Here is a 56,868-nt window from a genome sequence, read left to right as displayed (position 1 = left end):
TCGCGATCCGCAGCGACGCGTCGGCTGTGCTCGCGGTCGATCCGGTGCCCGCGCGTCGGGCTGCGGCCGCCCGCCTCGGCGTCCACTGCGCACGACCGGAAGCGGCCGTGGAGGTGCTCTCGGCGCTCGGGTCCGACGAGGGCGCCGCGGCGGTCGTCGAGGCGGCCGGCGGCCACCAGGCGCAGGCGCTGGCCTCGGAACTGGTCCGTCCGGGCGGGACGCTGTCGGTGATCGCCGTGCAGACCGGCTCGGCGTTCGGCTTCTCGCCGGTCGATGCCTATGGCCGCAACCTGACGGTCCGGTTCGGCCGGGCGCCGGTGCGGAGCGCCCTCGACCGCATGCTTCCCGACGCCGTGGAACTGGCGCGCACGCTGGCGGACGTGGTGATCACCCATCCCCACGTGGACCTGGCCGACGGTCCAGCCACGTACGAGCGGTTCGCGAGGCACGCCGGCGGCACGATCAAGGCCGTCTTCGCGCCGTGACGGGCGGGGCCCGAGAGCGGTTGTGGGGCCCCAGGGCTCCCGTCACCGGCCCTGGGACCCCAGGCCTCGCGTCCGTTTCGCGCGCGCTGACCGCGAACACGTACGCCACCGTCGAGTGTGCTCCGGGTGGTGGCGTCGACCCGTGTCGCGGTGCGGCCACCTGAGCCTGCTCACCGAATCCCTCTACAAACACGCACGCGGACGGGTTCCGGTTCACCCCGTCACCGTGGCGCCCCCGTCCCGGCCCACCGCGTCTTGCGGGACGCGCAACGGTCTGCGCATCGTAGGTGGGGTGGATGACCACACGCGGCCGCCCGGGTGCGGCCGACGCCTGCGCAGCCGACGTCCCCCGGACCGACGGTGCCGCCGCGCCGCATAGGTGTCGCTGCGGCCGTCGTTGACGGCACGCGCGTGGCCGGCGACGTCGAGGTGGACGATGGCCGGATCGCGGCGGTCGGCCGCGCCCCGGCGGGGCGCGAGGGCCTGGCCGTGCCCGGTCTGATCGATCTCCACGTGCACGGCTGCGGTGGCGTCGACTTCCTGACCGCCGACGGTGACGCGTGGGACCGCGGCCGCCGGTACCTGCTGGCCGCGGGCGTGACAGCGTTCCGGCCGGCGCTCATGACCGCCCCGCCCGGCATGATGATCGCCGCGCTGGGCCGGCTCGCCTCACTGCGCGGCGAGAGCCCGCGCATGCTCGGCGCCCACCTGGAGGGCCCGTTCCTCGCCCCGAACCGCCTGGGCGCGCACGATCCTCGGCACCGCCGGGACCCCGACATCGCGTTGCTCGAACGCCTCTTGGCGGCGGGGCCGGTCGGCGAGGTGACGTTGGCGCCCGAACTGCCGGGCGCGCTCGACCTCGTCGAGCTGCTGACCGGTCGCGGTGTGACGGTTTCGGTCGGGCACACCGACGCGACCGCCGCGCAGGCGCGCGCGGCGTTCGATGCCGGCGCGCGCAGCGTCACCCACCTGTGCAACGCGATGCGGCCGTTGCACCATCGCGACCCGGGGGTCGTCGCTGCGGCGCTGACCGCCGGCGCGGTGACGGTCGAGTTGGTCGTCGACGGGCACCACCTCGATGACGACATGGTGCGGGTGATCTGGCGGTGCGCGGGGGACCGGGTCGCGCTGGTGACCGATGGCACCGCCGCAGCCGGCATGACCGACGGCACCTACCGCACGGGTGGCATCGTGCTGACGGTCGAGGACGGAGTGGTGCGCAATCCACGCGGCGCGTTGGCCGGCAGCGCGCTGACGATGATCGACGCGGTCCGCAACCTCCACGCCCTCGGCGTCGACCGGGCGGCTGCCGTCATGGCGGCCACGCGGGTGCCGGCGGACCTGGCGGGACGCCCCGACCTGGGACGGCTGCACCCAGGAGCCGCGGCCGATGTGGTCGTGCTCGACGACCGGTTCGCCGTGCGGGAGACGTTCGTCGCGGGCGCCAGGGTGCACGCCCGATGACGTGCGGCGTCGACGGCCGGTGGCTGGTCGCCGACGGACGCGTGACGTGGGACACGGGTCGGTGCCCGCGATTCCTCAATTTCGGCGAGGTGGGCAGCTGTCTGGAACAACACGATTGAGATCATGGGTCGAGAGGAACAAGAGACGCGCGCATGACGCGACGCCGGTCGGTCGGGGCGGGAGAAGGCAGCGGTGTGGAGACGCGGACAGACCGACCGTCCCCGGGCGAGTCCCGCCCTCGCGCAAGGCCGACCGTCGACAAGCGCAACGAGGTCTGGGATCCTCTTCGCCTCGTTGGCGGCACGTCGACGGTCCGCTCGTGTTGAGCGTAGTACCTGGGCGCCGCCTGGTCGAGGGGCACGCACCGATCGCGGGTGCCCGGGAGGTCGGGGTCACGCGCCGCGTCGGACGTGCAGCTCGGGGGACCAGCTGTTGCGGGCCTGACCCGCGACACGCCGCGTGCCGTGCCACACAATCAATGGGGGAGTGGCACGGCGCGCGGCCGAGCCGCTGACGGACAGGAAGACCGTGGAGATCCGACCGCTGCGACCAGAGGACGCCGAGCAGGCGTTCCAGCTACGGGTACACGCCTTCAGCTCGTCGACGCGCGGCGACTACGACGCCGCCGAGGTGTATGCGCCCGACGAGCATCGCCTCGTCGCTGTCGACGGCGGCCGTGTGGTCGGCCACCTGGCGGTGTGGCCGGTCCACCAGTCGTTCGGAGGCCGGGCGGTTCCGATGGCAGCGGTCTCGGCCTTCACGATCGCCCATGACCAGCGTGGCCGCGGCATCGGCTCACAGATGCTCACGGTCGCGCTCGAGCGCATGGCGGACGCGGGCCTGGCGATCTCGACGCTGTATCCGTCCACGCCGGTGCCCTACCACCGTTGGGGCTGGGAGTTCGCCGGCGAGCACGTACGGCGCCGCGTCGCCACACGGGCGCTGCTGGATGTTCCGGCGCCGGCCGTTCCCGTCGAGCTGCGCCCGTATGCTCCGGCTGATCTGGACGCGCTCGTCGAGCTGAACGACCGACGGGCACAGCGTGAGCCGGGAGCGCTGATCGGCGGAGACCGCTGGCTGCGGCGCGCGCTGCAGGCCGACCCCGACGAGCCCGAACTGGCGGTCGTCGCCGTGCGCGACGGTCAGGTCGCCGGCCTGCTGCTCGCGGTCAAGGAGTCGGCCGACGACGGCATCTACGGGCTGCACGTGCTGCGGTTGTTCGGCGCCGACCGTGACGTCGAGCGGGCGTTGCTGCGCTGCGCCGGACACCATCACGCGGTCGCGGCCACGTCGGTGCTGAGGTCGCGGACCGCCGATCCGCTGCTGTTCGAACTGTCGTCGCTGACGCATCTCGATCCCGCCTGCGAGCACTTCATGACCCGCGTGATCGACGCACCGGCGGCGATGACGGCGCGTGGCTGGGCGCCGGTCTCGGCGACGATCGAGCTCGACATCTCCGACGAGCGGCGGAGCGCCAACCACGGTCGGTTCGTGCTGGAGGTGGCCGATCGGTTCGCCGTGCTCACCCCGGGGGGATCGGGCCGGGTCGCGCTCGACGTCCGGGCGTTGGCGAGCCTCTACACCGGCTTCACGACGGCATCGGCGCTGGCCGCCGCCGGGCGCGTCAGCGGCGATCCGCCAACCGTCGCCGCGATGGACGACGCGTTCGCCGCGCCTGCGCCGTGCATGCGTGACACCTACTGATCGGCGGGGGCGGCCGCGCCCTGGCGGCCGACCCACTCGTCGACCAGGTCTCCGAGCACCCCGAGCGTGACCATGCCCGAGCCGAGCACGGTGTCATGGAACCCCCGGATGGCGAAGTCCTCGCCGAGCGCATGCTCGGCGTCGTCGCGCAGCCGCCGGATCTCGATCTGCCCGAGCTTGTACGACAGCGCCTGACCGGGTATCGCGATGTAGCGGTCGACCTCCGCGTCGATCGTGTCGAATGGCAGGGGCGTGTGCTCACGCATGTACGTGACCGCGTCCTCACGGGACCATCCCTTGGCGTGCAGGCCCGTGTCGACGACCAGCCGGGCGGCGCGGAAGGCGTCCAGCGCCACCATGCCCAGCAGATCGCTTCGTCGGGCGTACAGTCCCATCTCGTCGGCCAGGCGCTCGGCGTACAGCCCCCAGCCCTCGACGTAGGCGGTCTGCAGCGAGTGCTGCTGGAACGCGGGCACGCCGGTCAGCTCCCCGGCGATCGCCAGCTGCAGGTGGTGGCCGGGGATCGCTTCGTGGAAGGCGGTGGCCTGGCCCTCGAACCGGAACATCGACGACGCGTTCCGTGTGTTCAGGAAGTATGTGCCGCCGCGTGACCCGTCTCCGGCGGGCTGGATGTAGTAGGCCGGCGGCGCGCTCGCGACCAGGAACTCCGGGACCGGCCGGACCTCGCAGTCGGCCTCGGGCAGCCGTCCGAACCACCGGCCCAACTCGGCACGGGCGCGTTCGAGCGCGGCCCGCGCGTCGTCGACCATCTGCTCGCCGGAGTGGTAGCGCAGGTCGTCGTCGGTGCGCATCCGTTCGAAGACGGCGCCGACGTCGGACGTGCCGAACAGCTCGTCGCCCAGCGTCGCGAACTGCTCGGCCAGCGGTCCGTCGTTGTAGTCGCGCCCGATCGTGTGGATCTTGTCCGCATCGATGTCGAGCGACGTCGAGATCCGTGCTTTGTCGTGGTACAGGCGTGCACCTTCGTCGAGCCAGCACAGCCCGGCGTGGCGGTCATCGCGCCCATGCGGCACCAGGTGCTCGGCGATGCCGTCGCGGTACCGACGCATCGCCGGTCGCACGACATCGTTCGCGACCGCACGCAACTGGTCACGCCACGCCGACTCGCCGTCCCAGTCCGCCGGACCTGCCATGGTCACCAGCGGATCGTCGTCGACGGGTGTCGCAAGGTAGCCGTCGAGCTGCGCGAGCACGTGCGCCAGGTTGCGGGACACGGGGGTCAGCCCCCGCTCGACGCCCTCGACGAACCGCGCCAACGCCTGGTCAAGGTACCGGTCGGTCTGACGGAAGCGGTCGACGGCCGCGGACGCCCACGGCGGCGCCGGGAACGTCATCGACGCCGTGGCCTGCAGCAGCAGCAGGTGCGGTCCACCCATCTGCTGGCACGACAGCAGCACGTGTGACGGGCCGTCGCCGTGCGTGCCGCCGAGTGCACGAAGGCGGGCGTCGATCTCGGCGCGCAGCATGCTGGTCGTCACCCGGTCGGTGTGGGTGTCGGGCGTCAGCTGTTCGGCGTCGCGCAGCAGCTCGGCCAGGCGTGCCCGCTGGCGTTCCTCGGCCTCGCTGGACAGATCCTCCATCTCGCCGTCGTGGTCGTGGACGCCCAGCAGCGTCGCCCATGACGGCGCTATCGACAGCAGGTAGGTCCAGTACTGGTCGGCGAGCTCGGCGGTCGGCACGGACGCTGCTCCTTGGTCGCGACGGCCCGCCGATGCTATCCGGACCACCGCGACGGGCGTGTGACCGGCAGGAGCAATGGGCGATGGCACCGGCGGGTGAGGCCGGTGCCATCGGGTGTGCTGTAGGGCTCAGGCGGCGCGGACGACGGGCTCGTCGCTGGTCCGGCGGCTGTCGAGCGAGGCGACGGTCGCGGAGCGCTCGGCCTGGCGGGCCTGGTACTGTTCGATCAGCTGGGCGAGGTACGCGGGGGAGATCATGTCTGATCCTTCGTGTGGCATGGACGGCTGTCGATCTGACAGTGGTCACGGTACGGCGAGCCGGCCGGCCGCAGATCGGTGACCGGTGCCTAGATCCAGAAATCGGACGGCCTACATCGGGAGCGGTGTCGGCCGCTGCCCGCGCGTGCGAGGATGGACGTGATGCCGCTACGGCAGCGGCAACGGACCGGTCGATCCCGCCCATGACGGAAGAACTGCGCCAGGACATCCAGCGGCGGGTGCACGCAGTGCAGCGCCGCTACCACCAGGGCGGCCGGATGGTGCGCGCCGTGTGGGTCATCGCAGCGGTCGCGGTGGTCGTCGCCGGCCTGGCGATGCTCGTGCTGCCCGGCCCTGCCCTGCTCGTCATCCCGATCGGCCTCGCGATGCTGGCCGTGCGCTACCGGTGGGCGCAGTGGGCGCTGGGCGAGCTGATCGACCGTGGCGTCCGCATCCAGCGCGCGTTCGCCAGGAGAAGCCGGGGGGTCCGGCTCATTTGGAGCGTCGCCGTCTGCCTTGTCATCGTGGTCGCCGGATACACCATCGTGCGGTGATGCCGCGCGGTCGCGGGTTGCGACGGCCCGTGGGCTGCGCGGGCCCGCCGGTCAGCCGCTGGTGAGGTCGGCGAACTGCTCCCAGCGCCCGTCGGCGAGCAGTCCGGCCTGCGTGGGCCACCCCGACGGGTCGTGCATCCGGTAGCGGGGACCGGCCTCGGCCAGCACTTCCTGCAGTCGCTCGACGTCGGCGGCGCCCAGCGCGCGCCACGTATCGATGCCGGCGTCGGCGAGCAGGCCGGCGATCTTCGGGCCGATGCCCTCGACCACGGTGAGATCGTCGACCTTGATCTTCGTCCCCAGGACCTCCGTCGCCGCGGACACGTCGGGTGGCGGCTGCGTGGCGGACCCAGCCTCTCCGGACGATGCCGCCTCCCCGGACGACCCAGCCTCCCCGGACGACGCGAGCTCGGCTTCGAGCTCCGCCACGCGGGCTCGCAGTTGCTCAGCCTCGCGCCTGGTCCGCTCGAGCTCCCTGCGGTACGCCGCGAGCTGATCGGCTTCGGCGCGCACGCCGGCGAGCTCTGCGTCGAGCGCCCGCAGCTGTGCGGTCAGCTCCGCGCTGCGCGTCCGTTGCTCGTCCAGCAGCTCACGCGCCTCGACGAGTCGCCGGTCCCGAGCGGGGTCGTCGCCCGTCCACCACCGCCACCACCACAGCACTGGCCCCATCGTCCATCCGTTCGCTCGTGGGCCGGTAGATCCCAGACCACGGTAGTGGTTGTCGCGGTCGACTGTCGGCGATGTGCCACCGAGATCGCGGGTCAGTCGACCACGCCGCCACCGCCTGTCGCACGATGGCGCCGCGCTGAGGCATGATCGCCGCTGCGCTGGAGGTCGGGCCACCAGCGCAACTGGCGGCTGACCGGGCCGGACCGCGGTCGACCATCGCCGTGGCGGCCGAGCCGGCGCGCGTGCGTACGATCCAGGCATGACGCCACACCACAGCGCGCCCGTGCGGGTGCGCGTGCTCGGCACGCTGGAGATCGTCGGCGACGACGGCGCGTCGATCGCGCTGGCGTCACCGAACCTGCGGCGACTGCTCGCCGGCCTGGTGCTCAACGCCGGCACCGTTGTCTCGGTCGACCGGCTCGCCGACATCGTGTGGGGTGACGACCCACCGACGAACACCACCGGTGCCGTCCAGACGCTCGTATCCCGGCTGCGCAGCAGACTGCCACAGAACGACACCCACGTCCCGCAGATCGTGACGCGTGCGCCCGGCTATGTGCTGGACCTCGCCGACCAGACACTGGACGCCACGGTCTTCGCCGGACTGGTGGAACGCGCCCAGGCGGCCGGGGCCGATGCGGCGACGGTGGCCGGGCTGCTCGACGAGGCGCTGGCACTGTGGCGCGGCGACGCGTACGCAGAGTTCCGTGACGAGCCGTTCGCCCGCGCCGAGGCCGCGCGGCTGACCGAGCTGCGCGCAGCCGCGCTCGAGGATCGCGCCGAGGCGGCGCTGGCGCAGGGCGACACCGACGGCGCGATCGCGCGCCTCGAACTGCTGACCCGTGAGCATCCGCTACGCGAGCGGCCGCATGCGCAGTTGATGATCGCTCTGTACCGCGCGGGCCGCCACGCGGACGCGCTCGCCGTGTACCGCCGCTACCGCAGCGTGCTGGACGAGGAGCTCGGGCTGGAGCCGTCGGCCGAGCTGCAGCACGTCGAGCGGCAGATCCTCCGCGCGGATCCGGACCTGGGTGGCGCCGGTCCGCCGGTCACCGACGTCGCCATGCCGGACGGTGGGGGGCGGGCGGCCTCGCGACCCGTGCGGTCCCCGACGCTGGCGCCCGCGCAGGCCCTCGTCGGTCGCGACCGGCTGGTCGACGATGTCGTCGGCGCCCTGGCGCCCGGGAGGCCACTGACGTTGGTAGGCCCGGGCGGCGTCGGCAAGTCCAGTGTCGCGCTCGCTGTCGCGGCGGGCGCCGCGGAGACCCGCGCCGACGGCGTGTGCTGGTGTGAGCTCGCCTCGATCGACGATGACGACGCGGTCGTCGGTCTCGTGATGACGACGCTGCGGGCGACGCCACGCCCCGGTGCCGGCCCGCTCGAAGGGGTGATCGAGGTCCTCCGGTCGCAGCAGCTGCTGCTGGTGCTCGACAACGCCGAGCGCGTGCTCGGCGGCATCGCGCGGCTGGTCGCGGCGATCGGGCAGGACTGCCCCGACGTCGTCGTGCTGGTCACCAGTCGTGAGCGGCTCGGCGTCGCCGCCGAGCGCGTGGTCGCCGTGCCGCCACTGGCGGTGGATCCGCCGCCACCCGATCGATCGGCATCGGGCGACCGTGGCGACGCTGTCGCCCGGCGGGCAGCACGTCGGTCGACCGGTGACGGTGCGCACGGCCGCGAGAGCCCTGCCGTCCAGCTCTTCTGCAAGCTGGCGGCCGCGGCCCACGAGGGCTTCGCGCTGACCGAGGACAACCGCGACGCGGTGGTGGACATCTGTCGGCGACTCGATGGCCTACCGCTGGCGTTGGAGCTCGCGGCGATCCGGATGCGATCGATGACGCCACGCGATCTGGCGGAGCGACTGTCCTGGCGGTTCCGGGTGCTGCGCGGCGGGCGGCGGACGGGTGCCGACCGCCACCGCACGCTGCGGGCGGTCGTCGACTGGTCGTACGACCTGCTCGGCGAGCGGGCGCGGCGTGTCTTCGACCTGGTGTCGGTGTTCGCCGGAGGCTTCACCCTCGAGGCGGCCGAGCACGTCGTGGCCGCGGCGGACGCGACCATCGACGCTGCCGATGTGGCCGACGCGGTCGCCGCCCTCGTCGACGCGTCGATGCTCGGCGCGCACACGTCCTCGGGCTCCGCCACGTATGCGCTGCTCGAGACGCTGCGTTCGTACGGGCGCGAACGCCTCGGCGACGGCGACGCGATGGCGCGCGCGCGGCGTGCGCACGCCGCGTACTACACCGACCTCGCCGAGCGCGTGGCCGTGGATCTGTCCGATGTGGGACCACAGCGGGCTGCGGCCACCCTCGATCACGCCATCGACGAACTGCGCGCCGCGCACGGGTGGGCCACCGCGCACGACCTTCCCCTCGCGCTACGCCTGGTCGCCGCGCTGCCGCCGTACGCGGAGCACCGGGCGCACGGTGAGGCCTACACGTGGGCCGAGACCACGGTCACGGCGGCCGAGGATGCCGGCGTCGATCCGGCGTTGATGACCGCGGCGTACGGTGCGGCCGCGCTCAGTGCCCGGTTCCGCGGCGACCTGGAGGCCGCGACGGCGCTGGCCGAACGCGGTCTCGCCCACTGCGCGGACCCGCACGACCCCGCCGTCTACACGGCGACGTACGCGCTGTCGGAGGTCGCGCTGTACGAGGGCCGGCTCGACGACGTGCTCGCCCTTGCTGATGTCCTCGAGCAGGTGGCGCCCTCAGGGGCGAGCCGCCTGTTCGACGTGTGGCTGCGCGTCAGCCGCGTGCTGGCCCAGGCCTACAGCGGCAGGACCGACGCGGCCATCACCGCGGCCGAGCGCATCCTGGCGGCCGGTCGACGTGAGGGCACGCCGGCCAGTGTCGCGTGGGCGACGTATGCGCTGACCGAGGCGCTGGTGGAGCACGAGCCCGAGCGGGCGTTGCCGGTCGCCGAGGAGGCACTGGCCTACAGCCGTGCGTTCGACGACCGGTTCCTGGTCGGAGTGACGTTGGTGACCGCGGCCTCGCTGCACGCGCGCCACGGCAATGCATCCCGTGCGGTCGAGTTGTTCCGCGAGACCATCGACCGCTGGCGCCGTGCACGCAACTGGACGCAGCAGTGGGTCGCGGTGCGCAGCATCGTCGGCCTGCTGCTGCGGCTGGGTGCCAACGAGCACGCAGCCGTGCTGCACGGCATCGTGCTCAGCCGCTCGACGTCCTCACCGGCGTTCGGTGCCGACGCGCAACGTCTCGCCGCCGCGGCCGCCGAGCTGTCGGCCCGGCTGGGTGAGGCGGGGTTCGCGACCGCCCGGGCGCGGGGCGTGGCGATGTCCGACGACCAGGCGATCGCATGGACGCGCGATGTGCTCGATCGGCTGGCCGACGCGCTGCCGACCGACGATGTCTGAGCACGCCGTTCCCCCCGGCGCCGGGAGCGGATCCGGGGGCCGTCGCGGTGCCTTCGCACGCGGGTCGCACCCGGGTGCGGTGGCCGCCGTGGCCGATGTGACACCCGGGTGCGGTCGGATCGGTCGGGTCACAGGTGCAGTTGGTAGAAGCGCCAGAACCCGAAGTCCTCGATCGGCAGCACGTCGATGTCGCGGAAGCCGGCCTCCTGCGCGTACCGACGCAGCGTCCGCGGGCGGAAGACGGTGCCGGTGCCGGCCGACGGCTGGTGCGCCATGCCGTCGGGCAGGCAGATCATCAGGCTCAGCCCGTACATCAGCCGCTCGACGTCGTCGCCAGGTGCGGTGAACTCGTCACCGACCGCTTCGTCCATCACCACGACGACGCCGTCGGGTCGGACCATCCGGCGCGCCGCAGCCAGCACCTCGACCGGGCGGGGCATGTCGTGGACGCACTCGAAGAAGAACACGGCGTCGTAGCTGCCATCGATCGTCCCGGCGTCCGCGTGTGTGAACGTGACGCGGTCGGCGACCCCGGCCTCGAAGGCGTTGCGTCGCGCCATCTCGACCGACGCCTCGTCTATGTCGAAGCCGTGCACGGTCGCGTCGGGGTAGGCGCGGGCGATGGCGATGCTCGACCATCCGCCGCCGAACCCGATGTCGGCGATCTTCGCGCCCGGCCGCCGCAACACCCGGTCGACCCGGCGTGTGCCGGCCAGCGCTCCGGGTAGCTCGTGCTCGAACCACGGGCGGTTCATGTCCGCCTGCGACTCGCGCGCGTCGGCGCCGAACTGCTGCCAGCTCACCCCTCCGCCCGAGCGGTAGGCGTCCAGCAGCTCCGGCATCTGCACGAACACCCCCAGCATCCGCGCGAGCGGTGCGAGGTACAGCAGGCTGTGCTCGTCGGTCAGGACCTCGGCCGCGGCCGGCGACAGCTGGTACCGGCGGCCGCCCTCCTCCTCGGTGACGTCGACCCAGCCCACGACCGCCTGCTGCTCGAGCCACTCGCGGGTGTAGCGCACATGGGTGCCGGTGCGCTGCGCCAGCTCGTCGGGGGTCGCGCTGGCCTCGGCCAGCGCGCGGTACCACCCGAGGCGGTCGCCGATGTAGGCGCTCATGATCTCCAGCGTGTGGTTCGCCGCACCGAAGAGGTGCTCGGCGAACGTGTCGGCGTCGCTCGTGATCGTTGGCTCCACGGTCGTGGTCATGTCCTGCTCCTTGCTGCTGGCGCCGCGCGGATCGCCGTCGCGCCGGTCGGTGGCCGGATCCGTGCACCGGCCGCGTCGTTCGATGCCGGAACGATGGACGCCGGCGCTTTCATGGCGCTGTCAGGTCGCTGTCAGGCGGGACGCCGATGCCGTCGCACGGATGTAAGCGCGCTGACAGCGCCGTCGGGCACCGTCGTCGCGGCGACCGGCAAGCGGACCGCAAGAGGGCCGATGACATGTTCAGAGATCGGGAGATACGGCGGCTGGCGTTGGCGAGGCTGCTGTCCGCGGCCGGCGCCGAAGGCACGTTCTTCGTCGGCATCTGGGGTCGGGCGGCCTTCGAGATGGACGCGACGCCGTCGCAGCTGGCGCTGGTGATGGCGGTCATGGGTGTCGCCGGGCTCGTCGGCTCGGCGGTGAGCGGTGCGCTGGTGGACCGGTACGGCCCCAAGCGCCTGCTGCTCGTCGGCGAGATCCTGGTCGTCCCGTCGACGCTGGCGCTCATGCTGCCGTCCACGCTCGCCCAGCTGACACCGGCCGTGGCCGCCGTCAGCTTCTCGTCGATGGTCGTGTTCAACGCCGTCGCGTCGTTCCCGCCGGTGCTGACGAACGATCCGGACAGGCTCGGCCGAGCCAACGCCGCGCTCGAGGTCGCGTTCACCGGGGCGTTCGTGCTCGGGCCGGCCGGCGCTGCGCTGCTGAGCACCGTGGTCGGGCTCGCGGCGGTGTTCGTGGCCGATGCGGCCACGTCGCTGCTGGCGGTCGCACTGTGCAGCCGGCTGCCGCAGCGGATCGCCTACGACACCGACGAGCGGGCATCGCTGGGCTGGCGTGAGATGACCGCGGGCCTGCGGTACGCGTACCGCCGGCCGCGCATCCGTCACGTGTTCTCCGTGGGTGCCGTCATGTGGTTGTCGATCGGTTTCTTCGCGGCGCTGGAGCCGCTGTACTTCCGCGAGACCCTGCAGGCCGACGCGGCCACACTCGGCTGGGTCAACTCGGTGTTCGGGCTGGGCATGGCGTGCGGCGCCGTGCTGGTCGACCGGGCTCCGCGGCGGTTCGCCACCCTGCCTCGGGTCACGGTGCTCGCGGCGGCCTGCGGTCTGGGCGCGATGCTGTACTCGGGCACCGCCACGCTGACCGTCGTCATCGTCGGCGCGTTGGTGTGGGGGGCGCTGCTGGGCCTGCTGTCGCCGAGCGTGCGCACCCTGGTGCAGGTCGAGACGCCCGACGCGTTGATCGGTCGGGCGATGGGAGCGATGCAACTGCACGAACGTGCGGGCGACCTGACGCCGCTGGCCGTGGCACCCTTGCTCGCGTCCGCGTTCGGACCGCAGGCGGTGCTGGTCGGGTCGGGCATGCTGGTCGTGCTCATCGCCCTCGCGTTGGTGCCCGCCTCGCACCGCCTCGAGGACGGCCCGCAGCCGGACGCTGCGGTCGCGTGCTGACGCGGCCGGTCCGTGTGGGCTGCTCGCGCGTCAGCCGGCGTTGCCCCGGCGGGCGACCACCACGTAACGGTCGACGTCGGGGCCGTGGCTGCTCGACGTCGGCTTCAGGCCCGCCGCGTGCAACTCGTCGGTCAGTTGGCGGTGCGTGAACGGCCAGAACGTCAACCGCTCACCGACGACATCGACGACCTGTCGACCGTCGAGCACCGCCACCGCCACCTCGAGGTGGTGGGGCGCCTCCCACTCCTCGGGCAGCGACCAGGATCGGATCGCAAGGCCGGCTCGGCCCGCGCGTTGCACGAGCGCGTCATCGACCTCCAGACCCGGCCGCCGGTCGCGCAACCGCTCCCAGTTGCGTGACGTCACGGCCAACGCGCCCCGCGGCGTGAGCACGTCTGCCATCGCCGCCAGTGCCGCGCGCCGTCCGGTCGCGCCCTCGGCGTGCGTCAGCGAGTTGCCGACGCAGAAGACGGCGTCGAAGCGGCCGTCGACGGTGCCGCGCAGGTCCTCCCAGCGGCTCACCGCCGTCCGCACCTCGGCGTGGTGGGCGGCGGCCAGCGCCCGGGTGCGGTCCACCATGCCCGGGCTGGCATCCGACGCGGTGACGTCGAAGCCGTGGAGGGCCAGACCGACAGCCAGCTGGCCGGTGCCGCACGCGCAGTCGAGCACGCGTGCCCCGGCCGGTAGGTCCGCCACGATCCCGGCGAACGCGGTGAACGCCCCTTCCGGTTCCAACAGCATGTCGGGCACGAGCCAGTCGTAGACGGACGCGAGCGCGTCGTACGCCGTCACGGCGCATCCGTCCTGGTCGATCCGGCGGTCGCCCACGCATCGGCGATGATCCCGGTGGCGATGGTGGCGGCGGCACTGGCCAGCAGCGTCCAGCTGACCAGGTGGCTCAGGTCGGTGCGGAGGCGGTGTGCTGGCACGGTCATCTCCCCTCGATGACGTACCTGTAGCCAAGCATGTCGTGCGGAGGGAGCAACCCCCACGGGTGGCTGCGCGAGGGCCTCGGGTCGGTCAGCCCACGGTGGCCAGGCTGCGTTCCCGCAGGTGACGGGTCATCTCGCGGGCGAGCTCCACCAAGCGGGCGGCCGTCGGCGACAGCGTGCGGTCGCGGCGCCATCCGATCGAGACGCGCCTGGGCGGGACCGGCGGATCGAGATCGCGGATGGCCACGCGGGGGTCATCGGTGTCGACGGCGAGCATTGGCATGACCGCCATGCCGACGTTGGCGCGGACCATGCCGATGACCGCGGCGTTGTCGTTGGCGCGGAACACGTAGTCGGGTTCCAACCCGCACGCCCGCAGGTTGTCGTCGACACGCCGCTGGCACAGGTTGTCGGTCTGCCCGATCAGCGCCCGGCCGCGGAGCGCGTCGACGGGGACGGGCCCGTCGCCCACGTCGTCCGGCAACGCCACGAGCACGAACGGGTCGACGAAGAGCACCTCGTACTCGATGCCCTCCTTTGGCTGGTCGGCCGCCATGAACGTCAGATCCAGTTCGCCGTCGAGGACCCGGCGCGCGAGCTCCTCCTCGTCGTCTATCTCGAGCAGACGCGCCTCGACGTCCGGTCGTTCGGCGCGCAGGCGACCGATCAGCTCGGGCAGCAGCGCCGTCGACACGCTCTGGAAGGTGCCGATGTCGACCCGTCCGATGGCGCCGGCGCGGAATCGCTCGATGTCGGCGGCCGCGGTCTCGGCGCGTGCTATCACGTCGCGCGCGTGGTCGACGAGCAGCGCCCCCAGCGGTGTGAGCTCCACCGGGCGCGGGCCGCCCGGGCGGTCGAACAACGGCGCGCCGACGACACGCTCGAGCGCGCCGATCTGCTGGCTGACCGCCGACTGCGTGTAGCCGAGCAGGTCGGCGGCGCGGCCGAACGTGCCGGCCGTCGCCACGGCTCGCAGCGTGATCAAGTGGCGGATCTCCAGGTCCCGTGCAGTCACCATGTACATCAGCTCCGCTTATCGCTAAGACCAAATACTATCGCTGGTAATGATGATCATGCAACCCTATCGTGGACGTCGACAACACCGAGTGAGGAGGACGCCATGGGCACCATCGACCGGTACCTGTACCGCATTGCCGACGACATCGACCGTGAGGGCATCGCCGCGGTGGAGGCCGACGTCGCCTCCGTCGTCCGCCGGGCGCGGGACGTCCAGATCGCCGGCGTCGCACTCGACGTGCTCGCCGATCGCGCCGAACCCGCCATCGCGCGCGCCCGCGCGTTCGGGATCGTCGCCACGCGCCTGTACCTGCACGACCGTGCGGGCACCCCGCACGGGTCCCTCGCGGCGGCCGGGGTCTGACCGTGTCGCCCACCACCTACCGGCGCCGGCAGGTGCCGCGCCGGTAGGTCATAACATCTGCGCTACACCCGGGCACAGGGTGGTGACGTGACGTTCGGTCGTCGGGTGCGGGTCATTGGCCCCGGCGACGCGCCCGCTGCGGTGGCCACCATGGCGGTGGAGGTGGCGCCCATGGCTGCACCAGCCGAGCAGCGGATCGTCCGCGTGCGCACGCTGGCAGCGGTGTGCGGCACCCTCGCCGGGGTGGGCGGACTGGTCCACGGCGTTGGAGAGATGGTCCAGGGCAGCGCGTCGCCAGCCGGGATCGTGTTCGACTCCTGGGTCGACGGTCCCATCGCGCGGAATCTGGGCGGGGAACCCGCGATGACCGTCGTTCCCAGTCTGCTCATCACCGGCGTGCTCACCGTGCTCGCGTCGTCCGCAGTCATCGCCTGGTCCTGGCGCGCGCTTGACCGTCCTCGCGCCGGAACCGGCTTGGTGCTGCTGTCCGCCGCCATGCTGCTCGTGGGCGGTGGATTCGGTCCTCCGATCCTCGGGATGCTCGCGGGCCTGGTGGCCGGGGGAGCGCACGCCCCGGTGACGCGATGGGCGGGCCGGTTGGGCGGCCGGGCGGGACAGGCGCTCGCCGCGATCTGGCCGGCGATGTTCTGGGTCTGTGTGCTGAACGCGGTGTTCCTGGTGGTCGGTTCATTCGTCCTCGGTGGTCTGCTCGGCCTGGCGGTCCCCGATCTGTTCGTCGCGAGCCTGTTCCTCGTGGTGCTGTCGATGCCGCTGGCGGCGCTGGCCGGCGTCGCACACCGGGTCATCCACGAGCCTGACGCGGCCGACGCGGTCGGGGCGGTGACCGGGCGCGAGGCGACGCTGCAGCCGTGACGCACCCACCGTGCGTTCGTGACGACCACGGCCTGGCGGCGTGCGTCGACGACGTGCTCAGCCGGTGACCGGCCGTCGGTTGCACGTCGACGTCATGCCCCTCGTCTGGTCCCGGGCCGCGCTCCGTAGCCCGCGGAATCGTCCGGTGCGACCGGAAAGGGCCTTGCGACGCACACCCGGTCATCTGTCGAACGCGCTGTCGTGCGACGATTGCACAGATGGCTGCGTCGTGCGCGCTGTCGATCCGACCTCAGGAACGTGTGCGATGCCCGCTGGCATGAGACCGACCGCCGACGACCGCCTGCGCGTCCGTGTGCGGATCACCGGGAACGTGCAGGGCGTCGGCTTCCGCCAGTACGTCCACCGCCTGGCGGGGCAGCTCGGCCTGGGGGGCTTCGTCGGCAACGACGCGCAGGGTGTGGTCACCGAGGTGGAGGGTGCGAGCCCTGCGGTCAGGGGCTTCCTGACGCGCCTGCCGGCCGAGGCGCCCGGGGCGGCGGTCATCGACCAGGTCACGTCGGCGCCGGTCGACGTCCGCGGTGACGACGCGTTCACCGTCGTGGTCAGCGACGCCCCGGGGCCGAGGCACGTCCCGGTGTCACCCGACATCGCGCCGTGTGCGGACTGTCTCGCCGAGCTGTTCGATCCCGACGATCGCAGGTTCCGCCATCCGTTCATCAACTGCGCCAACTGCGGTCCCCGCTACTCGATCGTGCGCGACGTGCCCTACGACCGCACGAACACGACCATGGCTGGGTTCGCCATGTGTGACGCGTGCGCCCGCGAGTACGCAGACCCGACCGGCCGGCGGTTCCTCGCGCAGCCGCTGTGCTGCCCGGCGTGCGGGCCACAGCTGTCGCTGGTCGACGGTGCGGGCGCGCGGCTCGTCGGCGAGCCGGGCCCACGCCACGGCGGGCCCCGCTCGCATGACGACGCCGCGCTCGCGCGGAGCGCGGCGCTGCTGCGGGCCGGGCGGATCCTCGCGGTCAAGGGGCTCGGCGGGTTCCATCTGGCCGTCGACGCGACCGACGAGGCCGCGGTCGCGCGGTTGCGTACGCACACGGGCCACCAGGCACGGCCGTTCGCGGTGATGGTCGCAGACCTCGACGCGGCCCTCGCGCTGTGTGAGGCCGACGTGCACGAGCGCGCTCGGCTGACATGGTCGACCGCGCCGATCGTGGTGCTGCGCCGCCGCGACGCCTGCCGGGACGGCGTCGCGGCACCCACTGCTGACGAGGGGTCGACGAGCGCGGCGACCATCGTGTCCTCGGTGGGGCCCGGCAGCCGCGACCTGGGCGTGATGCTGCCCTACACACCGCTGCACCACCTGCTGGTCGCCGGCGTCGGACGCCCGATCGCGTTGACCGGCGGCGCCGTGTCCGATGCGCCGGTCGGTGTCGACGACGCGGACGCCATCGAGCGGCTCGGTGGGATCGCCGACGCGTTCCTCACCCACGACCGCCCCGTCCACATCCGCGTCGACGACTCGGTGGTGCGGATGATGGGCGACCGGCCGTTGCTCGTCCGGCGCTCGCGCGGGTACGCGCCGCAGCCGGTGCTGCTCGGCCGCCCGGTGCCACGGCCGGTGCTGGCGGTCGGTGCCGAGCTCGAGAGCACCGTCTGCCTGGCCTCGCAGCGTCGGGCGTACCTGTCCCACCCTCTTGGCGACCTGGGCAGCGACGGGACGTACCGGTCGCTCGCCGGCGTGATCGACCACCTGTCGCGCCTGTTCGACATCACGCCCTCGGTCGTCGCCCACGATCTGCATCCCGGGTACCTGTCGACCCGATACGCGCGTGACCTCGACGGTGTCGACAGAGTGGGGGTGCAGCACCACCATGCACACGTGGCGTCGTGCATGGCCGACAACGGCGTCTCGGATCCGGTGATCGGTGTCGTGTTGGACGGCCCGGGCCACGGGACCGACGGCACGATGTGGGGCGGTGAGATCCTCGTCGCCGACCTCGGGACCTTCGAGCGCGCCGGGCACCTGCAGGCGGTTGGACTGCCGGGAGGCGTCGCGGCGACCCCCGAGCCGTGGCGCATGGCGGCCAGCTGGCTGCACCGCGCGTACGGCGACGACGTCCCGGAACTGGCTGTCGGCACCCGCATCGCGGACCGCTGGGCGTCGGCGCTCGCCGCCGCGCGGGCGGGGGCCGATCCGCCGTCGACGTCGAGCGCGGCCCGGCTGTTCGACGCCGTCGCCGCACTGGTCGGTGTGCGCGACGCGGTGACGTACGAGGGCCAGACGGTTGTCGAGTTGGAACAGGCCGCCGCTCCGGCTGTGCGCGACGGCTACCGCGCCGCGCTCACCGGAGGCGAGCCGTTCACGATCGACGGCGCCACACTGATCCGCGCAGTGGTCGATGACCTGCGCGTCGGCACGCCGGTGCCGGTGATCGCCGCCCGCTTCCACGCCTGGATGGTCGCCGCGATCGTCGCGGCATGCGGCCGGGTCCGCGACACGACGGGCCTGTCGATGGTCGCGTTGTCGGGGAGTCTGTTCACGAACGTGCTGTTGGTCGAGCGGGCCGTCTCCGCCCTCGACGACGCGGGCTTCACGGTGCTCACCCACGGACGTGTGCCGCCCAACGACGGGGGCATCAGCTTCGGCCAGACCGCGGTCGCCGCCGCCCGCGACCGCGCCCCCGCGACGTGAGCGCCCCGGTCCGCGTCGACCGCCCGACGACGTGGCGCGTCTGGTTCCCCTATCGTGGCCCCTGATGTCCGCTATGGGGGCGATCGTGGCGCAGAGACCGATGGTGACCCGCGGCGAGCGTGCGGCGGACTTCGTCGCACGGCGCGGTGACGGCCAACCCACGCGCTTCTACGCCTACACGGGTGGATCGCCGACGGTGCTGGTGTTCTCGGGTGGTGGTGGGCGGTCCGCAGCACGAGCAACGCGTGACGTGGTTGCGGATGCGCTCGACGACGACGTCCGCGTCCACGCCATCGCGGCCGGTCCGCCCGGCTCCGACGAGACGGTGTTCAACGACCCGCAGGGCATGGTGCACGCGGCCTACGGGGTCCCGGCCGACGGCGACCCAGCCGTCGTCGTGCTCGATCCGAACGTTCGCGTCGCGATGGCCCACGTTCACCACGACGACACGACGACACGGGCAGCGGTCGCGTCCGCGGTCGCGAACGTCGCCATCAGGCGCGCCGGGTCCACCATCCGACACACCGCGCCGGTCCTGTTCGTGCCCGAAGCGCTCGATCCGGCGTTGAGCGCGCAGTTGATCGACCTGTGGAGCTCGTCGGACACCGTCGAGACCGGGGTGGAAGCCACCGTCTCCGGGCGCCGTGCCGAGGCGACCGACCGACTGCGCAAGCGACGCCGGGACCACACGGTCGCCGACCCCGAGCTGCTGCGCGCGCTGTCCTCGCACGTCGGGCGACGCGTCATCCCCGAGATCCGCAAGGCGTTCGCGTACGAGGCGAAGCGCTTCGAGGGCTTCAAGATCGGCTGCTACGACGCCGAGGACGCCGGATTCTTCACCGCGCACCGCGACAACCTGAGCCCGGCAACGGCACACCGCCGGTTCGGGTTGACGTTGAACCTCAACGACGACTACGAGGGCGGGGAACTGCGGTTCCCCGAGTACGGACCCGAGCGGTACCGACCAGGGGCTCGGGAGGCGCTGGTGTTCTCAGGTGCCCACCTGCACGAGGTCCTGCCCGTCACCCGGGGCCGGCGCTTCGTGCTGCTGTCGTTCGTCTTCGGCGACGAGTCGGCCGGATCCTGACCCCGGCACCCGGACGGTCGCCCAGTGCCGCGCCGCCTCGAGCCTCGTTGGACGTTGCCGTCGTCGGCGTCATCTGAGACCCGGGCGCGATGTCGGCCAAGATGCCCCTTTACCGTGCGCGCCTCCCGCGTTAGCGTCGCGGTATGTCAAATCGCATGAAAGGCGAGGACGTGGCAGACAGCGTGTACCGTGTGACCGAGGTCGTCGGCGTCAGCAGCGAGTCGTGGGAACAGGCGGCACGCAACGCCGTTGCGACGGCGTCGGGCACCCTGCGCGACCTGCGCGTCGCCGAGGTCGTCAAACAGGACCTGACGACGGAGGGCGGGAGCGTGAAGCAGTTCCGCACCCGGCTGGCCATCTCGTTCAAGTACGAGTCGATCGACTAGGGTCTGTCTCTCGGACCGGTCGTGCACCGAGGGTGCAGCTGCGCCCGGCTCGCAAGGCGCAGTGAGCGACGCATACCGGGTCGTATTCGCGCGAGCTGCAACGACGCGAGCCGGGATGCAGATGTGACCAAATGCCGGCCGGGACCGGGAGACAGACCCTAGCGACGGAGCCTTCGGCGCCGTCCCGCGTCAGCGCAGGGCGCCGGCCACGACGCCGTGGCGGTCGGTCAGCGCAGCAGGCGGCGCAACAGGCCCTTCCCATTGGCGCTGCGGCGCCGGCGGGGGTCAGGGCGCGTCGTCCGTCGGCCGCGCGCCGGCGCCTTCGTGCCGGAGGTGCCGCCGGACAGCATGCGGCCGACCTGCTGCATGATGTTGCCGGTTGTCCTTGTGCGCTGGGACCGTGCCATGGGTGCTCCTTGTCTCGGTCGCCACCGATGCCCGCGCCGCGGATCGATACACCTCTGACGGCGGGACGATCGCCGCCACCGGCTGACGGGGCCGGATCCGCCGTGGCGCGGTGGTCGGAAGATCCCCGCGACACGGGCGTGGCGGTGTGGGAGACTGAGCGGCGGTCCACGCCGTCAGGAGGGTCAGACATGGCGCGTTCGGTTCGGGGACGGATCCTTGCCGCGGTCGGGGTGGCGCTGCTGCTCGCCGCGACGATGACCGGTGCGGGCGCCCACGCAGGCCCCGACGACGATCCGGAGGTGCTGGGTCATTCGTCCGGCGAGGAGGTCAAGCGGATCTCCGGAGCAGGACGTGGCATGCCGTCGATCCGCGGGCCGTTCCCGGACACCGAGGGCCTTGAGTTCCTCGGCCAGCTGACCAACGCGGAGCTCGGCGTGGAGCGCCTGATCTTCACGGGCGCCTCGTGGCTGTCGGACATATGGGGATGGACCTCGCCGGACACCGGCGATGAGTACGCGCTGGTGGGCACCTCGTCAGGTGTCGCCTTCGTGCGCGTCACCGATCCGGCCGATCCCGAGTTCCTCGGCCTGCTGCCGACGACCGAGCCGGACACGATCCGCAACTTCTGGTGGGACATCAAGACCTATCAGGATCACGCCTACATCACGACCGAGGTCCGCGGCGCGGGCGTGGCCATCGTCGACCTCACCCAGCTCGACGGGCGCACGCGCGTCGAGCCGGGCACCGACGCCGCCGTCATCACGCCGGTGGGTCGGTACGACGACGCGGGCTACGTATCGGCCCACAACATCTCGATCAACACCGACACCGGCTACGCCTACCTGACCGGCGTCGCCAAGGACGCCGCGGTCGATCCGGACTTCATCGCCGAGAGCCTCGTGGTGCTCGACCTTACGAACCCCGCCCAGCCCGTCGAGGTCGCGCAGATCGGTGGCATCGACTCGCACGACGCCCAGGTCGTGTCGTACGCGGGCCCGGACGCCGATCACCAGGGAGCCGAGATCGCCGTTGTGTTCAACGGTGGAGATCTCGAGGTCGGCATCTACGACGTCAGCGACAAGAGCGCGATCGAGGAGCTGTCGACGACGACCTATCCCGGCGCGTCGTTCACCCACCAGGGCTGGCTGACCGAGGACCACAGCTACCTGCTCGTCGGTGACGAGGAGGACGAGCTGTTCGGCATCTCCGATCCGCAGAACGAGGATCTGCCCGACACGGCGCGGACCTACATCTTCGACGTGCGTGACCTCGACGCGCCGGAGTTCATCGGGTTCTACGACTCGCCTGCCGCGTCGATCGATCACAACCTGTTCGTGGATGGCACGAACGTGTGGCAGGCCAACTACACGGCCGGTGTCCGCGTGCTCGACGCGTCGGACGTCGCGGACGGCGTGCTGACCGAGATCGCGCACATGGACACCGAACCGCGCCTGCCCAACCGGAGCATGAGCCAGAACATCAACATCTTCGCTGGGCCGTGGGGCGTCTACCCGTTCTTCGAGTCCGACACGGTCATCGCGTCGGACGGGCTCAACGGGCTGATCCTGATGCGGCTCGAGTAGGTGCCTGCGTCCGACGCGCGGCGCCACACGCCGCGCGTTCCCGTCGCCCCGGGCACACGCACCCCACTCGAGCTCGCCATGGACGCAGAGGTGCGCGAGCGGGTCGTGCCCGCCTGCGTCCGTTCGGCTGCAGGGGTGACGTCGTACCAGGCGGTACGACGCTGTGGGTGGGACCGGGCGCACATCCGGGGCACAGTGGAGAGCGGAGCGGACCGTCCGGTCCGGCTCCGCGACGCCGAGGAGTGACAGTCACGGTGGACGCCACGGCCGCCTCACCCCGGCGCGCGGACCCCAGGCGGCAGATCACCGCCGCGGTCTTCGTCGCCGTGGCGCTGGGCACCGTCGGGCTGTTCGCCGCCATCACCGTCGCGCCGCTGGCGGCGGTCGAGCTGACGGGTACGTCCCGGTTGAGCGGCGTCCCGACGGCGGCGGCGCTGGCCGGGACCGCGACCGGTGCGGCGATCCTGGCACGGGTCATGGCCCGTCGCGGACGTCGACCGGGACTGGTGCTCGGCTTCGGGCTCGGCGCCGCCGGCGCGGTCGTCGCGGTGCTCTCGGTGGTCCTCGGACTGTTCTGGTCGTTCGTCGTCGGCATGCTCGTGCTCGGTTGCGGCAACGGCGCGAACCTGCAGGCCCGCTACGCCGTCGCCGACGTGCAACCGTCCGAACGCCGGACGACGGTGCTGGGGTGGGTCGTCTGGGCCGGCACGATCGGCGCGGTCGTCGGCCCGTCGCTCGTCGATCCCGCCGGGCTGACGCTCGCCGCGTGGGGGCTGCCCGCCCTCGCCGGCGGAGCCGCGATCGCGGCGCTCGGCATGGCGCTGAGCGCCAGCGTCTGCTCCGCGTTCCTGCGGCCCGACCCGGCCGAGCTCGCCGAGCCCGCACCACCGGACGCCACGCCCGGGTCGGACGACGAGCCGGCGGCCGTGGTCGACGGGTGGGGGTCGCCAGTGGTCATCGTCGCGGTCGTCGCGATGGTCGCGGGGCAGTTCGTGATGGTGCTGATCATGACCATGACACCGGTCCACGCGAGCGGTGCGGGCGCCAGCCTGGGCGCCGTGGGCTTCATCATGAGCGCCCACATCGTCGGCATGTACGGCTTGACGCCGGTCGCGGGCCTCCTGGCCGATCGTGTCGGCAGCGTCGCGGTGATCGCCGTCGGGCTGGCACTGACCGTCGTGGCCGGGCTGCTCGGAGCAGTCGTTCCGGCGGCCGACGTGATGCTGCTCTCGGTCGCGCTGTTCATCCTCGGCCTGGGCTGGAGCTTCGGCTTCGTCGCGGCGAGCGGACTGCTGGCCGCCGGTGTCGCGTCCGCCGAGCGCGCCAGGCTGCAGGGGTCGGTCGACACGGCGGTCTACGCCGCCGCGACGCTCGGCAGCCTCGGTTCCGGCGTCCTGATCGCCGCGGCCGGCTACGCGGCGCTGTGCCTGGTCGGTGCCGCCCTGGTCAGCGTGCCGGCCGTCGTGCTGGCACGGCTGTGGCGTCCGGTGCGTTCCGCCGTCCGACCGGCCTGACGGTGCCACGCGCATCGGCGCGCCGCGGGTGGCGCGCTCAGTCGGTCATGGCGCGGTGGTGGGCGCCGAGCTCCACATAGTGTTGTGCGCCCCGGGTGATCAGCTCGCGTTCGGCGTGGCCGACCTCGCCGCGCACCTTGGCCGGGACGCCCGCCGCGATGGAGCCCGGCGGGATCTCGGTGTTCTGCGTCACCACGGCACCGGCGGCGACCAGGGATCCGCGGCCGACCGTCGCACCGTTCATCAGCACGGCACCCATGCCGATGAGCACGTCGTCCGCGATGTCGCAGCCGTGGATCACGGCCCGGTGCCCGACCGTGACGCGGTCACCGACGCGCAGGGGGTACCCCGGATCAGCATGGCCGATGGAGCCGTCCTGGATGTTGCTGTCCGCGCCGATGCTGATGTCGGCCACGTCGCCCCGCAGGACCGTGCCGTACCACACCGACGACCGGGCGCCGATGCGCACCCGGCCGATGATGGTGGCGCCGGGCGCGACGAACGCGTCGTCGGCGACATCGGGGTCGGTCCCAGCGAACGGCAGCACCCGTGGTACGTCGTCATCGGCACGTGCGTGTCCGGCTCCTGTGCGCACCTGTGGCTCCCGGCTGGTCGTCGTCGCGGCTGCGGCGCGATCGTAGCGGGCAGTCACGGCTGCCAGCCCAGGACCGTCGTCCCGACCCACAGCACGCCGGCGATCGCGGCGGCGGTGACGAACGGCACGGCCAGCACCACGCCGGGGTCGGACCGTCGTCGCCGCCACGCGACGAGCAGGCCGGTGATCCACAGCCCGTGCACGACCAGCACGCCGGCGCCGGGTGCGATCAGCCCGATCGGCAGGATCGGTACGAACAGCAGCAGGTGCAGCACCAGTCCGGCGATGGTCATCGCGCGGTCGCGAGGCAGCACCGGTCGGTCGGCGCGCCGGGACCGTGGCTCGATGCCGATCAGCGCGGCGGCGAGCGCCAGCACCAGGCTGGGCAGGATCCGCGGCGGCGGCTTCAGCCCCATCAGGTCGGCCAGGTACAGCAGCAGCGCGATCCCCGCGAGCGACCACGCCGTCACGCGGCGCGTGCGTAGCGACATCGCTCCTGCCATGCAGCAATGATCCCACACCGCCCCCGACCGAGATGGCCGTTGACGCCCGTCGCCTCCTTCGGTTCACTCGGGGTCCAACCCAATGAGCATCGGGGGGTCCACATGAGACACGGCCGTACCCGCATCGTAGTGATCGCCGTGCTGGCGCTGCTGGCGTCGCTGCTGCCGCTGTCGCTCGCCGGCGCCGACGAGCACGTCCCCGTGCCTGGCGGCCCCTTCGTGCCTCCGGCCCAGCCCGAGGCCAACCGGTCGGCCATGCTCGACTACGAGACGATCGTGGACCAGCTCTTCGCGCTCGAGGCGCGCAGCGGCGGCGCGCTCGAGGTAATCGAGATCGGTACGTCCGGCCAGGGGCGGACCCTGTACGGAGCTCAGATCGGCGACGGCGACACGCGCATGTGGATCCAGGGTCGCATCCATGGCGACGAGCCGTACGGCGCCGAGGCCATCCTCGATGTGCTCCAGAGCCTGGTCGCCGGCGGCCGCCACGCGCGTGAGGTCCTTGACGAGATGACCTTCCTGATGATCCCGATCTACAACGTCGACGGCTCCGAGGCCTACATCCGCCAGGACGTCATCAACGGCATCGACCTCAACCGCGACTGGGGCGTCGCCGAGGACCTGTCGCGGCCGCTGACCGAGTTCACGGCCGTCGAGTCGCGGGCCTACTGGTACGCGTGGGCGGACTTCCGCCCCGACTACGCGCTGGACCTGCACCACCAGGGCACCTACTACGAGTCCGGCACCGACGAGATGACCGCGTTCTCGCTCGGCATCCCGCTGCTGCCCGACAACCTCGACCCCGAGATCTGGGACGCCGCCCGGCAGATGGCCGTCACGGTCTTCGACGCCATCGATCCCAAGGGGTACGCCAACATCACCCGCTACCCCGACATCAACATCCCCGAGGCGGTCATCTCCGCGATGATGCTCGGTGGACCCGGTCCGGAGGGTGAGGATCCCGGCTTCACGACGGCGGCGATGTTCTTCGAGAGCCGCGGCGGCATCGGCACCAAGAGCCGCGGCTACCTGATCCGCCAGAACGTCGAGGGGGTGTGGGCCGTGATCGACGCGATCGCGTACGGCACGCTGGACGAGGCCGACGCCGACCGCTGGGCCGAGCTGCCACGCCGGGGTCAGTCGATCAGCACGAGTGACCGGTTCCCGAACTCGCCGTGACCTCCAGAGGGCGGGCCGGGTCTCAGCCGCGTGAGACCCGCCCCGCCGCCGCCCCGATCGAGGGCGACATGCAGGACGTGCTGGAGGAGTTCCGGCGCTCGCTGGACCCCGAGCGCTTCCCGGCGATGATCGCCCACGTCGAGTGGCACCAGACCGACCCGGAGGCCAATGAGTTCGAGTTCGTCCTCGACCTGATCCTCGACGGACTGGAGGCCTGAGATGCGGGTCGCGGTGTACGGCGCCGGTGGCATCGGTGCGTACTTCGGGGGCCGGCTGGCGGCGGCGGGCGTCGATGTCGCGCTGATCGCGCGCGGTGCGCACCTGCGGGCGCTGCAGGCGGACGGGCTGCACGTCCGCAGCCCGAAGGGCGACATCGATGTCGCGCTCACGGCCACCGACGACCCGGCTGACATCGGGGCGGTCGATGTCGTCCTGTTCACCGTCAAGTCCCAGGACACGACCGACGCGGCACGGCGGCTGGGACCGCTGCTCGAGCACGATACCGCCGTCGTCTCGCTGCAGAACGGCGTGGGCAACGAGGAGGCGATCGCCGCCGAGATCGGGTCGCACCACACGCTCGGCGGCGTGGTCTACCTGCTGTCGACCATCTCCGAGCCCGGCACGGTCGTGCACTCGGCCGGCCCTGCCACGCTCATCTTCGGCGAGCTCGACGGCGAGCGGACCGAGCGGGCTGCTCGCCTGTTCGACGCGCTGCGCACCGCCGGCGTCGACGCCACCCTGTCATCCGACGTCCGGCAGGCGATCTGGGACAAGTTCGCCTTCATCTGTGCCCTGTCGGGCATGACGGCCGCCGTGCGGCTGCCCATCGGCGCCATCCGCTCCGAGCCCGCGTCGTGGCGCATGTTCCGCGATGTCCTGCGGGAGGTCGCGGCGGTCGCAGCCGCCGAGGGCATAGAGCTTTCGGACGAGGCGATCGCCCGCCACGAGTCGTTCGCGCAGGGACTCGAGCCGGGCACGCACTCGTCGCTGCACTACGACATGACGCACGGCAAGCCGATGGAGCTCGACGCGCTCCACGGGGAGCTGCTGCGTCGCGCCGAGGCGCACGGCGTGGCGGTCCCCGCCACGCGGGCGATCGTCGCCATCCTGCAGCCGTGGGCGGCCCGCAACGCTGCCGCATCCGACGCCTGAGGTCGGGACCACGCCTCGGTGATGCCCGCCCCGGATCTGCCTGACCAGGTCGTCGGAGGTCGTGGCTGGTCAGGTCGCGCGTTCGGCCAGCGCATGGAGACCCGACGAGTACAGCCGCATCAAGGTGTTGCACACGTCCACCTCATCGGTGTCAGCGACGTCGAACTGACCCATCCACTCGGCGAACGTCGTCTCGTCGGCGGTCACCCGCCGCAGCCGCATCTCGGACAGGTAGTTGGCGAGCGACAGCGGCGACTCGAGGATCGTGGATGTGCTCGTGTGGTTCAGGTCGTCGAGCGCCAGCAACCGCTCGCGTATGAACCCGCCCTCGACCAGGTGGAAGCTGCGCACGCAGCCGACGGCATCACTGGACCGGCCGTCCTCGATCGCGCTGTCGGCGATCATCGGGTGCCAGCTCGGCAGGCCGTTGAAGTCGCGGACGGTGTCCCACACCGCCTCGACAGGTGCCGACACCACCACACTGCAGTAGACCTTGGACATCTCCGCCCTTGTGCTCGGCTCGTCGTGCGTGCACAGCCTGAGCGCGGCGACCCATCGGGTCAAGGGTCGATCGCACTCCCGTGGTCGCGGAGGACGCGGTGACAGGTGGTGCGGTGGAGGACCTCTACGACGGACCTCGGCGCGCGCTTCGTCGGTCGCAACCGCCATCCCGTGATCGGTGAGTGGGAGACGGTCAGCCACGTCGTGGTCTGCGACGCACCGACCAGCGGGGGGAAGGGTGGTCCGCGTCGGCCGGCCGGCCGGGGGGTGACCCACACCACGCGACCGGTCCGCGCCACGGGGCGATGACTGTTCGTGACGCGGGCGTGAGCCAGAAGGTCTGTCCATCACCCGCGCCACCGTGTACGCTGCGCCATGCGCATTGATGGCGACCTGATCCGCTGGTTGCGGGACCAGCGCGGACTGTCGGTCAACAAGCTCGCGCGGATGTCCGGTGTGTCAGCGGACACGGTCGCAGCGATCGAGGCCGGTGAGTACCGCGGCAGCCCCGAGTGCGCCCGCCGTCTGGCGAGCGGGCTCAGCGGCGCCGGCCACGGTGAGCCGGTGCTCGCCGACGATCTGTGGCTGTACGAAGAGGACCTCGCCTGACCCGGTCGGTGCGCTGCATCACCACTCTGACCGCGGACCATGGCGGGATGCCGGCGGTGGTGTGCGTGCACTAGGCTCCGGTGCGTGCCCTCGAGCGTCAGAACCCTGACCCAGCGTCAGCTCAACCGCGCGGTGTTGGCGCGGCAGCATCTGCTGCGGCGGTCGACGGCATCGCTGCCGGCCATGCTCGAGTCGGTCGGTGGGCTGCAGATGCAGTATGCGCCGAGCGGGTACGTCGGATGCTGGTCGCGGCTCGAGGACGTGAGCCGGTCACGGGTGACGGGTGCGTTGGAGCGTCGGCAGGTGGTGCAGGCGACGCTGCTGCGCTCGACGATCCATCTCGTGTCGGCCGCGGATTTCCCCATGCTGTTCGCCGCCACGCGTATCAGCCGGCAGCGAAGCGGCCGACGCGCGGCGCAGATGCGCAAGCTCGATGAGGTCGATTACGTCGCCATCGCCGAGCAGGTCCGGGGCTGGTTCGGCGACGGTCCGCTGGAACGTCGTGAGCTCATCGCGCGACTCGAGGCCGAGGGCGTCGGCAAGGACCACTTCGAGTCGCTGAGCCAATGGCTCGAGCTTCTGCGTGTGCCGCCGCAGGGAACCTGGGAGCGCCGGCGTGCCCACCTCTACGGTCTGGCGGTCGACGAGTTGGGGGTCTCGGCGGCGTCGATCGACGTGGATGTGGCGATGGAGTTGTTGGTCGAGCGCTACCTCGGCGGGTTCGGACCTGCCGGCCGTGACGATCTCGCGTCGTGGGCTGGCATGCCGGTAGGGGCGTTCGACCGCACGCTCGGGCGCATGACACTGCGCCGCTTCGCCGACGAGGACGGCGATGAGCTGATCGATCTGCCCCGACGCCCGCTGCCGGACGCGTCGACTCCGGCACCGGTCCGCTTCCTCGGTACGTGGGACGCGACGCTGCTGGCGCACGCGCGCCGCACGCAGGTCCTGCCGGAGGACCTGCGGGGTCAGGTGTTCTCGATCCGTCGGCCGCATTCGGTCAACACGGTACTGGTCGATGGGCAGGTCGCGGGCACCTGGCGGATCGAGGAACGCCGGGTCGTCGTCGAGCCGTTCGACACCCTTCCCGCCCGGTTCGCCGACCAGGTGGCGAGCGAGCGCGCCGCGCTGGAGACGTTCATCAGCTGAACGACGGGCTCCCCAGCACGGCGCGTCGCCCTGCGTGACGCGAGCTCCCCCGGCACTCGCGTCACGCGGTCAAGGCGCCGCGCCGCCGCCGCGGAAAGGGGGCTTGGCGAGAGGCGACGGCGACGCGGAGCTGTCGACGCTCCTAGCGGCCCGACGGGTTGCAGAGGCTGAACCCCTGATGCGAACCGGGCTTGTGGCCGTCGTTGCCCATGCCGCCGATCGTCGCCAGCGCGACGATGTGGTGCGCGGCGTACTCCTGACCGCTGAACGAGCCGTCTCCGTCACTGTCGTTGCACGGTCCGGCGTCGTGTGCGAACGCGGGCGCGCTCAGCCCCAGGGTCAGCACGACGGCGAGGAGCAGGACGGCGAAGCGGCGCATCGATGATGCCTTTCGTGATCGGGTGGACGCTGCAACCGGTACTACGTGCAGCCGCCCGGTGAGGTTCACCGTCACCCGCAGATTCGATGTGCCACGTATCGCCTCGACGAGGCGGTCCCCGTCGCGCCGACTACATTTCCTATTCGAAGACATCACGCCGAGTAGTCTTGCCTGGCTGAGAGTGACTGGCCGACTACAACAGTGCCTTTTTGTTGTGTGTTGTGACAGATGGTGTTGACCCGTGCGGAGCGCACGCCTACCGTGCCGCTCGCACAGGACCATCCGTGTGGATCCTCGAGAGGGGTGGAGGCGTGATGCTGCTTGCGGAGGCACTGAACGAGCGGGCTGACGCGCAACGACGGTTGTCGGATCTGCGGTATCGCATCGGTGAGAACGCGCGGGTCCAGGAGGGCACACGCCCGGCGGAGGACCCGCAGGTGCTGCTGAACCGGGCGATGGACATCAGCGAGCGGATCCGCGTGCTGGCCGTCGCCGTCAACGTCACGAATGTGGCGTCGACGCTGCCGGACGGCACCACCGTCACGGAGGCGTTGGCGCACCTCGACGCGCTCGGACGCCAGATCCGTGTGCTGACCGAGGCGGCTGACCGTGCCGCCGACCGGGTCGCCCGTCGCGGTCGGTCCGAGATCCGGGAACTGGCCATGTTCGACGTCGGTGGTCTGCGCGACGACGCTGATCGGCTGGCGGTCGAGCGTCGCGAACTCGACGCCGCACTGCAGCTCGTCAACTGGACGACCGAGCTTCACGTGCCGGTCTGAGATCGCCGGACCCACGACCGCGTCCGGGTGGGGCGGATCCAGATCGCCGACATCACGGTGGAGCGACCCGTACCGGAGGAGGCGAGCGCGAACATCTTCGCGGGTGCCGCCAGGCCGAGTCGGCAGGTCGAGGAGTCGGCACCTGCGGCGTCAACGTCCAAACGCCCGCAAGCCGGACTGAGTCGCCGCCGTCACGGGCGCAGCGGGCGGAGCAGCACCATGACGACGGTCGCCGTGGCGACCGTCACGGCGACATCGCCGACGTGCACGCCGTGACTGTCGCGGCCGACCAGCAGTGGTCCCTGCAGCACCCACTGGCCGGCGATGACGCCCAGCGTCAGGAACACCATGTACCCGGCCAGAGCCAGGCGGACGAGTATCGACATCAGACCACCATGCCCCATGCCGGGACGCCATGCCGGTGCATGCGCGGCGCGCGGCGTCTGGCGCTGCGCGCCACAGGCCGGGCCCCGTGTCGGCGCGCCGGGCCCGAACGCGTGACGCGGTCAGCCGTCAGTCGCGGATGCTGATCAGCCACATGGCCAACACGTTCATGACGATCCCGAACCCCGCGACGATGGCGATCCCGGCGACGACGCCGACCTGTCGTCCTCCGACCGACAACGCCAGCCCCGACTCCGACAGCTGGGCCAGCAGCTCGTCGGGCAGGCCCTGAGCCTCCAGGATGAGCCGCCGCAGCGGATCGACCGCGTAGCTGACCGGGTTGATGCGGACCAGCACGTTCATCCACACCGGCAATCCCTGCAGCGGGAAGAAGATGCCGGACAGGAAGATCAGCGGGAACATCACGAACTGGTTGACCATCTGGAACGACTCGATCGAGCGCATGCGCGCGGCGATCGCGATGCCCATCGACGACAGCGCGAAGGCGCCGATGAACATGATCGGCCACAGCTGCAGCACCAGCAGCGGGGTCAGGCGGATGCCGACGAACGGCGCGAACACGAAGATGACCGTGCCCTGCAAGGTCGCGACCGTCGCGCCGCCCAAGGTCTTGCCCAGCGCGACGGCGGCCCGGCTGACCGGCGCGACCAGCACCTCTTTCAGGATGCCGAACTCGCGGTCATAGACCAGCGACACCGCGTTGAACAACGCCGTGAAGAACACCGACATCGCGATGATGCCCGGAAAGATGAACTGCTCGAAGTCGACGGCCGCGGCGCCCCCGCCGAGCATGTTGCCCATGGCGCCCGACAGGCCGCTGCCGAACACCAGCAGGAAGATCAGCGGGAACGCGGTGGATCCGATGATCCGCGGCTTGTCCCGCCACCAGCGCAGCATCTCGCGCTTCCAGATGATGCCGACAGCGCCCATCGTCATGGCGGTGCGGCTGACCTGGTCGGGAGTGGCCGTCCGCCGATGCGTGGACGCTGACGTGCTCATCGTCGTCCCCGCACGTTCATCATGCGGCGCATCCGATCGCGGTTGACGTCCCCGGCGTCGAGCTCGCTCTCGCGGATCGTGCGTCCCGTGAGCTTGAGGAACACGTCGTCGAGCGTCGGCCGGCGCAGGCTGGCACCGTCGATGTCGCCGGAGAACCCGCGGATCAGGCGGGGGATGAACCGCGCGCCGTCGTCGACCTCGACGCGCACCTCGCCGTTGCGCCGCGCCGGCTCCAGCGACTGGTCACGCAGGTGGGCGAGGAGGTGCTCCGGGTCGGGCGCGGTGATCGTGACCACGTCGCCGCCGACCATGTCCTTCAAGCCCTCCGGCGTGTCGAGCGCCACGATCTCGCCGTGGTCGATGATGGCGATGCGGTCGCAGAACTCGGCCTCCTCCATGTAGTGCGTGGTCATGAACACCGTGACGCCCGTCTGCTCCCGCAGCGCGCGGATGTGCTGCCACACCGAGCGTCGCGACTGCGGGTCCAGTCCGAGCGTCGGCTCGTCGAGGAACAGCACCGCCGGTACGTGCAGCAGCCCGCGGGCGATCTCGAGGCGTCGGCGCATGCCGCCGGAGAACTTCTCGACGATGCCGTCGGCGCGATCGGCGAGGTCGACCAGGCGCAGCGCCTCCTCGATCCGTCCTGGGCGGTCCTCCCGTCTCATGCCGTACAGCACGGCGTGGAACTCCAGGTTCTCCCGCGCGCTCAGTCGCTCGTCGAGGCTGGGTTCCTGGAACACGATGCCGATGGACCGGCGGACCGCCGCATCATCGTGCTCGACGTCGTGGCCGGAGACCCGTGCGCTGCCCGCCGTCGGTCGCAGCAGCGTGGTCAGCATCGAGATCGTCGTCGTCTTGCCGGCACCGTTCGGACCGAGGAAGCCGAACACCTCCCCCCGGCCGACCGCGAAGTCGATGCCGTCGACCGCGACGAAGTCGCCGAAGCGCCGCGTGAGCTGCTCGACGACGATCGCCGGTTCCTGCGCCGCGTCCATCCCCGCCAATCCTACGGACGAAGTGACGACGGTGCCCCGGGTGGGCCGCAGCCAACCCGGGGCGCCGTCTCAGGTCGTCCGGATCACTCGAGCAGATGATCCAGCGTCCGGCCCATCACGGCGTTGCGCTGGGCCTCGGTCGAGATGCCCTCGAACCCGAAGCCGTGCAGGACGGTGTCCTCCGTCGTGACCGCGGCGCGGAACTCGTACAGGCTCTCGCTGCGGGTCCAGTCGTTGGGGTTGGGCGCGCTGCCCTCGGGCGAGCCGGGAACCTCCCAGCCGCCGAGGTCCGTCTCGAACGAGGTTTCGGCCACCGTCGCGCCGTCGACGACCACGCTCGCGTCGTCGACGAACACCCCGGTCTCCTGCACGGCCCAGTCCGACACGTAGCTGATGGCGACCTCGACCTCGCTGCCGGCGTACGCCGACAGGTCGATCGTGAGTTCCTGCCAGCCGGCCGTGTCACCGGAGAAGGCGTTCCACTCGCCGGTGCTGCCGGTCGGCGAGCAGCTCCCGTCCGGGTTGAGCGTCTGGTAGTGGTCGAGGAACGGGTGCAGGTCCCGCCAGCCCGACGTACACGAATCACCGGTCTCCTGGCTGGTCAGGCCCGGGATCTCCAGGGTCGTCCAGTCGTCGGCCCCGACGGTGTGGGCCTCGACGATCAGGAAGTCCCACGCCGGCTCGGTGTCCGCGCTGATCGCGACCTCGATCGCTCCGCTGGACGCACCGGTCAGGTCGACCGTGCGCGCCAGGCGCTTGTAGGCGACGTCGCCCTGCAGGCTGGCCATGTAGTAGTCACCCGTGTACGGGGCGAACGGCTCCGCCTCGTCCGAGACCCAGTCGGCCGACCCCCAACTCTCGAACTGCGGGAACTCGTCGACGGGCAGGATGTCGCTGGTGGTGATCCACGACGCGGTGCCGGTCCCGGTTTCGTTGGTCCCGTCGGACGCTCCTTGGTTGTTGGCCGAGTCGCCGCCGTCCAGGTCCCAGTCGAGGCCGCCGTAGGGGACGTCGATCCCGGTCACCGGCAGGGCGTTGCCGTCGCCGTCCAGCCCACCTCGGCGGGATCGCTCGTAGCCGCCGAACCAGTACTGGTAGACGTCGTTGGTCAACTCGCGGCAGTCGCCGGACGTGCACACGGTGGACGGGTCGCTGTTCTCGCCGTAGTCGAGCGGGAAGAACTCCTCGAACCCGTGGTTCTTGCCCGTGGCGAGGACCTTGCCGCCCTCGTTGAGGTAGTCACGCATGACGATGTTCATCTCATGCGCGAGCAGGGTCGTGTTGAGCCCACCCTGATAGTCAGTGACAAGCTTGTCACCCGTGTACCAGACGACGGCGTCGTAGTGGCCGAGCACGCCCAGCGGGTGCGGCGCCGGGCCGTCGTCGCTGACCTGGTAGAAGTCCCACGAGTGTCCGTTCGCCTCGATCGCGTCGCCGTAGTAGGCGAGGTAGGCGTCGCCGGGGGTCTCGCCACCGAGGGCGCTGCCCGGCGAGTTGTCGGCCACGACCAGCACGTCGCCGCCGATGTCGTCGGCGACGGTGTAGGTGAACGGCTCGGACGTCGTGCCCCTGGCCTCGAACCACACCTCGACGGAGTCACCGGCCTGCTGGCCGGTCACGGTCGCGCGACGCCACGCGTAGTACAGGTCGTTCTCGGCGCCGTAGCGCTCGCCGCCGTCCCACTCGTCGGTCTGGACCACGGTCTTCTCGCCACCGTTGATCCGGTAGACCATCCGGACCGGGCCGAGCTCGCGGTCGGCCGTGATCTGGACGGTCTGCTCGCTGCCGTACGACGTGTCGAAGCTGTCAACCACGATCTCGGCCGGGACGTTGCCCAGGTGCGACTCGGGGTCGGCCGGGTCGTCGGCCGAGCGGGCGATGTCCAGCGCGAACGGGAGGTTGTTCTCGAACTCCTCCTGGACGAGGTCCTCGTCGTCGGGGAAGTTGAAGCCGGACTGGCAGTCGCCCGCGACCCATTCGTCGTCCGGGTACCAGTTGCTGACCGACTGGCAGGTCGACATCTCCGGGGTGTAGCCAAGGGTCCCGTGGACGTTGTGCACGTGTCCCGTCGTCGCTCCGTTGGTGATGTACAGCTCCGCCGACTGGTCCGGGTCGTAGCCCGGGATCCCCGGGTTGGCGTCGTCACCGGCGAGCGCGATCATCGGGATGTCGTCCGGAGAGGGAGTGTCCACCTGCCAGCCGACCCCGTACAGGATCAGCTCGGCGGCGGAGTGGTAGTTGACCTGGTACGCGAAGTCCATCGAGCCGACGAACTCGTTCATCGCCTGTGTCTCGGGCTCGGACAGCGGTCCGGTGCCGCGGTAGGTCTCTGACGCCGGGTCGTCCGACGACCCTTCGTTGTCGTAGCCCCACTTGTAGGCGAAGTTGCGGTTGAGGTCGACACCGTCGCCGCTGGTGATGACACCGTCACCGTTGTTGTCGCGCAGGTTCTTGCGCCACAGGCGGTTTGCCGGGTCCTCGTGCGTCCACTGGTAGCCGTCCGGGTTGGCGACCCACACGAACCACAGCTCGGTCTCGTCGACGACGTCGGTGATCTCCTGGTCGGAGCCGTAGTTGTCGAGGTAGTAACGGGTCAGCCGTCGGGTCATCTCCGGCGTGATCCACTCCCGGGCGTGCTGGGCGGCGTTGTACAGGACGGCCGGCTTGGTGCCGTCGGGGCGCTGGTTGGCGTTCTTGTGCACCTTGAGGGCCCAGATGTCGCGACCTTCCACGGTGTCGCCGATGTCGACCAGCTTGACCAGGTCGGGGTTGGCGTTGGCGATCGCGACCATCTCGGCCTCGAGCCCGTCTGTTCCGTCGTAGGCGCGGAACACGTTGTCCCCGGTCGCGACGTCGGGCGTGCGGTCCACCCGCTGCTGGCCGCGCGTGCGCTTGAACGAGGCCTCGTCGCGGAACTCCGCGATCTGCTTGCCGGTGGCGATCACCTCGACACGGATGGTCTCCTCGTCGATGACCTCCTGGGCGGTCACGCCCAGGCCGGCCAGGCGCAGCTCCTCGACCAGGTCCGGCGACACGTCGGCCGTCCACGCCTTGAGGGACGCCGAGCCGTTGTCGTCGGGTTCGGCCATGCCGGCGGGAGCCATGACCAACAGCAACAACAACGACAGGAGAAGAGACAAGACGGCTCGCATGTCGGCTCCGAACGGCGAGGGCGGGGTCCAGAGGAGCTTAGAGCCTGTCACCTATGTGTCAATCCTGTGGACTCCTTCGTGACTAGTCGTGGTGCGCGGAGCGTGCTGGTCGCGAGCGCGTGCGCCTGGGCGGATCCAGGCCGCCGTCAGCGGTGGCCGGCGGACATGTCGAGCCGCCGAACGGGAGGGCGATCCTGAGGATGCGCGACGCTCGCCGACACGCCATCGCGATGCTCCGTGATGACCTTGACGACACGCCGGGTCTGACGAATGATGTGTGCGCGGGGCTGTGCGAGGGGTCGTCATGCCGGGACGCCGAACGGTCGGGCGGTGGGACCGATCCGGCCCGCGGATGCGGGTGGTGCGCGTCATTGCGATCGTCGCGACCGTCGTGGCCATCGCCACCACGGCCGCAATCGGCGCTCCAGCCGTTGCCGCGCCGCCGCATGCGGTCGAGGTCGCATCGGACGTGTCGCTGGAGTATCGAGGTGAGCCGGTGCGGCTTGTCCGGACCGCGGACTTCGGCATCCCTCACGTCTACGCGGACGACCTCGGCGCGCTGTTCTACGGCTCGGGCTACGCCACGGCGCAGGACCGCCTGTGGCAGGCGGAGGTCTTCCGCCGCTCGGGGGCCGGCACGCTCGCAGAGGTGCTGGGTCCCGGGGCGTTGCCGGCAGACCGTGCTGTGCGCCGCGACGACTACACCGACACGGAGTACGCCGCGATGTGGGAGGCGCTGCCCGCCGACGTGCGCACGATGATCTCGAGCTACGCGGATGGCATCAACGCGTACATCGTCGAGGCCAGGGCGGAGCCGTTCGCGAAGATGCCCCTCGAGTTCTTCTCATTCGGCTTCCCGCAGCGCCCGGACTTCCCGGCCGAGTGGACCGTGCAGGACGTCCTGCGCAGCATCGTCTTCTTCGTCCGCCGGTTCGGTGAGACCGGCGGCGCGGACATCGTCAACGCCGACCTCCTGCAGTCGTTCGGTCCCGACGTGTTCGCCGACCTGCGGTGGCGCGACGATCCCGACGCCTACGCCACGAACCCGGCGGCGGGTTCGGCCAGGCCCGGGCGTGCGCCCGGCTTCAGCGCCGCGTGGAACGGGCCCGACATCACGTCCGTCGCCGACCGCATCCAGGCGCAGAACGACAGGTTCACCGAGACGCTGATCGAGCTCGGCATCCCGCACAAGGGTGGGTCGAACGCCTGGGCGGTCAACCCGTGGAAGGCCGACGGGCACGCGACCCGCTTGCTCGGCGGCCCGCAGATGGGCTACACGATCCCGCAGATCACGCATGAGATCGGTCTCCACGGCGCCGGGTTCGACGTCCATGGCATGACGTTCGCGGGTGCCTCGCCGTTCCCGCTCATCGGTCGCGGCAGGGACTTCTCGTGGACGTCGACGACCGGCGTCGGGGACACGATGGATCACGTCATCGAGCTGCTCGCGCCGTGCCAGGGTCCGCCGAGCTCAGGTGACCCTGGTGACGTCGCCCAGCCGCTGTCGTACCTGCACGACGGCCAGTGCCTGCAGACCGACGTGCGCACGGAGGTCATCGACGTCGCTGGACGGCCACCCGTCGAGCTGCACGTGCACCGGACCGTCCACGGCCCTGTCATCGCCCTCGATCCGGGGTCCAACATCGCGGTGGCCGTCGAGCGGGTGCACTGGATGCGCGAGCTCGACGCGATCACGGCGTTCGCCGGGTTCAACCGCGCGCGCAACTGGCGCCAGTTCGAGACGGCGGCCCGTGACATCTGGACGAACCACAACTTCGTCTACAACGACGCTCGCGGGACCATCGGGTACACCATGGTCGGCCGGCTGCCGGTCCGTGCCGAGGGCGTGGACAGCCGGTTGCCGCGGCTCGGTGACGGGAGCCAGGAGTGGCAGGGCTTCACGGAGATCGTCCCGCTGACCAGCGGCACCAACCCGGTCCAGGGGTACTTCGTGAACTGGAACAACAAGCCGGTGCCCGACTGGGACAACGGCGACGCAGGGGTCGCCTTCGGTCCCACCCACCGCGTCGGCGTGCTCGCCGACGCGCTCGCCGCCGACGACGCCGTGTCGTGGGACGACATGGACCGGATCAACCAGATCGGTGGCCACACGTGGATCGCCGCCCACTTCTTCCGTCCCATGTTGCTGCGCGCGGGCGACGTGACGGGCAGTCCATCTCACGCCGTCGTGGAGGCGCTCGCACTGGTGGCGTCGTGGGACGGACGCCGAACCGACGCGGCCCCCGATGACGGGTTCTACGACGATCCGGGCCTGACGATCTTCCGTGCATGGCACGACGCGATGCTCGACGAGCTGTTCGGTCACGTCGACTACACCACCCTGGGCGACCCACCGCCGCCGGAGGGCTCGGCCGACGTGCTGTGGCGGCTGTTCGTCGCTGACGACGATCACCCCGGCGACCCCGCGCTACCGATCAACGCGGACTGGCTGGAGGGTCGGGATGTCGACCGGGTCGCGATCGACGTCCTCCAACGCGTCGTGGACGAGCGCCTCGCGGACGGGCCGCTCGACACCTGGCTCACGCCGGAGTTCGTGCAGAACTACTCGGCGCTCGGGGCGCTGCCGTTGGTGTCGCACCCCTTCCTCAACCGGGGCACGTACAACCAGATCGTCGAGTTCACCAGATCGGCGAGCAGGTCGGTGAACGTCAACCCGCCCGGGCAGTCGGGCCTGGTGACCAACCCGGCGTCACCGACCCCGGCGGACCACACCCGCGACCAGCTGAACCTGTACGCGTCATGGCGCTACAAGCCGCAGCACCTCGACCCGCTCAGGCCGGTCGGCGGACAGCGCTGACACCGCGCGGGGCGAGCACTCGCACGGCCGTGATGCCGGCTGATCCAAGATGCCCGCGTCACCCGTCCAGGGCCCAGGGTGCGCCCCGCTCAGGCGCCGCCGCTGCCGTACGGCCTGGTCAGGATCTCGAGCAGGTGGCCCTCCGGGTCCTCGAAGTAGACGCCACGGCCGCCGTCGCGTGCGTTGATCGCTCCGGCACGTCGCCGGCCCGGGTCCGCCCAGTGCGGCACCCCACGCGTCGTGATGCGGTCGACGATCTCGTCGAACTCGGCCTCGCTGACCAGGAAGGCGTAGTGCTGCGACGTGACCTCGCCGGTGATGTGCATGAAGTCGAGCGACACTCCGTTGGCGGCCTCGACCACCATGAACGGTCCGTACCGCGTCGGCGCGGGAAGGCCCAGGATGTCGGCCATGAACCGCGCCGAGCCCTCCGGATCCCGGGCGGCGACGATCGTGTGGTTCAGCTCCGCGGGCATGACGGCTCCTCTCGTCCAGCCGGCCCGTCGAGGGATCCGACGTCGACGTCGTGTCCGGCGACGCGCCCAGGCTGCTCGCCGAACGCCAGCGTGCCACGTCACCGTCCGGTCGCCCCGTTCACGCGCTGTGGCGTCCTCGACCTTGCGAGTGTGGTTGAATCGGCGGCGCTCGCTGCGCGGGCGCCTTCCCCGGCCCGGACGCCGCCGGCATGCTCACCCAGGTCTGCTACCGCGGACGTTGCACCGAACAGACCCAGCAGGAGTCGCCCCGCAGCCGATGACGCCCCCGATCGTTCCAGGGACGCTGCAGGCCACGTTCTGGCCGGGTGATCCCGTCCCCTCGCGCGGTCACCTCGCGCTGTGGGGGACTGACGACCTCGTCGCAGACATGACACGGCTCGGCTTTCCGCCGGGCACGCCGGTGACGCTGCCGACGGTGCTTCCGCGCAGCCCGCGGGCGTACAAGCGCGTACGGATCGCGGACGTGCCGGCCAGGCTCGTGCCCGTGGGTGCCGCCGCGGCTGCGCTCGCCGCGTTTCCGGCGCCGTCCACCCCGGCGCAGCGGTGGCCGGGACGACGCCGGCCATCCGATTCGCTGCTGGTCTGGAGCGCTGCGGCGAAGATCGCGCTGGAGCTCGTCGCGGCCGGTCGCATCGTCCCGACGCTGCGGGCGGCGGGCGACGTCGGCGTCGCCAGTTGGGCGCTGGCCGGCGCGGCCGACGACCGACTGGCCCTGCTGGCCGTACGGCTGCCGCCGGCGGCGCACGCGCTGCGGGCCGAGGGCGAGAACGTGGTGTGGTCACCGGCCGAGCTGGTCACCACGTTCGGTGACGCGGTCGCCGACGCGTTCGCCCGCGACGCGTTCGCCCGCGGCGGTCGCGCGACCCAGCGGTCCCGCGGTGCGCGCAACGGGCGCGCGCGGCGCGCCGTCAGCTGGCCCCGCACCTGGCTCACCGGGCTGACCGACCCGGTCGATCCCGTGGTCGACGGCATCGAGGACGCCGTCGCGCGCCACGCCGAACAGATCGCGCAGTGGAGTGCGGCGGTCCGCGCCCGCCGCGACGGCGGTGCCCGGCTGTGCCTGCGCCTGGCCTCACCACCGCCGGACGTGCTCGGCGACGAGTGGGGGTGGCGTGTCGACTACCTGCTGCAGGCGGCCGACGACCCCAGCCTCATCGTCGAAGCGGACCGCGTGTGGGATGCCGCGGACGCCCGTGTTGACCTCGGCGGACTGGTCGTCACCGAGGCGCACGAAGCGTTGATCCGCGGGTTGGCCGACGCCGCCCGGCTGTTCGAGCCGCTGCGCCCGAGCCTGTCACTGGCCCGCCCGGCGGGGATCGACCTCGACGTCGCCGACGCCGCCGGACTGCTGGACGTGTCGGGCGATCTGGCAGCCGCCGGGCTCGGCGTGCTGCTGCCCGCCGAGTTGACCGCGAGCGGACAACGTCGTCTGCGGGCACGGATGCGGGTGGGGACGACGCCTGAGACGCCCGGCACGGGGCTGTCCACGGCAGGGCTCGACGCCGACACGCTGCGCACGTTCAGCTGGGAGGTGGCGTTGGGTGACGACACGCTCGACGCCGACGAGTTCGCCGAGATCGTCGCCCTCAAGCAGCCGCTCGTCTCGTGGCGTGGCCGGTGGGTGCGCGTCGACCCCGACGAGGCGTTGCGCCTGGCCGATCTCACAGGCACGGCCGGTCGGTTGGCACCCGGTGAGGCGCTTGCCGTCGCGCTGGCAGGCGAGCGTGATGATCCTGACCTGGGCCGGGTCGAGACGGTCGCCGACGGCGACCTGGCCGCGCTGGTCGCGCGGCTTCGCGACGGCGGTGCCCGAGGCGCGCCCGACCTGACCGGCGTCGTCGCCACCCTGCGTGCGTACCAGCACCGCGGTGCTGCCTGGCTGCAGGCAATGGCCGGCCTCGGCCTGGGCACGGTGCTGGCTGACGACATGGGCCTGGGCAAGACGCTGCAGTCGATCGCGTTGCTCGTGTCGCGCGCCGCGGAGCGACCGCACCTGGTGGTCTGCCCCACGTCGGTGGTCGGCAACTGGGAGCGCGAACTGGCGCGGTTCGCTCCTGACGTGCCCGTGCTGCGCCACCACGGACCTGGTCGTGCGACCGACCCGGCCGCGTTCGTGCCGGGCTCGGTCACGGTCACCAGCTACGGGTTGGTCCGCCGTGACGTGGACCTGCTCGCGGAGGTCGACTGGGACACGGTCGTGCTGGACGAGGCGCAGCAGGTCAAGAACCACGCGTCGAAGGCCGCCCGTGCGGTGCGCCGGGTCCCCGCGAGGACGCGCGTCGCGTTGACCGGCACGCCGGTCGAGAACCGGCTGGCGGAGCTGTGGGCGATCGTGGACTTCACCAACCCCGGCCTGTTGGGGTCGTTCACCCGGTTCCGCGAGCGCTACGCGGTGCCCGTCGAGCGCTGGGGCGACACCGACGCTGCGGACAGGCTGCGCCGCATCGTCGCGCCGTTCCTGCTGCGCCGCACGAAGGCTGAAGTCGCGACCGACCTGCCGTCCAAGCAGGAGGCCACGGTCGTCTGCAACCTCACCCGTGAGCAGGCGACCCTGTACCAGGCGGCCGTCGACCGGGTCTTCTCCCAGGGCATCGCCGACGACGGCATCGATCGGCGTGGCCAGATCCTGGCGCTGCTGACCGCGCTCAAGCAGATCTGCAACCACCCCGCCCAGTACCTCGGCGAACGCGGGCCGCTGCCAGGGCGCTCCGGAAAGCTCACCCGCACGGCCGAGATGCTGACCGAGGCCGCCGCCGCGGGCGACCGTGCGCTGGTGTTCACCCAGTACCGCGCCATGGGGGAGCTGCTCGCCCGTCACCTCGCGGCGCGCCTCGACGTCGCCGAGATCCCGTTCCTGCACGGCGGGGTCGCCGCCGGGGCGCGTGACGCGATGGTCGCGGCGTTCCAGTCGGGCGAGCATCCGTCGCCCGTGCTGCTGGTGTCGATCAAGGCTGGCGGGACCGGCCTGAACCTGACCGCAGCGACCCACGTCGTGCACTACGACCGCTGGTGGAACCCCGCGGTCGAGGACCAGGCGACCGACCGCGCCTACCGGATCGGCCAGACGCGGGCGGTGACGGTGCACAAGCTGGTCACGGCCGGCACGGTCGAGGAGCGTGTCGCCGCCCTGCTGGAGCGCAAGCGCGCGCTGGCCGACGCCGTCGTCGGCACCGGGGAGACATGGATCACCGAGCTCGACGACGATGCGCTCCACGACCTCGTGTCGCTGTCGCCCGACGACATCTCCGACGAGGACGAGGTGGCATGACGACCCGTCGGCGGTGGCTGCGTGCGGAGGTGGGTCGCGCATGGTGACACGCTTCGGTCTCACCTGGTGGGGCGAGCGGTGGATCGGCGCCCTGGAGGCACTCGGCGCCGTGTACGCCAACCGCCTCCCGCGTGGGCGCACCTACGCACGCCAGGGCCGTGTGGCGAACCTGACCGTACGTCCCGGCCGGGTGACCGCGGCCGTGCAGGGCAGCCGCGCCCGGCCGTACCGCGTGACGCTGACCCTGCCGGTCTTCGACGACGCCACCTGGGAGGCCATCCTCCAGACGCTGGCCGGAGAGGTGCGCCACACGGCCGCGCTGATCGATGGCCGCATGCCCGACGACGTGGACGACGCGTTGCAGGCCTGCGGCGTGTCGCTGTTCCCACGCGCGCGGGAACTGTCGACCTCGTGCACGTGTCCCGACGCGGCGAACCCCTGCAAGCACGTCGCCGCGGTCCACTACACGCTGGCGCAGACCTTCGACGACGACCCGTTCCTGCTCCCACGACTGCGTGGCCGCGACCGCGGCCAACTGCTCGCAGGGCTGCGTGCGCATCGCGCCGGCACCGGCGAACCCGTCGACGACGCCCGGAGCGACGACGGACCGATCGCCGTCACGGACCTCGTCGCACGCGACCTGTTCAGCGCGCGCGGAGCCCTCGACGACATCGACCTCCGGCCCCGCCGTGCCGGTGACCCGACCGCGATCGTGCGGCGGCTGGGTCCGCCGCCCGCGGCCGTCGAGATCGAGGCGGACCTCCACGATCTGGTGACCGATGCCGCCGCGCTCGCGTGGCGTGTGCTCGCGGGCGACGTTGCTCGGGGCGCGGGCGGTCGCGATGCGTGAGCGCATGACGGGACCGCTGGCATGCTGCCCGTGCGACGTGCCGGAACCCCATGAGCATCTACCGATCCGCCGCGGGCCGCGACGCCATCCACGCGTTCGTCGTCGGCGCGCTCGACCGCTGGGACGTCGACCACTCCCGAGATCACGTCGCGAGCACGCTCGGGCCGACCCACGTCGTCACGGCTGGTGCCGGCGAGCCTCTCGTCCTTCTCCCCGGCACCAACTTCTGCGCCGCGACGTGGCTCGACCTGATCCGGATGTTGGCGACAGAGCACGAGGTCCACGCCGTCGATCTGCCGGGCCAACCCGGCCTCAGCCACGACGAGCGATCACGCCGACCACGAGACGCGTACGGGCGGTGGCTGGCTGACCTCCTACCCCGGGTCACCGACCGGCCCGCGGTGCTCGTCGCCCACTCGCTCGGCGCCCGCGTCGTGCTCCAGGCGCGTGCCGTCGGTGCGCCGGTCAGCGGACTGCTGCTGGTCGACCCGGCAGGTCTGATCCGGCTGCGCGTCACGCCACGGGTGATGGCACCGACCATCCCGTGGCTACGCCGACCTGACGCCGACACGTCCGAGGCGTTGCTGCGGATGATGATGGCGCCCGGCCGCGTGCCACGATCCTCGCTGACGACGTGGATGACCCTCGTCGGCCGCCATGTCAGAACCTCACTGGCACCCGCTCCCGTACGTGCATCGACACGTCGCGCCGTGGCCGGCGCGCGGTGCGTGGTCGTCGCGGGCCGCCACGACGCGTTCCTCCCACCGCGCCCACTGTCGCGCGCCGTCGCGAAGACGCTCCCCGGCGTACCGGTGCGCCTCGTCGTCGACGCGGGCCATCTCCTGCCGCACGAGCGGCCGGACGTCATCGTCGAGATCGTCCGCGAGCACATCGCCGCGCCCGGTCGTCGGCGCGACGACCCCTGAGCAGCGCGCTGCCGGATCGACCCATCGTCGCCGGCGATGGATGGTCATGCAGGCTCGCGCCGGCCACGGGTTCCGGTACGACGCGCACTCTCACGACGGCTGTCGGCCCATCAGATCGACCGTCCCTGACGGCTGCGGATGGTGTTCGGTGTCGTGTGGACCGCCGAGGTGGCGGCCGATGGTCGCACTCAACCCCAGCGCCCCGGCGAAGATGCACACGCCCAGCGGCACGTGGACCGCCGTCGGGACGGCGCCCGGCATCCAGCCGAGTGCGGCCTGGATCTGCAGCGCCAGACCCAGGGCGAGCGAGCCCCACAGCGCGACCCGTGAGCGTTCGCCAGCCAGCCGGTGCGCCATCGCGAGCAGCAGCAGCGCCAGACCGGCCAACTCGAGCGTTCCGCCGACGGCGCCGTGGGTGCCGAGCTGATCGCTGGCTCCGCTGATGAACTGCCCCGCGACGATCGCCTGGGCGAGCACACCGAGCGTGATGAGGTGCACGAGGCCGCGGTGGACGGGGCGCAGGATGGCGCGCACGGCTACGCGTCCTCCGCGTCGGCCGGGACGACCGTCACGGTGCCGCGCATCCCGCCGTGCAGCGTGCAGCGGTACTCGTACGTTCCGGGTTCGGTGAACGTGTGCTCGAAGGTGCCAGCATCCTGGACCGCACTCGCGACGTCGCCGACGACGACGTTGTGCTGGTTCGCGCCCGCCCACTGCCAGGTCATGGTGTCGCCGGCAGTGACTTCTGCATTGGCTGGCTCGAAGTCGTTGTCGACGACCTGGACGGTCGTGGTCGCCACTGGCGCATCGGTATCGTCGTCGCCGATGGCGCTCGCGCGTCCGCAGGCGGTGAGCAGCGCGGTGACGAGCAGGATGATCAGGGCTGGTAGGTATCGTGTGCTCATCATGCTTCGCATGGTGAACCGTCAACCTGGTGAAAGATATGCGGGACGACCCCGAACCCATCCCCGAGACCCCGGCCGCCGGGTCGGGGTGGGACCCGACATCGGACGTGCGGCCGCTCGTCGTTGCCGTCGACCGGGCGTTCCGGGAGCTGTTCAGCGCGGTCGATACGGCCCTCGACGGGGCGGCGGCACGGATGGGCATCAATCGCACCGACCTTCGGTGCCTCGAGGTGCTCGACCGGCGCGGGCCGCTGTCAGCTGGTGCGCTGGCCGACGCCATCGGGCTGTCGGCGGCAGCGGTGACGAAGATCGTCGACCGGCTCGTCGCCACCGGCTACGTCGAGCGGGTGTCCGACCCCTCAGATCGCAGGCGTGTCGTCGTGCGCACGACCGAGCGTGAGCATCAGGTGCGTCGCGGCGTCTTCCTGCCGTTGGTCAGCGATGGGATGCGGCTGCTCGACGAGTGCTCGGACGAGGAGTTGCGGCTGCTGCGTGCGGTGCTGGAGCGGTCGACGGCGCTCAACCGCGCGCACGCGGGACGGCTGGATGACGAACGGTCGTCACCGGAGTGAGTGGATCCGCAGCCGGCGACGCATGCGGGCGGGCGCCTGCGACGCGCACGGACGTTGGTTGCCGGCCGAGCGCATCCGCGCGGGGTCGCTGATCGGCGACGCGATCACCCGGTGTCGGCCCACGTCAGTAGCGCCGCTCGCGCGAACGTCACGCCGTCGGTCGTCGGCTCGGCACGCCGGGGGACGGTTGGGTGTTCGGTGAGCCCGCCGAGCCGGCGCAGCAGGGTGCGGGTGTCCCGTGCGGCGTCCGCGGCGTCCCACGCGGACAGGGGTGCGCCGTCGCGGTGCGTCCAGCCGACGGCATCGAGGACGGTCGCGATGGTCGCGTCCACGACGTCGATGTCGTCGATGGCGGCGGCCGCCGTCAGCAGTTGGATGAGGCCTGCCTGGAACTCGTCCTCGCGCGATGTGCGCGCTGGCGTGCGTTCGGCCAGCTGCCACCACAGTGCGAGGGGATCGTCGACGGCGGCGCGACCGCGGGCAGTGAGCCTGAGCTCGCCGCGGTACTTGCGCAGCAGCCCCGCCCGCTGCGCCGTCTCGCGCAGATGCAGGACCGGCAGCGTCTGGTCCTCGCGGTTGCCCTTGCCGATCCACTCGTCGTCGAGGCCCAGTTGCTCGAACGCCGCCGACACGTGCGCTGGCGGGAGGTAGCCGCCGGCGGTGAGTGTGATGCCGACGTCACCCACGCGCCGTAGCAGCCACGTGTAGGGGTGGACCATCCGGGCCGCGGTCTCGGCGTCGACCTCGACCGGCTCGTCGAGGTCGGCGTCGACGATCAGCTGTCGCAGCTGGCGGGTGCCCTCGACCGTGCGGATCCTGTCGGCGAGCGCGGCGAGCGGCGGTGGCAGCGAGGCGGGTGCCGTGGAGCGGTGCAGACCGTAGGCGGCCAGTGTCGCGTTGGTCTCGCCGATGTCGAACGGGCGTGGCGGGATCAGGTCGGCCGCGACGTCGGCGCCGTACATGTCGGCCAGTTCGGCCGACGCGGTGGCGTGGTCGGGGTGGTCGGGGTCGCCGGCCGCGACATGCAACTCGTAGCCGGGCGCGCCGCCGCAGTCCTCGGGGGGATCCGGGCGGCGTCCGGCCGTGCACACCGCGCGGGGCGCGCCGGGCTCGCGCGGTTCGACGGCCTCGAGCCTGATGGTGTGGTGCCAGTCGTCACCGTAGTCGTACGTGTAGTACAGGCGGTCGCCCTCCTCGACGAGCAGTTCGTCGAGGCGCACCTCCTGCTCGGGCACGCCGACGTCGCCCTCGTCGACGTCGAACGCGCACAGGTACTGCTCGGCGTCGCGGCCGGCGGACGGTGGCCCGGAGCTGAAGCGGTGCAGGTGGGTGTCGGTCCAGCCGAACGCGGCCTGGATGGCGTCGTGGACGTCGTCGAGGAACAGGTCGGACGTCAGCTCGAGCCGACGCCACAGCGGTGGCCTGGTGCCGGTCAGGTCGACCCGCACCCGGTAGGTCACCACGTCGGACCGGCGGGGCCGCCTCCGGGACGGCGGGGGAGCGTGCAGGGACGCCATCGCTGCGTCGGTGGCGGTCGCCATGACCTGCTGCAGCATCTCGTGCAACTCGGCCGGCGTTGCACCCTGCACGGCGCGTTGCAGCGCGTGCAGCAGTTCACCGTGATCGTCGCCGCGTCCTGCGGGGGCGTCGTCGCGTGGCATGGGCGACACCGTACACGCGGCGTCAGGTCGTGCACCGAGGTGCGGGTCATGCGCCCGAGGCGACGGCCGGCGGCCACCGCGTGGTGACAGCTGAGCCTGATGACCATGCAGTGGATCCGTCGCAACGTGTCGTCGTGCCCGGTCTGAATGCCACTGTTGCGATCGGCTCCGGTGCCGTAGCGTGTCTGCGGTTCACCAGCGATCCGGGGAGGCGCCCATGACAGATGTCCGCAGGCGGCCGTGCCGCATGCTGTTCGTGCTCTCGCTGGTGCTCGCCGTGCTGGTCGTGCCGAGCGCCGCGCCGGCCGCGCCCGGAGGCGACAGCGGCCCGCGCTACACCGCCGGTGATCCCGGCATCGGTGACGTCTACTTCCCGTATGCCGGGAACGGTGGCTACGACGTCACGCACTACGACCTGGACCTGACCTACACGCCACCCGAGGCGGACCCGGCCCCGCTGGTCGGACACCTGGAGGGCGTCGCGACGATCGAGCTCGTCGCGGTGGAGGACCTCGAGCAGTTCAACCTCGACCTGCGTGGTCTCGAGGTCGAGTCGGTCGTGATCGACGGCCATCCTGCCCGCGCGGTCGATTCGCCCGACGACGCCGACCACGTCGGCGGTCCCGCGTGGTGGCAGGTGCAGGACGACGACGCCCGCATCTGGGAGCTGACGATCCAGCCGCGCCCCAAGCTCAAGGCGGGGCAGGACGCCACTGTCGTGATCGCCTACGGCGGCGACACGACGCGCCCGCGGGACATCGAAGGCTTCCTCTACGGGTGGGTCACCACCCGCGACGGTGCAATGGTCGTGGGCGAGCCCGAGGGCACGATGACGTGGTACCCGGTCAACGACCACCCGACCGACAAGGCCACGTACTCGTTCGAGATCACAGTGCCGGAGGGCAAGGTCGCCGTCGCGAACGGCCTGCAGTCGCAGGATCCGACGACCGTCGACGGATGGACGACCTGGTACTGGGATGCCCCGGACCTGCAGGCCAGCTACCTGACGACCGCCTCGATCGGTGACTTCGAGCTGTCGTACGGCGAGACGGCGGACGGCCTGCCGATCGTCGATGCCGTCGACGTCGATGTCACGCCGGGCAACCGCGCCACGAGCGAGGCGAACCTCGCCCTCCAGCCCGCGATGATCGCGTACTTCGAGTCCCTGTTCGGTGACTACCCGTTCAACTCCTATGGGGCGATCGTCGAAGACGACTCGGTCGGCTACGCGCTCGAGACCCAGACCCGTCCCGTCTACTCGCGGGTCGCCCGGGAGGGCACGGTCGCACACGAGTTGGCGCACCAGTGGTTCGGCAACGCGGTCAGTCCCGAGCGGTGGCAGGACATCTGGCTCAACGAGGGGTGGGCCACCTACCTGTCGTGGCTGTGGCTCGAGGAGAACGGCGGCGCCACGGTGCAGTCGCAGTTCGACGACGTGATGGCGATCCCGGCCGAGTCGAGCTTCTGGGACCTGGCGATCGCCGATCCGGGGCCGACCGGGTTGTTCGCCGGCGCCGTGTACGACCGTGGCGCGGCGACGCTGCATGCGCTGCGTACCAAGATCGGCGACGAGGCGTTCTTCGCCGGCGCCCGCCTGTGGCTCGAGCGCTACGACGACGGCACCGCCACGACCGAGGACTTCGGGGCCGTGTACGAGGAGGCGTCGGGCCAGGACCTGTCCGAGTTCTTCGACATCTGGCTGCGGCAGCCCACGAAGCCGACCAGCTGGTAGTACGCCCGGCGGCCGCCCGGGGCGGCCAGCGTCGGCGACGCTGGCCGCCGCGGCGCGCAGCGCCGCCGACGTCGCGATGCGCATCGTGATGGTCACCAGCGCGCCGCGTAGCCGCCAGTCAGCCTCTGCCGCCGGCCATCGACGGCCACCGCGAGGCGAGCCCGGCGGCGGGACCGTCCGGGTTGACGGCCACCGTGAACTCGGCGTCGGTGTGGTGGACCTTCGACAGGTCGGGAGGCGGCGGCGCCTCATCCTCGAACACCGCATGCACCGGCGCCGTCCACGGGTCGGGTGTCGGCAGGGCGGTCAGCGCGATGCCCGTGTGCGGGCGCAGGTAGGGCAGCGGCACCTGCACGTGCCGCCAGGTGCCGCCTCGCTGCCCGGCCATCGCGTGCATCAGATCCACCGGTGCGCCGTCGGCCAGCACGGTCGCAGCGGGATAGGTGACCACGACCTGGTCGGGGCGCAACGGGTGGATCATGTGCGCCAACGCCGCCCCGATGGGCTCGGCGTCCGCGGCGCACAGCGGCGGTGTGCGGATCAGCAGCGTGGTCATGCCGTCGTGCAGCACGTAGGCGGTGGTCTCGGGCTCCAGGCGTAGGCGCGCCAGTTCGCGGGCCTCGGCGACCAGCCAGCGGTCGAGCTCGTCCCATGTCTGCAGGAGCGGGTTGGCGATGTCGTCGGCGATGGGGGTGGGCATCGGGCTGCCTTTCACGCGCCGGGTCGGAAGGGGCGCGTGGACGTAGCCTGCGTGATTCGCCCGTCTCAGGACTCATCCAGCCGCTGCGGCCTGTGGACAGCGGCCCGCACGGAGATTCTTCCGAGCTCCGGTGTCGATTCCGCCGGTCGCGTTCGTGGTCGGGGCAGAGGTCGCACGTGAGCGGCCGCACCCACCACCGATCGTCCGCTGGACAGGAGGCACCACATGCGCAAGCTCATCGTCGCATCGTTCGTCACGCTCGACGGTGTGATCCAGGCTCCGGGCGGTCCCGATGAGGACACATCCGGCGGGTTCGCCCACGGCGGCTGGACCGTCCCCTACTGGGACGACGTCATCGAGGCCCACGTCGGATCCGGCATGGACGTCGAGAAGGCGTACCTGTTCGGTCGCGGTACCTACGAGATCATGGCGGCCCACTGGCCGCACGCCGGCGCCGACGACCCGTTCGCCGCGAAGATCAACGCCGCGCCCAAGTACGTCGTGTCGACGACGCTGACCGAGGCGTCGTGGCAGAACACCGAGATCATCAGCTCGGACGCGCCGGACGCGATCGCGGCGCTGAAGGCCGAGGACGGCCCCGACCTCGAGGTGCTCGGCAGCCCGGAACTGATCCAGATGCTGCTCGCCCACGACCTGGTCGACGAGTTCTCGCTGATCACCTACCCGGTGGTCGTCGGGGCGGGCAAGCGCCTGTTCGGCGACGGCACCGTGGCTGGTGCGCTGACGCTGGCCGATGCGAAGATCTCGCCATCAGGTGTGATCATCGCCACCTACCGGCGCGCGGGCGAGCTGCGGACCGGTTCGTTCGCGCTCGACGAGCCGTCCGCGGACGAGGTCGCGCGCCGCGAGCGGGTGGCCGCGGACGCCGGCTGACCGGTCCACACGACCACCCTGGCACCTGACACAACCAGGCCCAACGCTCCACCATCATGAGTTCCACGACCGCCGAGGAGGCGAGCACCATGACGCAGTACCTGATGTCCGTGTGGCACGACGACGAGTACGAGGTCGACTTCTCCGGGGAGGAGATCCAACGGGTGGTCCGCCAGGTCGACGCCTTCAACAAAGAGTTGGAGGCCGCCGGCGCGTGGGTGTTCGGCGGCGGCCTGCACCCGGCATCGTCGGCGACCGTGCTGCGCGCGACCGGCGACGACGTCTCCATGACCGACGGGCCCTACGCCGAGTCCAAGGAACAGATGGGCGGGTTCTGGGTCATCGAGGCGACCGACTTCGACGCGGCACTCGAGTGGGCGCGCAAGGCGACAGTCGCCTGCGAGGGGCCGGTCGAGCTGCGCCCGTTCCAGGATGGGTGACGATCTCGCCTCGGTGTTCCGACGCGAGGCCGGCCGGTGCACCGCGACGTTGATACGGGTCCTCGGCGAGGTCGACCTCGCCGAGGACGCCGTCGCGGAGGCGTTCACGATCGCCGCCGAACGCTGGCCGACCGATGGGATCCCGCCGAACCCCGGCGGGTGGATCACCACCACCGCGCGTCGACGGGCGATCGACCGCCTGCGGCGCGAGTCGTCCCGCCACGACCGGCAGCGCGCGGCGCACCGGATGTGGACGTCCGCTATGGGACCTGACCCCGACCGCGACCCGGAGCTCGACGACCTCGACGCGTTCGTCGACGTCGTCGCCGACGATCAGCTGCGGCTGATGTTCCTGTGCTGTCACCCCGCGCTGTCGGTCGACGCGCAGGTGGCGCTGACCCTGCGCCTGCTCGGTGGGCTCGAGATCCCCGAGATCGCGCGCGCGTTCGTCGTCCCGGAGCCGACCACGGCCCAGCGCATCGTGCGCGCCAAGCGCAAGCTGCGCGACAACAACGCCTCGTACCGCATCCCGCCGCACGCCGAGCTGCCGGACCGGCTTGGCGCGGTGCTCGCGGCGCTCTATGTGATCTTCACCGAGGGTCACACCGCGACGTCAGGTGACAGGCTGACCCGCATCGATCTGTCGGCGGAGGCGATCAGGCTCGCACGCGTGCTGGTCGAGCTGATGCCCGACGAGCCGGAGGCGGTCGGGCTGCTGGCGCTGATGGTGTTGACCGACGCGCGGCGGCCGGCGCGGTCGGCGCCTGACGGCCGTATGGTCCGGCTCGCGGACCAGGACCGCTCGTTGTGGGACCGCCGCCTGATCCGCGAGGGGCACGCCCTCGTCCGGGCCTGCCTGCGGCGCAACCAGCCGGGGTCGTACCAGATCCAGGCCGCCATCGCGGCGGTGCACGCCGACGCGCCCGTCGCCGCGGCGACCGACTGGGCGCAGATCGTCGCGTTGTACGACCAGCTGTTCGCGTTGCGTCCCAACCCGGTGGTCGCGCTGAACCGGGCGATCGCTGTGGGCGAGCTGCGCGGGGCGGCCGACGGTCTCGCCGCCCTGGACGGCGTCGATGCCGAGCGGCTCGCGGAGTATCAGCCCTACCACGCGGCGCGGGCCGATCTGCTCGCCAGGGCCGGCCGCACGTCCGACGCGATCGCGGCATACGACCGCGCCATCACCCTGACGACGAACGCGGCCGAGCGCGACTTCCTCACCCGACAGTTGCGCGCACTGGACGTGTGACCACCGGCGAGCCAGAGGCGCATCGTCGCGGGAGCGGGTACGTCAGACGGGTGTCCGCCAGCTTGGGCGGAAGGGTGTGTCGAGCGTCAGCCGGGCCTCCGAGGCGTGCGCAAGAGCCCGACCATGCCGATGGACAGCTCCGCCACGCCCGGTTCCTTCCTACGGTTGACGTGGGTTCCGCCACGCCCTCAGGCGTCCGGGACGACCTCGTCACGCAGCACGCGCCGCAGGGTCTTCAGCGCCGCGCTCTTCGGGAGATCGTCGCGGAACTCGATGGCGGTGGGCACCTTGTAGGCGGCCAGCTGTTCCCGGCAGAACCCGGTGAGATCGGCTTCGCTGACCTGCCGATCGGGATGCCGCACGACGAACGCCTTCACCGTCTCACCCCTGCGCTCGTCGGGGATCCCGATCGTGCACGCGTCCAGGACCGCCGGGTGGCTCATGAGGACGCCGTCGATCTCATCCGGGTACACGTTGTAGCCGCTGGCGATGATGAGGTCCTTCTTGCGCCCGACGATCCGGAAGTAGCCATCGGCGTCCATGACCGCCAGGTCGCCGGTGTACAGCCACCCATCGCGGATCATGTCGTCGGTGGCCTCGGGCATCTGCCAGTAGCCCTTCATCACCTGCGGTCCGCGGATGATGAGCTCACCCTCTTGGCCGACGGGCATTTCCGCGGTGTCGGGGTCGGGGTCGGGGTCGACGATCCTGGCGTCGGTGCTGGGCACGGGAAGCCCGACGTGGCCGATCTTGCGCGTGCCCCACATCGGGTTGGCGTGCGTCACCGGTGAGGTCTCGGTCAGCCCGTAGCCCTCGACGATCTTGCTGCCCGTCAGCGTCTCGAACCGGCGCTGGACCTCCTCCGACAGCGGCGCCGAGCCCGAGAAGCACGCCTTCACGCTGCTCAGATCGATGGTGTCGACGCCGGGATGGTGGTTGATGGCGTTGAACATCGCAGGGACCGCCGGGAACAGCGTCACCCGGTGCCTGCTGATGTTCTTCACCATCTCCGGGATGTCCCGCGGGTTGGGCATGAGCACCATCGCCGCGCCGGCGTGGATCGGCCAGTTCAGGCAGCACGTGAGTCCCAGCACGTGGAAGTACGGGACGGCAGCCAGCAGCACCTCCCTGCCCGGCTCGACCGTGGGGAACCAGGCCGTGACCTGCTGGACGTTGTAGCTGATGTTGCGCTGCGTGAGCTGCGCGCCCTTCGACACGCCGGTCGTGCCGCCCGTGTACTGCAGCAGCGCCACGTCGTCCATCGAGATGTCCACGCTGGGCGGGCTCGGGCTGGTGGCGTCCACCAACGCGCGGAATCGGTGGATGCCCGGTCCCGGAGCGACCTTGGCGTAGGTCGGCGGATCCATCCGCTTCAACCGCAGCGGTGCCAGACGATTCAACGGGAACCGCAGATACTCGGGGATCGAGGCGATCACGTAGTGCCGGACGGGCAGGCTGTCGCGCATCGCCCTGATGTGCCGCTCGAAGAGGAAGTCAGCGGTGATCGCGACCTTGACCGCTGCATCGTTCCACTGGTGCTCGAGTTCCCTGGGCACGTACAGCGGATTCGTCATCACCGCTTGGGCGCCGAGGCGCTGCGTCGCGAAGAACGCGATGACCGTCTGGGGGATGTTGGGCAGGTGGATGGCCACCCGGCTGTCCTGGCCCACCCCCATGCCCGCGAGCGCCGTCGCGAGGCTGTCCACGTGGTCCCGCAGCTGACGGTAGCTCAACCGGCTGTTGAGGAACACGACGGCCGGGCGGTCGGCATACCGTTCGACGGACTCATCGAAGATCTGATCGATCGTCAGATCCTCGAAGTCGACGTTCGGCGGCACCCCGTCGTCGTACCACTTGTGCCAGACCCGGTCGTGTATCGTCATACCCCACCAGCGCCCCATGTGGCGTCCCGACCGTCGCGGGATCGGGACAGCAGTCTACGCAACATGAGCGGGGACGTCTCGGTCCCGTGGGCACGAGACGCGGACCGGCCCCGTGTGGTCTTTGGGATGCGTCGGCGCCGGGGCGACGACGTCATCACGCGGATGCTGGGTGCTCCATCGCGTCGATGGCGGCGCGCAGCACGCGATCGGCGGCGTCCAGCTCGGCGTCGTCGAACTGGTCGAGCACGCGGCCCAGTCGCTCGAGATAGCCGCGGAGCATCTCGGCGGCCAGGCGTTCCGACCGGCCCGTCGCGCGTAGGCGGATGCGCCGTCGATCGGCCGGGTCGCGGACGCGCTCGACGTGGCCGGCGCGCTCCAGGCGGTCGACCAACCCGGTCGTGGCCGCGGACGACAACTCCAGCCGCTCGCCGAGCTGGCCGATCGTGGGGCCGAGCGCGGTCGGCGGGGAGTCTCCGGTCGCATGGCGTGGCGGCGTGGTGTGCGTCCCGGCCCCGGCGTGCTGCTGTGGGTGCGCCGCAGTCAGCTCGTGCACGGCCATCACGCCGACGAGGTCGGTCTGGTGGAGGTCCATCCCGTGCGCCATGTGGTCAGCGAAGCGGGCCGATCGCCACGACAACTCACGCAGGGACTCCAGCACGGGTGCCAGCCGTGGGGCGAACGGTGGGCCTGGCTGCTGTTCCACGCGTCCTTCTTTGCCTCGGTGGTTGAACTTCTCGGTCAGTGAGATAATCTTCTCGTTCACCGAGACAGTCGTTGACCGAGGATTCTACCGAACGGCAGGCCGACCGGCACCGTTCAGCAGACAGGAGCACAGGATGCGGAACCTGACGAAGACCGTGCTGCGGTGGCCCGTGGCCACGATCGTCGTCGTGGTGACCCTGACCGCCGTGTTCGGCGCCTTCGCATCGCAGGCGGTCATGGAGGACGGGGCCGCGGTCGACAACGAGCTGACCGCCGCGCAGGACACCCTGGACGAGGCGTTCGGCGACCAGACGCAGGTGCTGCAGATCCTGGTCGAGTCGACCGATGGGTCCGACGTCCGGTCGGTCGCGGGACTGGAGACGGTCACCGCGCTCGAGCGTGCGATCCGCGACTCCGAGGTCGCCTCGACGCTGGTCGACGAGCGCGGCGGCGGCCAGCCGGCGATCGTCTCGCATCTCGGACCCGTCGCCCAGGCCGTCGAGCAACGCGGGATCGGCGGACTCGACGACGGTGACGTCCGTGCGCTCCAGGCACGGGCGCTCGAGCAGCTGCCGTCGCAGTTCGGCGCGTTGTACGACGGTCTGCTCGGCGAATCGACCGGCGGCGACGAGATCGTCACCACCGGGCTCGTGCTGGTGTTCCAGGACACGTCCGGTCTCGACGAGGACGGCGCGCTCGACCAGCAGCGCGCGCTCGTCGACGTCGTGGAGACCGTCGAGCCAGCGGACCGCGTGACCGTGGCGCCGCTGTCGATCCCGCTGCTGCTGGCCGACTCCGAAGTCGGCGGCGAGGTCGGGCGCCTGTTCGGCACGGCGCTGCTGATCATCACCGCGGTGCTCGCCGCCGTCTACTGGGTGACCCCCCGGGCGCGGCCGCGGCTGCGGGCGACCGCCCGCATGGGCCGCCGCACGGCCGCGGACGTCACACTCACGCTGGCTGTGATCGTGCTCGCGGTTGTGTGGATGCAGGGCCTGGGCGTGCTGCTCGGCCCCGGCTACGCGGACGTGATCGGCGCGTTCTCGCCGCAGACCCAGATCGTGCCGATCCTGATCGTCGGTCTCGGTGTCGACTTCGGCATCCACCTGCTGGCCCGGTACCGCTCCGAGCTCGGCGCGGCGGACGGCGACGCCGGCGACGGCATCGCCGCGCAGGCGTTCGCGACCGCGGGACGCACGGTCGGCGTGACCCTGCTGTTGTGCACCGCCGCCACCGCGATCGGGTTCCTGACGAACCTGGCCAGCCCCGTCGAGTTCCTCGCGACGCTGGGCGTGCTGGCGGCCGCCGGCATCACCGCCGCGTTCGTGCTCACCATGACGCTGGTCCCGGCCGTGCGGATGCTGCTCGACCGGCGCGCGGCTCGCGCGGGGCGACTGCCGGCCGAGACCCTCGCGTCGCAGCGCACGTCCACCCTTCCGCGACTGATCGGCCGCACGTCGTGGCTCGCCGAGCGTGCCCCCGCGGCCACGTTGGCGGTCGCGCTGCTACTGGTCGGCGTGGGCGGCTACGGCTACACCCAGCTCGACACCCGCTTCGAGATCACCGACTTCGTCCCGCAGGACGACCCGGCACTCGAGACGTTCGAGACGCTGCAGGAGCAGTTCGCCGGCGGCTTCGACGAGCGCACCGAGGTGCTGCTCACCGGCGACGTTGCCACGCCCGACGCGCAC

General features: G+C 71.4%; 52 protein-coding genes (1 of these 52 only partly in view). 29 read left to right on the top strand and 23 right to left on the bottom strand.

Going from position 1 to position 56,868, the window contains the following annotated elements; all coding sequences use genetic code 11:
- The 3 genes from VFZ70_07210 to VFZ70_07200 all read left to right on the top strand — a co-directional run.
- Positions 1-485, top strand: partial view of an alcohol dehydrogenase catalytic domain-containing protein gene (locus VFZ70_07210; GenBank protein HEX6255587.1) — the 3' end only. It extends 574 nt beyond the left edge of the window; only the last 485 of its 1,059 coding nucleotides appear in the window; its start codon lies beyond the left edge, outside the window; its stop codon occupies positions 483-485.
- Between the two features lie 411 nt (positions 486-896).
- Positions 897-1,949 carry an N-acetylglucosamine-6-phosphate deacetylase gene (gene nagA, locus VFZ70_07205; protein ID HEX6255586.1) on the top strand — a complete coding sequence of 351 codons (1,053 nt, stop codon included), beginning with the start codon at positions 897-899 and terminating at the stop codon, positions 1,947-1,949.
- 528 nt (positions 1,950-2,477) lie between these two features.
- Positions 2,478-3,653, top strand: a complete 1,176-nt coding sequence (locus tag VFZ70_07200; GenBank protein ID HEX6255585.1) for a GNAT family N-acetyltransferase — start codon at positions 2,478-2,480, stop codon at positions 3,651-3,653.
- On the opposite strand, the gene VFZ70_07195 is transcribed toward VFZ70_07200, so the two are convergent.
- Together VFZ70_07195 and VFZ70_07190 are read right to left on the bottom strand one after the other, a co-directional pair.
- A complete protein-coding gene (locus tag VFZ70_07195) occupies positions 3,647-5,353 on the bottom strand; it encodes a DUF885 domain-containing protein (protein ID HEX6255584.1) in 1,707 nt (568 codons plus the stop codon). The genes VFZ70_07200 and VFZ70_07195 overlap by 7 nt on opposite strands.
- Before the next feature lie 129 nt (positions 5,354-5,482).
- Entirely contained in the window at positions 5,483-5,611 is a 129-nt protein-coding gene (locus VFZ70_07190) for a hypothetical protein (protein HEX6255583.1), read from the bottom strand.
- 203 nt (positions 5,612-5,814) lie between these two features.
- Between VFZ70_07190 and VFZ70_07185 the strand changes: the two genes are divergently transcribed.
- Positions 5,815-6,165 (top strand): PGPGW domain-containing protein, encoded by a 351-nt coding sequence (locus tag VFZ70_07185; GenBank protein ID HEX6255582.1) that lies wholly within the window; start codon positions 5,815-5,817, stop codon positions 6,163-6,165.
- A 51-nt stretch (positions 6,166-6,216) separates the two neighbouring features.
- Here VFZ70_07185 and VFZ70_07180 read toward each other — a convergent pair whose 3' ends face one another.
- Positions 6,217-6,834, bottom strand: a complete 618-nt coding sequence (locus VFZ70_07180) for a helix-hairpin-helix domain-containing protein (protein ID HEX6255581.1) — start codon at positions 6,832-6,834, stop codon at positions 6,217-6,219.
- Between the two features lie 259 nt (positions 6,835-7,093).
- On the opposite strand from VFZ70_07180, the gene VFZ70_07175 reads away from it, so the two are divergent.
- Positions 7,094-10,210: a BTAD domain-containing putative transcriptional regulator gene (locus VFZ70_07175; GenBank protein ID HEX6255580.1), complete on the top strand. Its 3,117-nt coding sequence runs from the start codon at positions 7,094-7,096 to the stop codon at positions 10,208-10,210.
- 128 nt (positions 10,211-10,338) lie between these two features.
- On the opposite strand, the gene VFZ70_07170 is transcribed toward VFZ70_07175, so the two are convergent.
- Entirely contained in the window at positions 10,339-11,415 is a 1,077-nt protein-coding gene (locus VFZ70_07170) for a class I SAM-dependent methyltransferase (protein ID HEX6255579.1), read from the bottom strand.
- Positions 11,416-11,651: 236 nt separating this feature from the next.
- Here VFZ70_07170 and VFZ70_07165 point away from each other — a divergent pair, with 236 nt between their 5' ends.
- Positions 11,652-12,863, top strand: coding sequence for an MFS transporter (locus VFZ70_07165; protein HEX6255578.1), 1,212 nt, complete (start codon positions 11,652-11,654; stop codon positions 12,861-12,863).
- A gap of 30 nt (positions 12,864-12,893) precedes the next feature.
- Here the strand turns inward: VFZ70_07165 and VFZ70_07160 are convergent, their stop codons facing one another.
- The 3 genes from VFZ70_07160 to VFZ70_07150 form a co-directional block, all read right to left on the bottom strand.
- Positions 12,894-13,655 carry a class I SAM-dependent methyltransferase gene (locus VFZ70_07160; GenBank protein HEX6255577.1) on the bottom strand — a complete coding sequence of 254 codons (762 nt, stop codon included), beginning with the start codon at positions 13,653-13,655 and terminating at the stop codon, positions 12,894-12,896.
- Positions 13,652-13,798, bottom strand: a complete 147-nt coding sequence (locus tag VFZ70_07155) for a hypothetical protein (GenBank protein HEX6255576.1) — start codon at positions 13,796-13,798, stop codon at positions 13,652-13,654. Before VFZ70_07155 ends, VFZ70_07160 begins: the two co-directional genes overlap by 4 nt.
- 85 nt (positions 13,799-13,883) lie before the next feature.
- Positions 13,884-14,813 carry a LysR family transcriptional regulator gene (locus tag VFZ70_07150; protein HEX6255575.1) on the bottom strand — a complete coding sequence of 310 codons (930 nt, stop codon included), beginning with the start codon at positions 14,811-14,813 and terminating at the stop codon, positions 13,884-13,886.
- A gap of 102 nt (positions 14,814-14,915) precedes the next feature.
- On the opposite strand from VFZ70_07150, the gene VFZ70_07145 reads away from it, so the two are divergent.
- The 5 genes from VFZ70_07145 to VFZ70_07125 all read left to right on the top strand — a co-directional run bounded on the left by VFZ70_07145 (position 14,916) and on the right by VFZ70_07125 (position 20,181).
- Complete coding sequence (locus VFZ70_07145; protein ID HEX6255574.1) at positions 14,916-15,176, top strand: hypothetical protein; 261 nt, start codon at positions 14,916-14,918, stop codon at positions 15,174-15,176.
- Between the two features lie 171 nt (positions 15,177-15,347).
- Positions 15,348-16,049, top strand: a complete 702-nt coding sequence (locus VFZ70_07140; protein HEX6255573.1) for a hypothetical protein — start codon at positions 15,348-15,350, stop codon at positions 16,047-16,049.
- Between the two features lie 277 nt (positions 16,050-16,326).
- Entirely contained in the window at positions 16,327-18,708 is a 2,382-nt protein-coding gene (gene hypF / locus VFZ70_07135; GenBank protein ID HEX6255572.1) for a carbamoyltransferase HypF, read from the top strand.
- A gap of 85 nt (positions 18,709-18,793) precedes the next feature.
- On the top strand, positions 18,794-19,795 hold the full coding sequence (locus tag VFZ70_07130) for a 2OG-Fe(II) oxygenase (protein HEX6255571.1): 1,002 nt from the start codon (positions 18,794-18,796) through the stop codon (positions 19,793-19,795).
- Positions 19,796-19,965: 170 nt separating this feature from the next.
- Positions 19,966-20,181, top strand: a complete 216-nt coding sequence (locus VFZ70_07125; protein ID HEX6255570.1) for a dodecin family protein — start codon at positions 19,966-19,968, stop codon at positions 20,179-20,181.
- Positions 20,182-20,408: 227 nt separating this feature from the next.
- Here the strand turns inward: VFZ70_07125 and VFZ70_07120 are convergent, their stop codons facing one another.
- Complete coding sequence (locus VFZ70_07120; GenBank protein HEX6255569.1) at positions 20,409-20,588, bottom strand: hypothetical protein; 180 nt, start codon at positions 20,586-20,588, stop codon at positions 20,409-20,411.
- A 189-nt stretch (positions 20,589-20,777) separates the two neighbouring features.
- On the opposite strand from VFZ70_07120, the gene VFZ70_07115 reads away from it, so the two are divergent.
- Entirely contained in the window at positions 20,778-22,172 is a 1,395-nt protein-coding gene (locus tag VFZ70_07115) for a choice-of-anchor B family protein (protein ID HEX6255568.1), read from the top strand.
- 254 nt (positions 22,173-22,426) lie between these two features.
- Positions 22,427-23,686 (top strand): MFS transporter, encoded by a 1,260-nt coding sequence (locus VFZ70_07110; protein HEX6255567.1) that lies wholly within the window; start codon positions 22,427-22,429, stop codon positions 23,684-23,686.
- A 37-nt stretch (positions 23,687-23,723) separates the two neighbouring features.
- Here VFZ70_07110 and VFZ70_07105 read toward each other — a convergent pair whose 3' ends face one another.
- Together VFZ70_07105 and VFZ70_07100 are read right to left on the bottom strand one after the other, a co-directional pair.
- On the bottom strand, positions 23,724-24,233 hold the full coding sequence (locus VFZ70_07105; GenBank protein ID HEX6255566.1) for a gamma carbonic anhydrase family protein: 510 nt from the start codon (positions 24,231-24,233) through the stop codon (positions 23,724-23,726).
- Positions 24,234-24,334: 101 nt separating this feature from the next.
- A complete protein-coding gene (locus VFZ70_07100) occupies positions 24,335-24,784 on the bottom strand; it encodes a hypothetical protein (GenBank protein HEX6255565.1) in 450 nt (149 codons plus the stop codon).
- A gap of 102 nt (positions 24,785-24,886) precedes the next feature.
- On the opposite strand from VFZ70_07100, the gene VFZ70_07095 reads away from it, so the two are divergent.
- The 3 genes from VFZ70_07095 to VFZ70_07085 all read left to right on the top strand — a co-directional run bounded on the left by VFZ70_07095 (position 24,887) and on the right by VFZ70_07085 (position 27,115).
- On the top strand, positions 24,887-25,963 hold the full coding sequence (locus VFZ70_07095; GenBank protein HEX6255564.1) for a M14 family zinc carboxypeptidase: 1,077 nt from the start codon (positions 24,887-24,889) through the stop codon (positions 25,961-25,963).
- Positions 25,964-26,031: 68 nt separating this feature from the next.
- Entirely contained in the window at positions 26,032-26,181 is a 150-nt protein-coding gene (locus VFZ70_07090) for a TetR/AcrR family transcriptional regulator C-terminal domain-containing protein (protein HEX6255563.1), read from the top strand.
- Between the two features lies 1 nt (position 26,182).
- Positions 26,183-27,115, top strand: coding sequence for a ketopantoate reductase family protein (locus VFZ70_07085; GenBank protein ID HEX6255562.1), 933 nt, complete (start codon positions 26,183-26,185; stop codon positions 27,113-27,115).
- A gap of 69 nt (positions 27,116-27,184) precedes the next feature.
- Here the strand turns inward: VFZ70_07085 and VFZ70_07080 are convergent, their stop codons facing one another.
- Complete coding sequence (locus tag VFZ70_07080) at positions 27,185-27,679, bottom strand: SRPBCC family protein (GenBank protein ID HEX6255561.1); 495 nt, start codon at positions 27,677-27,679, stop codon at positions 27,185-27,187.
- A gap of 312 nt (positions 27,680-27,991) precedes the next feature.
- Between VFZ70_07080 and VFZ70_07075 the strand changes: the two genes are divergently transcribed.
- The gene (locus tag VFZ70_07075) at positions 27,992-28,225 is read left to right on the top strand and encodes a helix-turn-helix transcriptional regulator (GenBank protein HEX6255560.1); all 234 of its coding nucleotides are present in this window, start codon (positions 27,992-27,994) and stop codon (positions 28,223-28,225) included.
- An 84-nt stretch (positions 28,226-28,309) separates the two neighbouring features.
- Entirely contained in the window at positions 28,310-29,374 is a 1,065-nt protein-coding gene (locus tag VFZ70_07070) for a winged helix DNA-binding domain-containing protein (protein ID HEX6255559.1), read from the top strand.
- Between the two features lie 142 nt (positions 29,375-29,516).
- Here the strand turns inward: VFZ70_07070 and VFZ70_07065 are convergent, their stop codons facing one another.
- Positions 29,517-29,753 carry a hypothetical protein gene (locus VFZ70_07065; protein ID HEX6255558.1) on the bottom strand — a complete coding sequence of 79 codons (237 nt, stop codon included), beginning with the start codon at positions 29,751-29,753 and terminating at the stop codon, positions 29,517-29,519.
- Positions 29,754-30,067: 314 nt separating this feature from the next.
- Between VFZ70_07065 and VFZ70_07060 the strand changes: the two genes are divergently transcribed.
- Positions 30,068-30,532 (top strand): DIP1984 family protein, encoded by a 465-nt coding sequence (locus VFZ70_07060; protein HEX6255557.1) that lies wholly within the window; start codon positions 30,068-30,070, stop codon positions 30,530-30,532.
- 191 nt (positions 30,533-30,723) lie between these two features.
- Here VFZ70_07060 and VFZ70_07055 read toward each other — a convergent pair whose 3' ends face one another.
- The 4 genes from VFZ70_07055 to VFZ70_07040 all read right to left on the bottom strand — a co-directional run bounded on the left by VFZ70_07055 (position 30,724) and on the right by VFZ70_07040 (position 36,083).
- Positions 30,724-30,918, bottom strand: a complete 195-nt coding sequence (locus tag VFZ70_07055; protein ID HEX6255556.1) for a hypothetical protein — start codon at positions 30,916-30,918, stop codon at positions 30,724-30,726.
- Between the two features lie 127 nt (positions 30,919-31,045).
- Positions 31,046-31,936 carry an ABC transporter permease gene (locus tag VFZ70_07050; GenBank protein HEX6255555.1) on the bottom strand — a complete coding sequence of 297 codons (891 nt, stop codon included), beginning with the start codon at positions 31,934-31,936 and terminating at the stop codon, positions 31,046-31,048.
- The gene (locus VFZ70_07045; GenBank protein ID HEX6255554.1) at positions 31,933-32,931 is read right to left on the bottom strand and encodes an ATP-binding cassette domain-containing protein; all 999 of its coding nucleotides are present in this window, start codon (positions 32,929-32,931) and stop codon (positions 31,933-31,935) included. Before VFZ70_07045 ends, VFZ70_07050 begins: the two co-directional genes overlap by 4 nt.
- Positions 32,932-33,014: 83 nt before the next feature.
- Positions 33,015-36,083: a M14 family zinc carboxypeptidase gene (locus tag VFZ70_07040; GenBank protein HEX6255553.1), complete on the bottom strand. Its 3,069-nt coding sequence runs from the start codon at positions 36,081-36,083 to the stop codon at positions 33,015-33,017.
- Between the two features lie 361 nt (positions 36,084-36,444).
- Here VFZ70_07040 and VFZ70_07035 point away from each other — a divergent pair, with 361 nt between their 5' ends.
- Positions 36,445-38,901, top strand: coding sequence for a penicillin acylase family protein (locus VFZ70_07035; GenBank protein HEX6255552.1), 2,457 nt, complete (start codon positions 36,445-36,447; stop codon positions 38,899-38,901).
- An 89-nt stretch (positions 38,902-38,990) separates the two neighbouring features.
- On the opposite strand, the gene VFZ70_07030 is transcribed toward VFZ70_07035, so the two are convergent.
- Positions 38,991-39,377: a VOC family protein gene (locus VFZ70_07030; protein HEX6255551.1), complete on the bottom strand. Its 387-nt coding sequence runs from the start codon at positions 39,375-39,377 to the stop codon at positions 38,991-38,993.
- Positions 39,378-39,654: 277 nt separating this feature from the next.
- On the opposite strand from VFZ70_07030, the gene VFZ70_07025 reads away from it, so the two are divergent.
- From VFZ70_07025 to VFZ70_07015, 3 genes are read left to right on the top strand one after another with little or no spacing between them, the layout of a single operon-like run.
- Positions 39,655-42,666 carry a DEAD/DEAH box helicase gene (locus VFZ70_07025; GenBank protein HEX6255550.1) on the top strand — a complete coding sequence of 1,004 codons (3,012 nt, stop codon included), beginning with the start codon at positions 39,655-39,657 and terminating at the stop codon, positions 42,664-42,666.
- A gap of 40 nt (positions 42,667-42,706) precedes the next feature.
- Entirely contained in the window at positions 42,707-43,516 is an 810-nt protein-coding gene (locus VFZ70_07020; GenBank protein ID HEX6255549.1) for an SWIM zinc finger family protein, read from the top strand.
- A 50-nt stretch (positions 43,517-43,566) separates the two neighbouring features.
- A complete protein-coding gene (locus tag VFZ70_07015) occupies positions 43,567-44,442 on the top strand; it encodes an alpha/beta fold hydrolase (GenBank protein ID HEX6255548.1) in 876 nt (291 codons plus the stop codon).
- A gap of 90 nt (positions 44,443-44,532) precedes the next feature.
- Here the strand turns inward: VFZ70_07015 and VFZ70_07010 are convergent, their stop codons facing one another.
- Both VFZ70_07010 and VFZ70_07005 read right to left on the bottom strand, forming a co-directional pair.
- Positions 44,533-44,976, bottom strand: coding sequence for a hypothetical protein (locus VFZ70_07010; protein ID HEX6255547.1), 444 nt, complete (start codon positions 44,974-44,976; stop codon positions 44,533-44,535).
- A 2-nt stretch (positions 44,977-44,978) separates the two neighbouring features.
- On the bottom strand, positions 44,979-45,350 hold the full coding sequence (locus tag VFZ70_07005) for a plastocyanin/azurin family copper-binding protein (protein HEX6255546.1): 372 nt from the start codon (positions 45,348-45,350) through the stop codon (positions 44,979-44,981).
- A gap of 35 nt (positions 45,351-45,385) precedes the next feature.
- Here VFZ70_07005 and VFZ70_07000 point away from each other — a divergent pair, with 35 nt between their 5' ends.
- On the top strand, positions 45,386-45,919 hold the full coding sequence (locus VFZ70_07000) for a MarR family transcriptional regulator (protein ID HEX6255545.1): 534 nt from the start codon (positions 45,386-45,388) through the stop codon (positions 45,917-45,919).
- 104 nt (positions 45,920-46,023) lie between these two features.
- Here the strand turns inward: VFZ70_07000 and VFZ70_06995 are convergent, their stop codons facing one another.
- A complete protein-coding gene (locus tag VFZ70_06995) occupies positions 46,024-47,580 on the bottom strand; it encodes a plasmid pRiA4b ORF-3 family protein (GenBank protein ID HEX6255544.1) in 1,557 nt (518 codons plus the stop codon).
- 217 nt (positions 47,581-47,797) lie between these two features.
- Between VFZ70_06995 and VFZ70_06990 the strand changes: the two genes are divergently transcribed.
- Positions 47,798-49,312, top strand: a complete 1,515-nt coding sequence (locus tag VFZ70_06990; GenBank protein HEX6255543.1) for a M1 family metallopeptidase — start codon at positions 47,798-47,800, stop codon at positions 49,310-49,312.
- A gap of 118 nt (positions 49,313-49,430) precedes the next feature.
- Here the strand turns inward: VFZ70_06990 and VFZ70_06985 are convergent, their stop codons facing one another.
- Entirely contained in the window at positions 49,431-50,012 is a 582-nt protein-coding gene (locus tag VFZ70_06985) for a hypothetical protein (GenBank protein HEX6255542.1), read from the bottom strand.
- A gap of 225 nt (positions 50,013-50,237) precedes the next feature.
- Here VFZ70_06985 and VFZ70_06980 point away from each other — a divergent pair, with 225 nt between their 5' ends.
- From VFZ70_06980 to VFZ70_06970, 3 genes are read left to right on the top strand one after another with little or no spacing between them, the layout of a single operon-like run.
- Positions 50,238-50,906, top strand: coding sequence for a dihydrofolate reductase family protein (locus VFZ70_06980; protein ID HEX6255541.1), 669 nt, complete (start codon positions 50,238-50,240; stop codon positions 50,904-50,906).
- A 56-nt stretch (positions 50,907-50,962) separates the two neighbouring features.
- The gene (locus tag VFZ70_06975) at positions 50,963-51,346 is read left to right on the top strand and encodes a YciI family protein (GenBank protein HEX6255540.1); all 384 of its coding nucleotides are present in this window, start codon (positions 50,963-50,965) and stop codon (positions 51,344-51,346) included.
- The gene (locus VFZ70_06970; protein HEX6255539.1) at positions 51,339-52,595 is read left to right on the top strand and encodes a DUF6596 domain-containing protein; all 1,257 of its coding nucleotides are present in this window, start codon (positions 51,339-51,341) and stop codon (positions 52,593-52,595) included. The genes VFZ70_06975 and VFZ70_06970 overlap by 8 nt, the downstream gene beginning before the upstream one ends.
- Before the next feature lie 188 nt (positions 52,596-52,783).
- Here VFZ70_06970 and VFZ70_06965 read toward each other — a convergent pair whose 3' ends face one another.
- Positions 52,784-54,478 (bottom strand): long-chain fatty acid--CoA ligase, encoded by a 1,695-nt coding sequence (locus VFZ70_06965; GenBank protein ID HEX6255538.1) that lies wholly within the window; start codon positions 54,476-54,478, stop codon positions 52,784-52,786.
- Positions 54,479-54,632: 154 nt separating this feature from the next.
- On the bottom strand, positions 54,633-55,241 hold the full coding sequence (locus tag VFZ70_06960; GenBank protein ID HEX6255537.1) for a MarR family transcriptional regulator: 609 nt from the start codon (positions 55,239-55,241) through the stop codon (positions 54,633-54,635).
- 73 nt (positions 55,242-55,314) lie between these two features.
- On the opposite strand from VFZ70_06960, the gene VFZ70_06955 reads away from it, so the two are divergent.
- Positions 55,315-56,868, top strand: a 1,554-nt coding sequence (locus tag VFZ70_06955; protein HEX6255536.1) for an MMPL family transporter, incomplete at its 3' end; no start/stop codon positions are given.

It is taken from the genome of Euzebyales bacterium (assembly GCA_036374135.1).
Taxonomy (GTDB): domain Bacteria; phylum Actinomycetota; class Nitriliruptoria; order Euzebyales; family JAHELV01; genus JAHELV01.
This window is presented reverse-complemented; position numbering and strand designations above follow the sequence as displayed.

What these genes read in the sequence shown, in the direction of transcription:
- VFZ70_06985 (HEX6255542.1), bottom strand. Translation starts at nt 50,012, where the DNA reads ATGCCCACCCCCATCGCCGACGACATCGCCAACCCGCTCCTGCAGACA.
- VFZ70_07000 (HEX6255545.1), top strand. Translation starts at nt 45,386, where the DNA reads ATGCGGGACGACCCCGAACCCATCCCCGAGACCCCGGCCGCCGGGTCG.
- VFZ70_07190 (HEX6255583.1), bottom strand. Translation starts at nt 5,611, where the DNA reads ATGATCTCCCCCGCGTACCTCGCCCAGCTGATCGAACAGTACCAGGCC.
- VFZ70_07050 (HEX6255555.1), bottom strand. Translation starts at nt 31,936, where the DNA reads ATGAGCACGTCAGCGTCCACGCATCGGCGGACGGCCACTCCCGACCAG.
- VFZ70_07175 (HEX6255580.1), top strand. Translation starts at nt 7,094, where the DNA reads ATGACGCCACACCACAGCGCGCCCGTGCGGGTGCGCGTGCTCGGCACG.
- VFZ70_07005 (HEX6255546.1), bottom strand. Translation starts at nt 45,350, where the DNA reads ATGATGAGCACACGATACCTACCAGCCCTGATCATCCTGCTCGTCACC.
- VFZ70_07185 (HEX6255582.1), top strand. Translation starts at nt 5,815, where the DNA reads ATGACGGAAGAACTGCGCCAGGACATCCAGCGGCGGGTGCACGCAGTG.
- hypF (HEX6255572.1), top strand. Translation starts at nt 16,327, where the DNA reads ATGAGACCGACCGCCGACGACCGCCTGCGCGTCCGTGTGCGGATCACC.
- VFZ70_07140 (HEX6255573.1), top strand. Translation starts at nt 15,348, where the DNA reads ATGGCTGCACCAGCCGAGCAGCGGATCGTCCGCGTGCGCACGCTGGCA.
- VFZ70_07155 (HEX6255576.1), bottom strand. Translation starts at nt 13,798, where the DNA reads ATGACCGTGCCAGCACACCGCCTCCGCACCGACCTGAGCCACCTGGTC.
- VFZ70_07020 (HEX6255549.1), top strand. Translation starts at nt 42,707, where the DNA reads ATGGTGACACGCTTCGGTCTCACCTGGTGGGGCGAGCGGTGGATCGGC.
- VFZ70_07075 (HEX6255560.1), top strand. Translation starts at nt 27,992, where the DNA reads ATGCGCATTGATGGCGACCTGATCCGCTGGTTGCGGGACCAGCGCGGA.
- VFZ70_07165 (HEX6255578.1), top strand. Translation starts at nt 11,652, where the DNA reads ATGTTCAGAGATCGGGAGATACGGCGGCTGGCGTTGGCGAGGCTGCTG.
- VFZ70_07180 (HEX6255581.1), bottom strand. Translation starts at nt 6,834, where the DNA reads ATGGGGCCAGTGCTGTGGTGGTGGCGGTGGTGGACGGGCGACGACCCC.
- VFZ70_06970 (HEX6255539.1), top strand. Translation starts at nt 51,339, where the DNA reads ATGGGTGACGATCTCGCCTCGGTGTTCCGACGCGAGGCCGGCCGGTGC.
- VFZ70_06995 (HEX6255544.1), bottom strand. Translation starts at nt 47,580, where the DNA reads ATGCCACGCGACGACGCCCCCGCAGGACGCGGCGACGATCACGGTGAA.
- VFZ70_07045 (HEX6255554.1), bottom strand. Translation starts at nt 32,931, where the DNA reads ATGGACGCGGCGCAGGAACCGGCGATCGTCGTCGAGCAGCTCACGCGG.
- VFZ70_07095 (HEX6255564.1), top strand. Translation starts at nt 24,887, where the DNA reads ATGAGACACGGCCGTACCCGCATCGTAGTGATCGCCGTGCTGGCGCTG.
- VFZ70_07030 (HEX6255551.1), bottom strand. Translation starts at nt 39,377, where the DNA reads ATGCCCGCGGAGCTGAACCACACGATCGTCGCCGCCCGGGATCCGGAG.
- VFZ70_07150 (HEX6255575.1), bottom strand. Translation starts at nt 14,813, where the DNA reads ATGGTGACTGCACGGGACCTGGAGATCCGCCACTTGATCACGCTGCGA.
- VFZ70_06990 (HEX6255543.1), top strand. Translation starts at nt 47,798, where the DNA reads ATGACAGATGTCCGCAGGCGGCCGTGCCGCATGCTGTTCGTGCTCTCG.
- VFZ70_07065 (HEX6255558.1), bottom strand. Translation starts at nt 29,753, where the DNA reads ATGCGCCGCTTCGCCGTCCTGCTCCTCGCCGTCGTGCTGACCCTGGGG.
- VFZ70_06965 (HEX6255538.1), bottom strand. Translation starts at nt 54,478, where the DNA reads ATGACGATACACGACCGGGTCTGGCACAAGTGGTACGACGACGGGGTG.
- VFZ70_07025 (HEX6255550.1), top strand. Translation starts at nt 39,655, where the DNA reads ATGACGCCCCCGATCGTTCCAGGGACGCTGCAGGCCACGTTCTGGCCG.
- VFZ70_07120 (HEX6255569.1), bottom strand. Translation starts at nt 20,588, where the DNA reads ATGGCACGGTCCCAGCGCACAAGGACAACCGGCAACATCATGCAGCAG.
- VFZ70_07100 (HEX6255565.1), bottom strand. Translation starts at nt 24,784, where the DNA reads ATGGCAGGAGCGATGTCGCTACGCACGCGCCGCGTGACGGCGTGGTCG.
- VFZ70_07115 (HEX6255568.1), top strand. Translation starts at nt 20,778, where the DNA reads ATGGCGCGTTCGGTTCGGGGACGGATCCTTGCCGCGGTCGGGGTGGCG.
- VFZ70_07060 (HEX6255557.1), top strand. Translation starts at nt 30,068, where the DNA reads ATGCTGCTTGCGGAGGCACTGAACGAGCGGGCTGACGCGCAACGACGG.
- VFZ70_06975 (HEX6255540.1), top strand. Translation starts at nt 50,963, where the DNA reads ATGAGTTCCACGACCGCCGAGGAGGCGAGCACCATGACGCAGTACCTG.
- VFZ70_07040 (HEX6255553.1), bottom strand. Translation starts at nt 36,083, where the DNA reads ATGCGAGCCGTCTTGTCTCTTCTCCTGTCGTTGTTGTTGCTGTTGGTC.
- VFZ70_07055 (HEX6255556.1), bottom strand. Translation starts at nt 30,918, where the DNA reads ATGTCGATACTCGTCCGCCTGGCTCTGGCCGGGTACATGGTGTTCCTG.
- VFZ70_07015 (HEX6255548.1), top strand. Translation starts at nt 43,567, where the DNA reads ATGAGCATCTACCGATCCGCCGCGGGCCGCGACGCCATCCACGCGTTC.
- VFZ70_07085 (HEX6255562.1), top strand. Translation starts at nt 26,183, where the DNA reads ATGCGGGTCGCGGTGTACGGCGCCGGTGGCATCGGTGCGTACTTCGGG.
- VFZ70_06980 (HEX6255541.1), top strand. Translation starts at nt 50,238, where the DNA reads ATGCGCAAGCTCATCGTCGCATCGTTCGTCACGCTCGACGGTGTGATC.
- VFZ70_07145 (HEX6255574.1), top strand. Translation starts at nt 14,916, where the DNA reads ATGGGCACCATCGACCGGTACCTGTACCGCATTGCCGACGACATCGAC.
- VFZ70_07170 (HEX6255579.1), bottom strand. Translation starts at nt 11,415, where the DNA reads ATGACCACGACCGTGGAGCCAACGATCACGAGCGACGCCGACACGTTC.
- VFZ70_07090 (HEX6255563.1), top strand. Translation starts at nt 26,032, where the DNA reads ATGCAGGACGTGCTGGAGGAGTTCCGGCGCTCGCTGGACCCCGAGCGC.